This window comes from Myxococcus sp. NMCA1 (genome assembly GCF_026810205.1).
In the GTDB taxonomy this organism is placed as follows: Bacteria; Myxococcota; Myxococcia; order Myxococcales; family Myxococcaceae; genus Myxococcus; species Myxococcus xanthus_A.
Window position 1 is genome coordinate 972135 of the sequence record NZ_CP113950.1, and the last position, 55448, is coordinate 1027582.

General features: G+C 69.2%; 50 protein-coding genes and 1 pseudogene (1 of these 51 only partly in view). 24 read left to right on the forward strand and 27 right to left on the reverse strand.

The window, feature by feature from the left end:
• Nucleotides 1–1626 carry the 3' portion of a M6 family metalloprotease domain-containing protein gene (locus OZ403_RS04270; protein ID WP_268783532.1) on the forward strand. The gene continues 438 nt to the left of window position 1, outside the view, so only the last 1626 of its 2064 coding nucleotides appear in the window; the start codon falls outside the window, past its left edge; it ends in the stop codon at nt 1624–1626.
• Nucleotides 1627–1679: 53 nt separating this feature from the next.
• Here the strand turns inward: OZ403_RS04270 and ureG are convergent, their stop codons facing one another.
• Genes ureG through OZ403_RS04295 form a run of 5 tightly spaced genes read right to left on the reverse strand, consistent with a single transcriptional unit; the run spans nt 1680 to nt 6463 of the window.
• Nucleotides 1680–2414 carry an urease accessory protein UreG gene (gene ureG / locus OZ403_RS04275; protein ID WP_140853058.1) on the reverse strand — a complete coding sequence of 245 codons (735 nt, stop codon included), beginning with the start codon at nt 2412–2414 and terminating at the stop codon, nt 1680–1682.
• A gap of 16 nt (nt 2415–2430) precedes the next feature.
• Nucleotides 2431–3093, reverse strand: coding sequence for an urease accessory protein UreF (locus OZ403_RS04280; protein ID WP_268783533.1), 663 nt, complete (start codon nt 3091–3093; stop codon nt 2431–2433).
• A 16-nt stretch (nt 3094–3109) separates the two neighbouring features.
• The gene (gene ureC, locus OZ403_RS04285; RefSeq protein ID WP_140787530.1) at nt 3110–4825 is read right to left on the reverse strand and encodes an urease subunit alpha; all 1716 of its coding nucleotides are present in this window, start codon (nt 4823–4825) and stop codon (nt 3110–3112) included.
• Nucleotides 4825–5592 carry an urease subunit gamma gene (gene ureA / locus OZ403_RS04290; protein WP_268783534.1) on the reverse strand — a complete coding sequence of 256 codons (768 nt, stop codon included), beginning with the start codon at nt 5590–5592 and terminating at the stop codon, nt 4825–4827. The genes ureC and ureA overlap by 1 nt, the downstream gene beginning before the upstream one ends.
• Before the next feature lie 46 nt (nt 5593–5638).
• Entirely contained in the window at nt 5639–6463 is an 825-nt protein-coding gene (locus tag OZ403_RS04295; protein WP_140796339.1) for an urease accessory protein UreD, read from the reverse strand.
• Nucleotides 6464–6640: 177 nt separating this feature from the next.
• Here OZ403_RS04295 and OZ403_RS04300 point away from each other — a divergent pair, with 177 nt between their 5' ends.
• On the forward strand, nt 6641–7732 hold the full coding sequence (locus OZ403_RS04300) for a saccharopine dehydrogenase NADP-binding domain-containing protein (RefSeq protein WP_268783535.1): 1092 nt from the start codon (nt 6641–6643) through the stop codon (nt 7730–7732).
• Complete coding sequence (locus tag OZ403_RS04305; RefSeq protein WP_140853060.1) at nt 7732–8394, forward strand: TetR/AcrR family transcriptional regulator; 663 nt, start codon at nt 7732–7734, stop codon at nt 8392–8394. Before OZ403_RS04300 ends, OZ403_RS04305 begins: the two co-directional genes overlap by 1 nt.
• Here OZ403_RS04305 and OZ403_RS04310 read toward each other — a convergent pair.
• A complete protein-coding gene (locus OZ403_RS04310) occupies nt 8389–8763 on the reverse strand; it encodes a PilZ domain-containing protein (protein WP_237078042.1) in 375 nt (124 codons plus the stop codon). The two genes, OZ403_RS04305 and OZ403_RS04310, sit on opposite strands and share 6 nt — an antisense overlap.
• 393 nt (nt 8764–9156) lie before the next feature.
• On the opposite strand from OZ403_RS04310, the gene OZ403_RS04315 reads away from it, so the two are divergent.
• Nucleotides 9157–9975, forward strand: a complete 819-nt coding sequence (locus OZ403_RS04315; protein ID WP_140797247.1) for a hypothetical protein — start codon at nt 9157–9159, stop codon at nt 9973–9975.
• A gap of 66 nt (nt 9976–10041) precedes the next feature.
• Here the strand turns inward: OZ403_RS04315 and OZ403_RS04320 are convergent, their stop codons facing one another.
• From OZ403_RS04320 to OZ403_RS04345, 6 genes are all read right to left on the reverse strand, one after another.
• Entirely contained in the window at nt 10042–10884 is an 843-nt protein-coding gene (locus tag OZ403_RS04320; protein ID WP_268783536.1) for a formyltransferase family protein, read from the reverse strand.
• 2 nt (nt 10885–10886) lie between these two features.
• Nucleotides 10887–12080 (reverse strand): GNAT family N-acetyltransferase, encoded by a 1194-nt coding sequence (locus tag OZ403_RS04325; RefSeq protein ID WP_268783537.1) that lies wholly within the window; start codon nt 12078–12080, stop codon nt 10887–10889.
• Entirely contained in the window at nt 12077–13345 is a 1269-nt protein-coding gene (locus OZ403_RS04330) for a GNAT family N-acetyltransferase (RefSeq protein ID WP_268783538.1), read from the reverse strand. Before OZ403_RS04330 ends, OZ403_RS04325 begins: the two co-directional genes overlap by 4 nt.
• A 43-nt stretch (nt 13346–13388) precedes the next feature.
• A complete protein-coding gene (locus OZ403_RS04335) occupies nt 13389–14669 on the reverse strand; it encodes a sterol desaturase family protein (protein ID WP_268783539.1) in 1281 nt (426 codons plus the stop codon).
• A 40-nt stretch (nt 14670–14709) separates the two neighbouring features.
• Nucleotides 14710–16014, reverse strand: coding sequence for an aminotransferase class I/II-fold pyridoxal phosphate-dependent enzyme (locus OZ403_RS04340; protein WP_268783540.1), 1305 nt, complete (start codon nt 16012–16014; stop codon nt 14710–14712).
• A gap of 451 nt (nt 16015–16465) precedes the next feature.
• Complete coding sequence (locus OZ403_RS04345) at nt 16466–16876, reverse strand: hypothetical protein (protein WP_268783541.1); 411 nt, start codon at nt 16874–16876, stop codon at nt 16466–16468.
• Between the two features lie 217 nt (nt 16877–17093).
• Between OZ403_RS04345 and OZ403_RS04350 the strand changes: the two genes are divergently transcribed.
• Nucleotides 17094–19538 (forward strand): hypothetical protein, encoded by a 2445-nt coding sequence (locus OZ403_RS04350; RefSeq protein WP_268783542.1) that lies wholly within the window; start codon nt 17094–17096, stop codon nt 19536–19538.
• Nucleotides 19539–19560: 22 nt separating this feature from the next.
• On the opposite strand, the gene OZ403_RS04355 is transcribed toward OZ403_RS04350, so the two are convergent.
• On the reverse strand, nt 19561–20547 hold the full coding sequence (locus tag OZ403_RS04355; RefSeq protein ID WP_268783543.1) for a zinc-dependent alcohol dehydrogenase family protein: 987 nt from the start codon (nt 20545–20547) through the stop codon (nt 19561–19563).
• A gap of 762 nt (nt 20548–21309) precedes the next feature.
• Between OZ403_RS04355 and OZ403_RS39430 the strand changes: the two are divergent.
• Nucleotides 21310–21414: pseudogene (locus OZ403_RS39430) on the forward strand (DUF5953 family protein); the annotation flags it as partial.
• Between the two features lie 68 nt (nt 21415–21482).
• A complete protein-coding gene (locus tag OZ403_RS04365; protein ID WP_237078486.1) occupies nt 21483–21743 on the forward strand; it encodes a hypothetical protein in 261 nt (86 codons plus the stop codon).
• A 66-nt stretch (nt 21744–21809) separates the two neighbouring features.
• Here the strand turns inward: OZ403_RS04365 and OZ403_RS04370 are convergent, their stop codons facing one another.
• Together OZ403_RS04370 and OZ403_RS04375 are read right to left on the reverse strand one after the other, a co-directional pair.
• Nucleotides 21810–22376, reverse strand: coding sequence for an imm11 family protein (locus OZ403_RS04370; RefSeq protein ID WP_268783544.1), 567 nt, complete (start codon nt 22374–22376; stop codon nt 21810–21812).
• Between the two features lie 9 nt (nt 22377–22385).
• The gene (locus tag OZ403_RS04375) at nt 22386–23738 is read right to left on the reverse strand and encodes an AHH domain-containing protein (RefSeq protein WP_140787550.1); all 1353 of its coding nucleotides are present in this window, start codon (nt 23736–23738) and stop codon (nt 22386–22388) included.
• A 267-nt stretch (nt 23739–24005) separates the two neighbouring features.
• On the opposite strand from OZ403_RS04375, the gene OZ403_RS04380 reads away from it, so the two are divergent.
• Complete coding sequence (locus tag OZ403_RS04380; protein WP_237078043.1) at nt 24006–25055, forward strand: lysylphosphatidylglycerol synthase domain-containing protein; 1050 nt, start codon at nt 24006–24008, stop codon at nt 25053–25055.
• On the opposite strand, the gene OZ403_RS04385 is transcribed toward OZ403_RS04380, so the two are convergent.
• Complete coding sequence (locus OZ403_RS04385; RefSeq protein WP_268783545.1) at nt 24991–27204, reverse strand: molybdopterin-dependent oxidoreductase; 2214 nt, start codon at nt 27202–27204, stop codon at nt 24991–24993. The genes OZ403_RS04380 and OZ403_RS04385 overlap by 65 nt on opposite strands.
• Before the next feature lie 161 nt (nt 27205–27365).
• On the opposite strand from OZ403_RS04385, the gene OZ403_RS04390 reads away from it, so the two are divergent.
• From OZ403_RS04390 to OZ403_RS04415, 6 genes are all read left to right on the forward strand, one after another.
• Nucleotides 27366–28277 carry a hypothetical protein gene (locus tag OZ403_RS04390; RefSeq protein ID WP_268783546.1) on the forward strand — a complete coding sequence of 304 codons (912 nt, stop codon included), beginning with the start codon at nt 27366–27368 and terminating at the stop codon, nt 28275–28277.
• Nucleotides 28278–28375: 98 nt separating this feature from the next.
• Nucleotides 28376–29380, forward strand: a complete 1005-nt coding sequence (locus OZ403_RS04395; RefSeq protein ID WP_268783547.1) for a 3-oxoacyl-ACP synthase III family protein — start codon at nt 28376–28378, stop codon at nt 29378–29380.
• Nucleotides 29381–29546: 166 nt separating this feature from the next.
• Entirely contained in the window at nt 29547–30101 is a 555-nt protein-coding gene (locus OZ403_RS04400) for a chalcone isomerase family protein (protein WP_140787558.1), read from the forward strand.
• Nucleotides 30102–30232: 131 nt separating this feature from the next.
• On the forward strand, nt 30233–31036 hold the full coding sequence (locus tag OZ403_RS04405; RefSeq protein ID WP_011550976.1) for an OmpA/MotB family protein: 804 nt from the start codon (nt 30233–30235) through the stop codon (nt 31034–31036).
• 39 nt (nt 31037–31075) lie between these two features.
• On the forward strand, nt 31076–33691 hold the full coding sequence (locus tag OZ403_RS04410; RefSeq protein ID WP_268783548.1) for a TonB-dependent receptor domain-containing protein: 2616 nt from the start codon (nt 31076–31078) through the stop codon (nt 33689–33691).
• Between the two features lie 2 nt (nt 33692–33693).
• The gene (locus OZ403_RS04415) at nt 33694–34563 is read left to right on the forward strand and encodes a hypothetical protein (RefSeq protein ID WP_140787561.1); all 870 of its coding nucleotides are present in this window, start codon (nt 33694–33696) and stop codon (nt 34561–34563) included.
• Between the two features lie 21 nt (nt 34564–34584).
• Here the strand turns inward: OZ403_RS04415 and OZ403_RS04420 are convergent, their stop codons facing one another.
• Nucleotides 34585–35841: an Hsp70 family protein gene (locus tag OZ403_RS04420; RefSeq protein WP_140787562.1), complete on the reverse strand. Its 1257-nt coding sequence runs from the start codon at nt 35839–35841 to the stop codon at nt 34585–34587.
• Between the two features lie 167 nt (nt 35842–36008).
• On the opposite strand from OZ403_RS04420, the gene OZ403_RS04425 reads away from it, so the two are divergent.
• The 3 genes from OZ403_RS04425 (at nt 36009) to OZ403_RS04435 (ending at nt 38314) form a co-directional block, all read left to right on the forward strand.
• Complete coding sequence (locus OZ403_RS04425) at nt 36009–36818, forward strand: hypothetical protein (RefSeq protein WP_268783549.1); 810 nt, start codon at nt 36009–36011, stop codon at nt 36816–36818.
• Between the two features lie 154 nt (nt 36819–36972).
• Nucleotides 36973–37665 (forward strand): DUF2490 domain-containing protein, encoded by a 693-nt coding sequence (locus OZ403_RS04430; protein WP_140853072.1) that lies wholly within the window; start codon nt 36973–36975, stop codon nt 37663–37665.
• A gap of 163 nt (nt 37666–37828) precedes the next feature.
• Entirely contained in the window at nt 37829–38314 is a 486-nt protein-coding gene (locus OZ403_RS04435) for a tenascin-X (RefSeq protein WP_268783550.1), read from the forward strand.
• A gap of 77 nt (nt 38315–38391) precedes the next feature.
• On the opposite strand, the gene OZ403_RS04440 is transcribed toward OZ403_RS04435, so the two are convergent.
• The 6 genes from OZ403_RS04440 to dps all read right to left on the reverse strand — a co-directional run bounded on the left by OZ403_RS04440 (nt 38392) and on the right by dps (nt 43580).
• Nucleotides 38392–39288, reverse strand: a complete 897-nt coding sequence (locus OZ403_RS04440; protein ID WP_140787569.1) for a CHAD domain-containing protein — start codon at nt 39286–39288, stop codon at nt 38392–38394.
• Nucleotides 39289–39819 (reverse strand): inorganic diphosphatase, encoded by a 531-nt coding sequence (locus OZ403_RS04445; RefSeq protein WP_140787570.1) that lies wholly within the window; start codon nt 39817–39819, stop codon nt 39289–39291.
• 87 nt (nt 39820–39906) lie between these two features.
• A complete protein-coding gene (locus OZ403_RS04450) occupies nt 39907–41373 on the reverse strand; it encodes a protein adenylyltransferase SelO (protein ID WP_268783551.1) in 1467 nt (488 codons plus the stop codon).
• A gap of 67 nt (nt 41374–41440) precedes the next feature.
• Nucleotides 41441–42067 (reverse strand): glutathione S-transferase N-terminal domain-containing protein, encoded by a 627-nt coding sequence (locus OZ403_RS04455; RefSeq protein WP_140787573.1) that lies wholly within the window; start codon nt 42065–42067, stop codon nt 41441–41443.
• Nucleotides 42064–42906, reverse strand: a complete 843-nt coding sequence (locus tag OZ403_RS04460; protein ID WP_140796342.1) for an SDR family oxidoreductase — start codon at nt 42904–42906, stop codon at nt 42064–42066. Before OZ403_RS04460 ends, OZ403_RS04455 begins: the two co-directional genes overlap by 4 nt.
• A gap of 122 nt (nt 42907–43028) precedes the next feature.
• On the reverse strand, nt 43029–43580 hold the full coding sequence (gene dps, locus OZ403_RS04465) for a DNA starvation/stationary phase protection protein Dps (protein WP_140787574.1): 552 nt from the start codon (nt 43578–43580) through the stop codon (nt 43029–43031).
• 118 nt (nt 43581–43698) lie between these two features.
• Here dps and OZ403_RS04470 point away from each other — a divergent pair, with 118 nt between their 5' ends.
• On the forward strand, nt 43699–44190 hold the full coding sequence (locus OZ403_RS04470; RefSeq protein WP_237078044.1) for a DUF4442 domain-containing protein: 492 nt from the start codon (nt 43699–43701) through the stop codon (nt 44188–44190).
• 63 nt (nt 44191–44253) lie between these two features.
• On the opposite strand, the gene OZ403_RS04475 is transcribed toward OZ403_RS04470, so the two are convergent.
• A complete protein-coding gene (locus OZ403_RS04475; protein ID WP_140797262.1) occupies nt 44254–45183 on the reverse strand; it encodes a LysR family transcriptional regulator in 930 nt (309 codons plus the stop codon).
• A gap of 160 nt (nt 45184–45343) precedes the next feature.
• On the opposite strand from OZ403_RS04475, the gene OZ403_RS04480 reads away from it, so the two are divergent.
• Nucleotides 45344–46234, forward strand: coding sequence for a haloalkane dehalogenase (locus OZ403_RS04480; RefSeq protein ID WP_268783552.1), 891 nt, complete (start codon nt 45344–45346; stop codon nt 46232–46234).
• A 180-nt stretch (nt 46235–46414) separates the two neighbouring features.
• Nucleotides 46415–47548, forward strand: coding sequence for a ferrichrome ABC transporter substrate-binding protein (locus OZ403_RS04485; protein WP_328285503.1), 1134 nt, complete (start codon nt 46415–46417; stop codon nt 47546–47548).
• Nucleotides 47549–47578: 30 nt separating this feature from the next.
• Here OZ403_RS04485 and OZ403_RS04490 read toward each other — a convergent pair whose 3' ends face one another.
• Nucleotides 47579–48733, reverse strand: a complete 1155-nt coding sequence (locus tag OZ403_RS04490) for an esterase/lipase family protein (protein ID WP_174258645.1) — start codon at nt 48731–48733, stop codon at nt 47579–47581.
• A gap of 134 nt (nt 48734–48867) precedes the next feature.
• Between OZ403_RS04490 and OZ403_RS04495 the strand changes: the two genes are divergently transcribed.
• Together OZ403_RS04495 and OZ403_RS04500 are read left to right on the forward strand one after the other, a co-directional pair.
• Entirely contained in the window at nt 48868–50946 is a 2079-nt protein-coding gene (locus tag OZ403_RS04495) for a S46 family peptidase (protein ID WP_140787583.1), read from the forward strand.
• A 129-nt stretch (nt 50947–51075) separates the two neighbouring features.
• Nucleotides 51076–52752: a serine/threonine-protein kinase gene (locus tag OZ403_RS04500; protein WP_268783554.1), complete on the forward strand. Its 1677-nt coding sequence runs from the start codon at nt 51076–51078 to the stop codon at nt 52750–52752.
• An 8-nt stretch (nt 52753–52760) separates the two neighbouring features.
• Here OZ403_RS04500 and OZ403_RS04505 read toward each other — a convergent pair whose 3' ends face one another.
• Nucleotides 52761–53099: a hypothetical protein gene (locus tag OZ403_RS04505; protein WP_140787587.1), complete on the reverse strand. Its 339-nt coding sequence runs from the start codon at nt 53097–53099 to the stop codon at nt 52761–52763.
• Nucleotides 53100–53507: 408 nt separating this feature from the next.
• On the opposite strand from OZ403_RS04505, the gene OZ403_RS04510 reads away from it, so the two are divergent.
• Complete coding sequence (locus OZ403_RS04510; RefSeq protein WP_140787589.1) at nt 53508–54107, forward strand: adenylate/guanylate cyclase domain-containing protein; 600 nt, start codon at nt 53508–53510, stop codon at nt 54105–54107.
• Nucleotides 54108–54158: 51 nt separating this feature from the next.
• On the forward strand, nt 54159–54806 hold the full coding sequence (locus OZ403_RS04515) for a glutathione S-transferase family protein (RefSeq protein ID WP_268783555.1): 648 nt from the start codon (nt 54159–54161) through the stop codon (nt 54804–54806).
• Nucleotides 54807–54824: 18 nt separating this feature from the next.
• Here OZ403_RS04515 and OZ403_RS04520 read toward each other — a convergent pair whose 3' ends face one another.
• Complete coding sequence (locus OZ403_RS04520; RefSeq protein WP_268783556.1) at nt 54825–55418, reverse strand: hypothetical protein; 594 nt, start codon at nt 55416–55418, stop codon at nt 54825–54827.
• Nucleotides 55419–55448 lie beyond the last annotated feature (30 nt).

A 55448-nucleotide genomic window follows, 5' to 3' on the forward strand; every position in this document is an offset into this window, starting at 1 on the left:
CCGCAGGCGGTCCACGACGTGTTCTTCTCCGCGACGCGCCGTTCGCTGGCGGATTACTGGAGCGAGGTGTCAGAGGGCCGCACCACCACCACGGGCGATGTGGTGAGCTGGTACACGCTGGACCGCGCCTATTCGTGCAGTGAAGGCGCGGCCATGCGTGAGGCCGCGGTGCGGGCGGCGGACGCGGACGTGGACTTCACGCAGTACGACCGCATCTTCATTGTCCACCCACGGCCGCAGGCGGGCTGTTCCTACGCCGGTCAGGCCACGGTGTCCTGTGGGCTGGTGCAGACGGCGGACGGCACCGTGACGGCCTCCACTTCGTGGCTCGTGGCGGAGTCCATGATGGTCCACGACAGTGCCGTGGAGTTGGTGACGCACGAGGCGGGGCACAACCTCACGTTGGGCCATGCGAGCTCGCGCGACTTCGGCGCGGAGGCCCTGGGCCTGCCGGGGGCGACGGGGGTCATCGACGAGTACGGGGATGTCTTCTCGACGATGGGACGGTGGAACCTGGGCCACTACGCGGCGCCGCAGAAGGCACGCATCGGCTGGCTGGATGCGTCCGCCGTGGCCGAAGTGGACGGCGTGGACGGCACCTTCACCCTCGCGCCCGTGGTGGCGTCGGGCGGGCTGAAGGCGCTCAAGGTGCGGCGGCGGCCTGGGAGCAATGACTGGCTGTGGTTGGAGTACCGCCAGCCCGTGGGGGGCTATGAGGCGACGCTGGCGGCGCAGGTGTTCGGCGGAGCGCTCGTGCACTACGCGGATGCGGCGACGCAGAGCGGCTCGCACCTGCTCGACTTCACGCCGCAGACGGCGTCGTGGACCGACCCGGCCCTGCTTCCGGGCACGACGTGGGACGACCCCTACAGCACCCTCTCTGTGACCGTGAACGCGGCGACGTCCGCGGGACTCGTCGTGAGCATCGCGCACCGTCAATCCGCGTGCGTCCGCGCACCCCACGAGGTGCAGGTGACGTCCTTCGCCCCCTCGGCCTGGCCTGGAGGCCGGCCGGAGTTCGAGGCCATTCTCGTCAACCATGACTCTCCTACGTGTTCGCCGTCCACCTTCCAGCTCTCCACCCTCCTCCCGCAGGGGTGGGGCTCCGACCGTCTGCCCACGCAAGTCACTGTCGCCGCGTCCGCCTCGTTGTCACTGGGCCTCCAGGCGTACACGCCCTACAGCGCGGCGCCCGGCACGTACGCCGTGGGCCTGTCGGCCACGCGCGACGGCCATACGGTGCAGGGCACGGCGGACATCGACATCGTCGAGCGTTGTGTCCCCGCGCCGCCCACGGTGAGCCTGTCCCCGCAGACGGTGACGGCGGCGCCGGGCACGGACGTCACCTGGACGGTGAACGTCACCAACAACGACGCCGGTGGCTGTGATTGGGTCTGGTACGACTTCTATTCCAGCCTGCCCTCGGGCTGGGACACCGCCTTCTCCGACTGGGGTGTGAACCTGCCCCCGGGCGGTGCATTCACCTTCACGATGACCAAGTCCATTCCGGCGAGCGCGCGCGGCGCCCACTCGGTGGACCTGGACATCTACAAGGACGAGTACGGCCTCGTGTGGAACGGCACGGCCACCGTGAATGTGGCCGAGCCGCTGACGCGCGCACGGTGACGTCTCAGGTCCGCTCGCGGCGGCTCATCACCGTCGCGAGCGGACGTGTGACTTCAGGATGCCCGGGCGCCAGTGCGCTGCCGCCACGCGCCGAGGATGTGCTCGGCCACTGCGTCCACGCCCACGTCCTTGGTGACCTGAGTGAAGACGAAGGGGCCTTCGCCGCGCATCTTCCGGGAGTCACGGTCCATGACCCCCAGGTCCGCGCCGACATACGGCGCCAGGTCCGTCTTGTTGATGACCAGCAGGTCGGACTGGGTGATGCCAGGGCCGCCCTTGCGCGGCACCTTGTCCCCGCCGGCCACGTCGATGACGTAGACGGTGTAGTCCGCCAGCTCGCGGCTGTACTGCGCCGCCAGGTTGTCTCCGCCGCTCTCGACGATGAGCAGCTCCGGCGACAGCGCCTCCATCAATTGTTCCAGCGCCAGCAGGTTGTGGCTGATGTCCTCGCGGATGGCCGCGTGAGGGCAGCCGCCCGTCTCCACCGCCTTGATGCGCTCCGGGGATAGCGCCTGGTTGCGGACGAGGAACTCCGCGTCCTCCTGGGTGAAGATGTCGTTGGTGACGACACCCAGGCGGTGGCGTTCGCGCAGCTTGCGGCACAGCGCCAGCACCAGCGCCGTCTTCCCGCTGCCCACCGGTCCGCCAATGCCAATCGTGAAGGCGCGTGCCTTGTAATCGCGCCGCTGAGGCTCCTCGCGCTCGTGGTAGTGGCCCGGGTGGTCCCACTCCTCGTGCTCGTGGTCATGGTCGTCGTCGTGTCCGTGGCCGCGGTGGTCGTCGTGCATGTGCGCTTCACCTCACTCAGGACTGGAACAGCCTGGAATAGAGCCGGTCGTGCGTGGCGCCGAACAGGTCGAGCAGCGGAGACGGCTGTGCCAGCGCCTCCACCCCCAGCCCCGCGCACCGCGCCAGCACTTCGTCCAGCAGAGGCGTGGCCTGATGCTGGAGTTGGTGGGATTCGTGCGTGCCCGCGATGCCCAGCCGCACCGCCGCGGACAGCGCGCCCCTCAAGGTGAGGGACAGGAAGAGCTGCTGCGTGTCCTCCAGCGACACGTCCAGCGCGTGCAGCACCGCGCCGAACACGGGCGCATGGTGGAAGCGCAGCCCGGCGGCGCGGGCCGCCTCGCGCACCGGCGTCACCGGCCGGGGAAAGATGCGCGCACAGGTGTCCAGGAAGGCCCGGCCCTGCGTGCGGCTGGCGCGGTTGGCCACGTGGCTGGAGAGGAACGCCTCCGCGCGGGCGTCCAACACGGGCAGCGACGTGGGCTCACGGTGCGCGGCGCTCAAGAGCGGCAGCGCGCCATGGCCCGTCTGCCACAGCAAGTCCCGCACGAAGCGCCGCAGCTCCGCAGGGCCTCGCACCTCGCCCAGTTGCACCGCGGCCTCCAGCCCGCCGGAGTGCGCGAAGCCTCCTGTGGGAAAACCGGAGTCCGCCAACTGGAGCACTCGCCACGTCGAGCCCATGCCTCTCGCGCTCCTCTCAGAACAGCGAGTAGAGCTGGGCCAGGGGCAGGCGCTTCGCGGGCTCACAGCGAAGCAGTTCGCCATCCGCGCGGACCTCGTAGGTCTCCGGGTCCACGGTGAGGGTGGGCATCGTGTCGTTGAGCTTCATGTCCTTCTTGCCCAGGTTGCGGCAGCCACTCACGGCGACAATCCGTTTGGTGAGCCCCAGGTCCTTCACCGTGCCCTCGGCGAAGGCGCGGCCGGAGATGAAGGCCACGCTGGTGGCGCCTGGCGCGCGGCCTCGAGCGCCGAACATCGGCCGCATCATGTAGGGCTGCGGCGTGGGGATGGAGGCGTTGGCGTCCCCCATCTGCGCCCAGGCGATGAAGCCGCCCTTCACCACCAGCTCCGGTTTGATGCCGAAGAAGGCCGGGTTCCACAGCACCAGGTCCGCCAACTTGCCCACCTCCACCGTGCCCACCTCGTGGGACATGCCGTGGGCGATGGCGGGGTTGATGGTGTACTTCGCCACGTAGCGGCGGATGCGGAGGTTGTCGTTGTCGCCGCGCTCCTCTGGCAACCGGCCGCGTTGCTCGCGCATCTTGTGCGCTGTCTGCCACGTCCGGCAGATGACCTCGCCCACGCGGCCCATGGCCTGGCTGTCGGAGGCCATGATGCTGATGGCGCCCATGTCGTGGAGGATGTCCTCCGCGGCGATGGTCTCTCCCCGGATGCGGCTCTCCGCGAAGGCCACGTCCTCGGGAATCTCCGGGTCCAGGTGGTGACACACCATGAGCATGTCCAGATGCTCATCCAGCGTGTTCACTGTGTACGGGCGCGTGGGGTTCGTCGAGCTGGGCAGCACGTTGGGCTCGCCGCACACGCGGATGATGTCCGGAGCGTGCCCGCCGCCCGCGCCCTCGGAGTGGTACGTGTGGATGGTGCGGCCCTTGAATGCGGCCAGCGAGTCATCCACGTAGCCGGACTCATTCAGCGTGTCCGTGTGGATGGTGACCTGGATGTCCTCGCCCTCGGCCAGGGTGAGGCAGGTGTCGATGGCGGCCGGCGTGGTGCCCCAGTCCTCGTGCAGCTTCAGGCCGATGGCGCCCGCGCGAATCTGCTCCACCAGTCCCTGTGGCAGGGACGTGTTGCCCTTGCCGGTGAGGCCGATGTTCAGCGGAATCGTGTCCGTGGCCTCCAGCATCCGCTGGAGGTTCCACGCGCCCGGCGTGCAGGTGGTGCCCTTGGTGCCCGTGGCCGGCCCGGTGCCGCCGCCCACCCAGGTGGTGACGCCGCTGGCCAGCGCTTCGTCCGCCTGCTGGGGGCAGATGAAATGGATGTGCGTGTCCAGCGCGCCCGCGGTGACGATGAGGCCTTCGCCCGCAATGGCTTCCGTGGTGACGCCCACCACCATGCCCGGTGTCACGCCCGCCATGACGTCCGGGTTGCCCGCCTTGCCGATGCCGGCGATGCGGCCGCCCTTGATGCCGATGTCCGCCTTGTAGATGCCCGTCCAGTCGAGGATGAGCGCATTGGTGATGACGCAGTCGAGCGCGTCCGCGTCCCCCACGCCGGCCTGCTGGCCCATGCCCTCGCGCAGCACCTTGCCGCCGCCGAACTTGCACTCGTCGCCGTACACGGTGGCGTCACGCTCCACCTCCGCCCAGAGCCCCGTGTCGCCCAGCCGCACCCGGTCTCCCGTGGTGGGGCCGAACATGTCCGCGTAGTGGCGGCGGTCCATCTTCCGGCTCATCAGCGCTCCTCCTCATGACCGAAGCCCTGCGTGCGCACCGCTTCCATCGCGCGCTCGCGGCCCTCCGGTGTCACCTTGCCGCTGCCCAGCGCGTTGCCGCCGCGCACCACCGCGTCACCAGCGATGGCGACCAGTTGGACCGTCTTGCGCTCACCCGGCTCGAAGCGCACCGCGGTTCCCGCGGGAATGTTCAGCCGGCGGCCGTAGGCCCGGGCTCGGTCGAACACCAGCGCGCGGTTCGTTTCGAAGAAGGGGTAGTGGCTGCCCACCTGGATGGGCCGGTCGCCCCGGTGGGTGACGCTGACGGTGACGGTGTCTCGCCCGTCGTTGAGGATGACGTCTCCCGGCTGCACGCGCACTTCACCGGGACGTCCTTCCTCCATTCGCGCCGCCGCGCTGAAGCGCTCCAGCGGAGGAACAGGGAGGAAGCTGCCGTACAGGGCGAGCTCCAGGTTGCCGTGCTCGGCCACCACGGGGTGGTGCACCGTCACCAGCTTGGAGCCGTCCGGGAAGGTGCCCTCCACCTGCACCTCCGCCAGCATCTCCGGCACGCCGTCCATCACCTGCGCGCGTCCCAGGAGCTGACGCCCCAGGTCCATCAGCTCGGCCACGCCGCGGCCGTCGCGGATGAACTCCAGGAGCTGCGTGGCGATGAGCGCCACCGCTTCCGGGTAGTTCAGCCGCACCCCGCGCGCGAGGCGCTTCTGGGCGAGGAAGCCGGCCTGATGCAGCAGCAGCTTGTCGACATCGCGAGGGGAGAGGTGCACCCCACCAGCCTAGTGAGCCGCGTCAATGGCTTCCAAGGAGGCCCCGTCAGACGCGGCGAGCCCAGGGGTCATCGCCCAACAGCGCAGGGAGGAAGGACAGCCACGCGTGTGTGGTGTTCAACAGTGCCTCCACGGAGACGGCCGCGGCCCGGAGGAGCAGGCCGTCCTCGCCCAGGGGGCTAACTACGGGCACGAGCTCCGCGCGCGACGTCACCGGCAGCGCGGCGAGCTGGGCGGAGAGGGGCCCACGGGCCTCCGCGAGCTTGGGGCCCACCAGCAGCACGGTGGCCAGTGCGTTGAAGCGGCCCAGGCGCTCGGGCAGCGTGCCGTGCCGTGGGTCCAAGAGCCAGCGCTCGTCCACGAGCGCACGGCCGCCCACGGAGACGCGCAGGGTGGAGTCGTAGTGGGCGAATGCCCACCGTTCACCACTGGCGCTGCGGCCGGAGGTGATGACGTCCGCGAGCACCAGCGAGGCGCCGGGCGCGAGCCGCACGTCCAGCGTCTGCGCATACCGGGCACCGGCGAAGCACGCGGTGGGGTCCGGGACGAAGGCCAGCAGCGCGCCTTCCTCCACGCGGGCGACCATGTCGTTCCGGCACCCCCGGGGCGAGCGGTAGACGCGGTTGGCACCCTGGCTGGCCAGCAGCGCCGTGGCACCCGCGGCCACGTCCACCTCCAGGGAGACCTGGTCGCCGTCCACCAGGCCGCCTCCGAAGGAACTGGTGTAGGCCCAGGCCGCGTGGCCGTGGTTCCGGGGCGTGAGCAGCCGCAGGGGGCTGTGCGCCAGCGCGGTGCGCACGATGGTGCGTGGACCGGCGCGTTCGAAGGCGAGCCGCGCGCGCCCGGCCCTCTGGGGTTCAGCCACCGCCATCTGCTCGGACGCCCTCACGGGGACAAGCCTGCGGCAGACAGGGCCGGAGCACAACGCCAGGGACGTGGACACCCCCGGCCGCGCGGCCAGGACGATTGTCGTGAAAATATAGGTCGAGTGACCTAATAAAGACTTCGAGCAGCGTGGATGGCCCACGCCGGGCGGGTGGAGCGCGCAATGGTGGCTGAGGACAGTGTCGTTCTGGTGGGGGGCTACGGCGTGGTGGGGACGTGGCTCGCGCAGTTGCTGCGGGAGCGGCATCCGGACTTGCCGCTCATCATCGCGGGCCGTCGCCGCGAGCCCGCGGAGGCGTTGGCCCGTCGGTTGGGGAACGCGGAAGCCGCGGTGCTGGACGTGACGGCGCCCGACCCGCTGGCGTCCCTGTCCGGACGGCCCAGGGCCGTGGTGTCGCTGGTCAATGACCCGAACGATGCGGTGCTGCGCTCGGCGGTCCGGGAAGGCGTGGCGGTGCTCGACATCACCCGCTGGACGTCGCGTGTGAAGTCGGCGGTGCTGCGGCTGTCGGGGACGCCCCCACGGGCACCCGTCCTGCTCAGCTCCGCGTGGATGGCGGGACTGGTGCCCAGGCTCGTCGCGGGCGCGTCGGAGCGGGTAGGGGGCGTCGAGCGCGTCGACGTGGGCATCCGCTTCGCCCTGGCGGACCAGGCGGGTCCGGACTCGGTGGAGTACATGGACCGGCTGGGGATGGCCTTCGACATCACGGAGGGAGGGAAGGAGCGGCAGGTGTTGCCGCTGACGGACGGCCGCAGGGTGATGTTCCCGGATGGGCGGCCCACGCGTGTCTTCCGGCTCGACACGCCCGAGCAGGCCACGCTGCCGCTGGTGCTGGGCGCGCGCACGGTGTCGACGCGGCTGGGGTTCGATTCGGGCACCGTCACCTGGATGCTCGCGGCGCTCCAGCAGGTGGGGCTGCTCCGGCTGCTCCAGCATCCCCGCCTGACGTCCGTGCGGCGCGCGCTGATGGCCAGCAGCGGCACGGGCGGTGAGGCGGCGTGGGTAGCGGACGTGGAGGGCCCTCGCGGAGCGATGCGCATCGAGGTGGTGGACCCGAAGGGACAGGCCCACCTCACGGCGGTGGGCGCGCTGCTGGGGACGGAGCGGTTGCTGGGATGGGATGGCGCGCCGCCTCCCGCCCCGGGCGTGTGGTTCCCAGAGCACGACGCGCGTCCGGAGCAGGCCCTGGCGGCCCTGCGCGGGTGCGGCGTCCAGGTCCGGTTCGAGGAACAACCGCGCCAGGAGGCGGCCTGATGCCACGCGCCACGCGGGGAAAGCTGCCGTCGTCGAAGCCTCGTGAGGGGACCGCCGTCCACGCCAAGGGGACCGAGCGCGTGGCGTCCATCCTCGATGCGGCCACCGACACACTGGTGGAGGAGGGCCATTCGGGGCTCACGCTGCGCCGGGTGGCTCAGCGGGCGGGGCTCCGCGTGGGCAACCTCCAGTACTACTTCCCCGCGAAGCAGGACGTGGTGCGGGCGCTGCTCGCGCGCTACCTGGAAGCCGCCAGCCAACGGGTGCGTGCGCGGGTGGAGGAAGGCGGCCGTGCGCCGGTGGAGCGGCTTCGTCGCGCGGTGGAGGCCCTGCTGGAGGACCAGGAGTCACCGCGCCATTGCCAGCTCTTCGCGGAGCTGTGGGCGCTCGCCGCACGGGATGAGATGGTCGCGGACGCGCTCGCCGTCTTCTACGCGGGCTTCCGGGCGGGCGTCGTGGAGCTGCTGCGTGAACTGGCTCCCGAACTCAGTCCGTCTCGCTTGGAGCGCCGCGCGGCCCTGGTGGTCGCCTTCCTGGAGGGGCTGTCACTCTTCAGGGGGGGCGGTGCGCTCCGGAGGGCCTCGGCGCCAGGGTTGGAGCAGGAGCTGCGCGCCGTGCTGGAGGAAGCCCTGAAGGGCGTCCCCGCCGCCGGGCGGCTATGAGCCGGCCGGGCCACCCTCGTCATCCGCGACGAGCACCGACTTGAGCTTGTCCATGGCCAGCGGCGGTACGTCCGTGAAGGCCAGGCCGACTTCAAAGCGCGCCACCGCGTCCTTGGGGAGCTTGCGCGTCCAGGCCACACGCGCTTTGCACTCCAACGAAGTGCCGTCGCGCAGGAACAGGTCCAGCTCCAGCTCGGAGTCCTGGGTGTACTGCTCGTCGGAGTAGATGCGGATGCCCCCCAGGCTGGCGTCCAGCACCTGCTGCTTGTCCACGCGCCTCAGTCGCGCGGGCCGGGCATAGAGCGGCGCCTCGAGCCGAGGAAAGCGACGACGATCCGTGGGGGATTCATTCACGCTGGCGCTGTTCATGTTCCAGCCTTCTCCGGGGGGAAGTCCGGCCGGGCTCCCGGGCGACTGCGACGAAGCATAGGGGATATGGCGGGTTGGTACGAAATCCCGGAACCCAGCCAGCCCGCAGCGCACACACCCGACAGGTGTCTCGTTGGACCCGTGCCCCGGGCCTCATGAAGCCCGCATGAAAGGCGCTCCTTGGCTGCCTGGGGTGTAACAGGGCTCGCCACAGGAGCCGGGTTTCTGTGACGCCGCGCGCTACGTCACGTGCTCGCGAGCGGGGTGGCCGGTGAGCCCGCACCGAGCGACGGCGCCGTCCGCCACGCGCTGGCGCGCTGGGTGCAAACGCGGCTTCCGGGTCTTCACCGGAGACCCGGCAGTCGTCATCCCCCAACGAGAGGTTTTTCATCCATGAGCATCAAGCTGACGGGCCGCCTGATGGCGGCAGCACTCCTGAGTCTGACGGCCGCGGGTTGCCAGGGCGAGGAGTCGAAGCCTGCCGAGGCTGACGCGCTTTCGGCCCAGGAAGCGCCCGTGAAGCAGCAGTGCGTTGAGACCTTCGCCGGCATCACGAACTGCGCCACGGGCAACGCGAAGCTCGCGCGCACGGAGAAGGGCCTCAACGTCACCGGCCTGGAGAAGGCCGCCAACGACGGCGTCTCCAGCAACTTCGCCGCCGCGACGCAGTGGGAGCAGAAGGCCGTCTTCCAGGACCTCGCCAAGGCCGGACAGGGCTTTGCCCTGGCGGCGCGTGATGGCGACCAGGTGGTCAGCACCATCCAGGTCGGCATTGGCCGTGAGCCGGGCCAGGTGACGTTCCAGCCGCAGTTCACCGGCACGCCGGGCGGTTCGGCCTACAGCGTGTACGTGTACAACGACGGTCAGTTCCAGGGCCGGTACATCAACCGCGGCCTCTGGTTCCCGATGGACGCGTCCTGGTACGACATCCACATCCGCTTCACGCCCATCCACATCGGCTTCCGCAACCACATGACCTTCGGATTCAATGACCCCATCCCCACGGGCGCCTGCGTGTGGGCCTTCCGCAGCGCGACGCCGGGAGCCTTCACGTTCAACTTCGACGGCCGCGAGGTCAGCGGCGACCACGTCGAGTTCGTCGAGGAGCTGGGCGATGGCCACTACCCGTACACCAGCTTCTCGGCCATCGACCTGACGGCCGCCGCGAGCGCGCTGACCATCCACAGCGAGTCCATCATCCGCGGCAAGTAGTCCGCGGTCCGAAGCATCCATGCCGGGCGGGAGCCTCTCCCGTCCGGCGTGTCGTTTCTGGAAGGGCTACGCCGCCAGCACGTCCTCGAAGGCGAGGATGCGGCGGAAGTCCGAAGCCCGCCAGAAGGTGTTTCCCTGGGCATGGAAGCGGCGCAGCTCCTCCCGTGCCGGCCAGGAGCGGTAGGGATAGCGCGCCCGGCTCACGTCGATGGGGCGCGCGTCCGGCGTCTCTCCGCGCTCCAACGTCTCCATGTGCCGCTTGAGCAGGGCGATGCCCGCGACGGTCGCCTTCGCCGTCAGCGCCAGGTGGGAATCGGTGGCCGTGCGGGTGAGCGCGCTCTGGGCCAGTACGTCGCCCGCGTCGATGCGCGCGGTGGTGCGGTGGAGTGTCGTGCCAATCTCAGACACGCCGTTCAGCATGGCCTGGAAGACGGAGTCCACGCCGCGGAACTCCGGCAGCAGCGATGGATGGATGTTCAAACAGCCATGGCGCGGCAGACTGAGCAGCGGCTCCCGGATGATTTGATCGCACATGCTGGTGAGGAACAACTCCGCCCCGTGCCTCTCGAGCTCGCTCACCGTGGCCGCTCCGGAGAAGTCATCACTGATGACCAGCGGAATGCCATACGCCTGGGAGAGCGCCTGGAAGCTCATCAACCCCGAGGCGGGAATGCTGAAGGGCAGCGAGCCACTCAGCCCGGCGAGCACATTGTAGCCGGTGAAGCGCGGGCCGAACTGCTTCAGGAAGACAGGCAGCACCTGGGCCGGGGTGTAGCGCTTCTTCTGGAAGCGCAGGCCCCCCGCGGACAGGAGGATGCACGCGGGCGTCAGCCCTGCTCGCCGCACCAGGGTGTTGGCGAAGTACAGGGACATGACGGAGGGAATGCAGCCGTAGGCGAAGCGGAGCATGGTCAGGCGGCCTGGTCAGTGGGGGGCTGCGAGTCGTTGTCGAACGTGGAGACGCGGAACTTCCGCCGCTCCTGCGGCTGCTTCTCGCTCAGCAGCGCCGGCAGCAGGGGATTGAGCAGGGGCCGCAGCCACGCGGACTGGATGCGGGCGGCCATCGTCATGCCCTCCAGCTCCGCGCCCACCGTCTGCTTCACGAAGTAGCTGGTGAGGCCCAGGTCCACCACGCGGCACCCCGTGCGCGCCGCGTGCTCGATTTCCTTCCACATCATCAGGTAGTAGGCCGGCGTGCCTTCCGTCCGGGCGTAGTCCATGCCGATGCAGAAGGGGTTGTTGATGCCGCCCCCGGTGCCCGTGAGGATGAAGGCAATCAGGTGCCCGGCCGAGTCCCGCAGCGTGAGGAAGCTGCTGGTGGTGGGCATCCGCTCCGCGATGGTCTCGAAGAAGGCCCGAGGGAATGGGTTGCGCTTGAACTCCGAGGCGCCCTCGTGGACCTGGAGGTAGAGCGGGTAGCACTCGTCCAAGAGGGGGCGGAAGTCCTGCACCCGCTCCACCTGGAAGCCCAGCGCCTCCGCGTCCTTCAGCTTCTTGCGCAGGTTCTGCCGCGACTTCTTCTTCAGCCGCTGGAAGTGGGCCTCGCTGCTCAGCCCGTCCAGCGTCACCGTGGCCATGGGGTGGTTGGCCACCTGCTTGAAGCCCCGCTGGAGGAACCACGACTCCAGGCGCACGTCCTCGGGCAGGGCCTCCATGAAGTCGCGCACCAGCAGCAGCGCGGCGTTGCCACACACCTCGTCGCAGGCGGCGAGCAGCGCCCGCGCGAAGTCATGCTCGGACACACGCTGCGCGTCGTACCACCAGTGTCGCTCCGCCGTTTCGAAGGTGCCCACCATGCCCAGGCCCAGCGACAGGAAGCCGGGCAGCACCTTGCGCACGCCCTTGGTCAGCGTGCCCACCTGCTCCGGCAGCAGCAGGCTCAAGTCCAGCCGCTCCTCGGTGATGACCGCCAGTCCGACGACGTCCGCGCCTTGCGACACGATGAGGTAGCCGAACTTCCGCTCCGGGAACGAGTCCTCCAGGCAGGAGAGGAACGCGGCGCTCTTGAAGGGGTGGCCCCCCGCCACCTTGTCGTCCCACAGCGCCTGGGGCACGTCCTGGATGCGAGGGACGACCTTCGTGGTGATGCCCGCCTTCGCCGTCATTCGTCGCCCTCCCCGTCCAGCCGCTCGAAGTGGATGCCATGGCGGGCCAGGCCGTCGTCGTTCTCCTTCATGTCCCGGAACACGCGCTGCGAGCGGGGCAGGGGCGTGGGCGGGAAGAGCTCCGCGCCGAAGCGCTTCAGCAACTGGTCCAGCACCGGGTGGGTGTGGTGCACGGCCAGGTACAGCCGGTCCACCACCGCGCCAATGCTGGCCTTCACCGCGTAGCTCGTCTGTCCCAGCTGCACCACCGACTTGCCCTGGGACTCCAGCACCTCGACGATTTTGTAGATGCTGTTGAAGTACAGCGCGCCCTCGTCGCGGAGGCTGTAGTCCAGGCCCAGGTAGATGGGGTGGACCCACTCCGCGTCCTTGAGGAACAGCTCGAAGGACACCAGCTGCTCGCCCTTGAAGCACAGGAGCGCGAAGACGCGGTCGCCCAGGCGCTGGGGCAACTGGGCGAAGAAGTCCACGCTGAGCGTCTCGAAGCGAATCTTCGAGCGGTTGAGGACCTGCAGGTACAGCGGGTGCATCTGCGCGGCGTACCGTGAGAAGTCGGAGACAGTCTCCCAGCGCATGCCCGCCTCCTGGACGCGGGCCATGCGGTTGTTCATCAGGGAGCGGTACTTCTTGCGCAGCCGGTCCTTGAAGGTGCTCTTCCCCGGCTCGCCCAGGTACAGGTAGGTGGTGGCCGCGCTCTCCACGAAGTGGAAGCGCGGGGACAGCACGTCCTTCACCTCGGGCAGCTTCTGGGAGGTGAACTCCTTCATGAAGACCAGGCCCAGCTTCAGGTGCCGGGCGCGGGCAATCACCTCGCGGGAGATGGCGCGCAGCACGTCGTCACGCCGCGCCTTCGGCAGGTCCGTGCGCACGCCCAGCAGGTCCTTGCAGATGGCGATGGGCGTGCCGATGACGAACGCGTTCAGGAAGAGAAAGTCCGGGAACGCGCGGCGGACCTGGGACACCACCTTGTTGACGTTCTCCGGGGCGATGACCGTCAGCGACATCCGGAAGCGGAAGCAGGGGACGATGCCCACCACCGCGCCCTCGTTCCGGAGGACCAGGTAGTGGAACTGCACGTCCTCGATGCTGGCGGCCTCGGTGGCCTGGTGCAGCTCGAAGGACTGCATCACGTCGGTGGGCGGGAAGCAGGTGTGCCAGTCCTCCCGGCTGATGTCGTTGATGGAGCCGACCCAACGCACATCGAGGGGGCGCGGGAAGGTGTGGAAGGCGGGAGCGCTTCCGGTGACGGGTGCGGACGCGGTCATGTCTTTCGGGTGGGTTGGGGACTCGAAGCAGGGGGCGGGGCTTTCAGGCGGCCAGGGCGCCGGAGCCTCGCGTGGAGGTGTCAGCGCCTTCGTGGAACGCGGCGCGGAAGCGCAGCAGCCACGCGGCGCTGAGGACAGGGTGGAGCAGGATGGGGAGAGCGCTGACCAGCGGCACGCCCTCCATCAGCGCCAGGGCGGGACCCAGCAGCGCGATACCCGCCAGCCGCGCGAACTCCTGCCGCCACGCGAAGGCGCGCGAGTCCATCAGCGCGCCCAGGCTCCAGGTACCGAAGAGGACCAGCCCCAGCGTCACGGCGCGGGCCACGGGGCTGAGCGTGTCCAGGTACCACGCCAGCAAGAGGATGCTGGCCGCCAGGCTGAAGAACTGCGTCACGCAGTAGGCGGTGACGGGCAGGGGCAGGCGCGGGTCGTACTTCTTGAAGGTGGCGGACGGGCCGTCATCCGGGTGGCCGGTGAAGCGCTCCTTGCGCAGCGACGGCGGGTTCCAGTCCGGCCCCTTGATGAAGCACAGCACCTTGTCGCTCAGCCGCGCGCAGGCGGCGGACTTCTGGAACAGCTCCACGAAGTAGTGGAAGTGCGCGGTGAAGGGGTTCCACGAGCGCAGGCTGCTGCGCAGGCCGTAGACGGGAGGCTGGTCCTTCAGCTCCGGCTGGTAGGTGCGGAACAGCAGGTCCCAGACGACGAGGATGTTGCCGTAGTTCTTGTCGATGTACGGCGTGTTGCGGCTGTGGTGGACGCGGTGCTGGGACGGCGTGACGAGCACGTACTCCAGCCAGCCCAGCGGCGGCACGTAGGTGTTGTGGATGGCGTACTGGAAGATGAGCTGGATGCCGGTGATGCCCAGGAACACCTCGGGCGCGATGCCCAGCAGCGCCATGGGCACGAAGAAGGGCCACGTGGTCAGCTCACCCAGCGCGCTCTGCCGCACCGCGAGACCGAAGTTCATGTCCTCGCCGGAGTGGTGGGCGACGTGGACGCCCCACATCCACGCCATGGTGTGGTGCATCCGGTGCGCCCAGTAATAGAAGAAGTCGTAGGCGAAGAAGGCCACCAGCCACGTCCACGCGGAGTCCTTCGCCAGGCTGAAGAGGGCGTGGTGCTTGTAGACGTAGCCGTAGAAGACGAAGGTGGCGCCCGCGATGACCACGCTGCCCAGGACGGTGAGCAGGCTCATCGTCACGTTGGTGAGCAGGTCGTTGAGCCGGTAGGCCGGCTTTCGCCGCAAGAGCCCCACCACCAGCTCGATGAGGATGGGAGCGAGGAACACGGGCAGGCCGTAGAGGAGCTGTTCCTTGAGGTCCATGGCGGGTCTTCCAGTGGCGTGGGTGGCGAAGGGTGCCGGCTCAGGTGCCGGTCTGCTGGAGCGGCGGCGCGTCCTGGAGGTTGAGTTTGCGGCTGCAGTGGTCCAGCGCGTCCAGGAAGCGGTCCAGGTCCGCCTGGGTGAGGTTGGCGCTGACGTTGATGCGCAGGCGTGTGCGGTTCTTGCTCACGGCGGGGTAGCCCACCGGGTTGACGTAGATGCCCTCCAGGTGGAGCAGCCGCGTCAGCTCGAACGTCTTCTCGTAGGCGGGCATCAGGATGGGGATGATGGGGGACTCGCTGTTCATGCAGTCCAGGCCCATGGCGCGGATGCCGGCGCGCAGGTAGTTCTCGTTGTGGTGCAGCCGCTCCTGCAGCTCGGGCTGTTCCTGGAGGATGCGGATGCCCTCCAGCAGGCCCGCGGCGATGGGCGGCGGCAGCGAGGCGGAGAAGATGTAGCCGTTGGAGCCGAAGCGCAGCAGGTCGATGGTGGCCTTGGACCCGGCGGCGAATCCGCCGATGCCTGGCAGGCCCTTGCTGAGGCTGCCGGTGAGCACGTCCACCTGCGACTGGAGCCCGAAGCAGGCCGGGGTGCCGCGGCCGTTGGGTCCCATGGCGGCGGTGGCGTGCGCGTCATCCACGAGGACGAAGGCGTTGTAGCTCTCCGCCAGCGCCACGATGCCCGGCAGGTCCGCCACGTCGCCGTCCATGCTGAAGACGCCGTCGGTGATGATGAACTTGCGCTGCTCGCGCGGAAGCTTCTTCAGCGTGGCCTCGATGCTGCGCAGGCTCTTGTGACGGTAGGTGCGGATGTCCGTGCCGGACAGCTTCAGCCCGTCGATGATGGACTGGTGGTTGAGCATGTCCGACAGCACCACGTCGCCCTCACCACACAGCGCGGACAGCACGGACAGGTTCGCCGCGTAGCCGCTGCTGTAGGTGATGCAGTCCTCGAAGCCCAGGAACTCCGCCAGCGCGTGCTCCAGCTCCAGGTGCAGCTCACACGTCCCGTTGAGCAGACGCACGCCGCTGACCGTCGTCCCGTAGCGGCGCAGCGCCGCCTCCGCCGCGGCCACCACGCGCGGGTGTCCGTTCAGCCCGGAGTAGTTGTAGGAGCCGAAGTGGAGGACGTCCCGAGGCCCCTCCGCGTCCAGCCGCACATCCCGGCGGGTCGGGCTGAAGCTGACGCGCGCCTCCCGGCCTGGCATCCCGTGAAACACCCGCCCAATGACGTCACAGTGATGGTTGTCCACGTAGTAATGGACTGCCTTCTGGACTTCCTGGAGCCGGGCGGAGCCCACGGCGAGATCACGGTTCTTCTCGGGAAAGGCATTGCGGGTTGGGTCCATGACGGTGGCTTCCTGGTGCGCGCTCTGCGGGCACTTCCGTCCACCGGGCAGACGCGTCCCACCCACCGCGCCACTCAAGCCGCGGATACGAGCGTACGAATCCTGACCGGCGGCCCGGAAGGAGGGGGCCGCTGTTCGTGGAGAGGTCTCCAGCGCAGTTGTGACGATGTGTGGGTTCTGGGCAGCCACGCCGCTGAGCAGTCCTGAGGATGCTCGACACGGTCCCCCGTTCGTGGCGAATCACAAATATCGAGCAATGGAAATCGTGTCAATGGATAACCAGATTTTTACGTAAATAGTGGATTCGTTACCTGAGTCATCCTTCAGCTTCCTTCGGCGCGCTCAACCCATGGCGTCTGTCGGGAGCGTCTGGCGCGAAGAAAGGAGGAGCGGGCGCGTCGGGCGCGCCCGCTCCCCGGGCTTCCACGCGTCAGTCGGGGGCGGGATGGGTTTACGGGTCTTCGACCGGCACGGTGCACGTCCACTGGCCGTTGTGCATGCACTGGCAGTTGCCGATGGGCATCTCTTCGATGCAGCACTTCCGCCTGGAGCCGCTGGGGGAGCATGCGAGGCCGAGGACGTTCACGCACGCCTCTCGCGACAGGCTGCAGTCGAGCGGCGGCGGGGGCGTGGTGGGGCAGTACTGGTAGTTGCCGTCACACTGGACGTAGTTGTTGTCGGACGCGGAGCAGGTCGTGCCCCAACACGAGAGCGACGGGCCCGTCGCACACTCCGTCGAACAGGAGACGAGGGCGCTCGACTCCTGCCCCAGCTCCTCCCGCGGCTCCACGGCTTCAACGCCACCACAGGCCACCAGGGTGGATACAGCGAGCGCCGCAAGGACAGCAAAGGTCTGCTTCATGGGGTGGTTCTCCTTGGGTGAGGGCTACTGGTTGCAACAGACGGAGTGAGCGCCGCCCAGGGCCGCGCAGGGATTGAGAGGAATTGAAACATTTTGCGTTACAGTCGCGCCATGGCATTGCGAATGACTCGCGGATGCCGTGTGGCTTTGCCGTACAATTACGTCGCGACGGTTGAGGGGTGGGGCGGAGTGGCCCCAGTCGGTGTAGAGAAGACGCATGCATCCCCCGCTGGAGAATGGTGCCCGCCGAGGGGCCCAGGTCCGCTGCCCGGCCTGCACGCGCTTTCACGCGCCGGGCCTCCTGTGCCCTCGGTGCGACTGCGGCCCGGTTCCTCCGGAGCGGTACGGCGCCGCGCGGATGCTCGTGCACGCGGGGGTGGACCGGTATGCGCTGTCGGAACGGGTGTTGCTCCTCCCCACCTCGATGGCGGAGCAGTTGGAGTCGCGCTACGCGAGGATGTGGGCCCGTGTGCGGCGCCTGCTCGTCGACGTGCGGCGCTACGAGCAGGCGTTGTTGCTCCAGGGCTTCGAGGAGGAGGTCGAGGACCGGTGGGCCCAGCGGCTTCCCTGGCACGTGCCCGAGGAGGAGTCCGTCGGCGAGCCGGAGGAGGGGTTGCACACAGCCGTCTCCGCGCCGGAGCCACGGTGGCTCTCCGCGCTGGTGGACGTCCACGAAGGGACGCCTTCGCACGCGGCGCTCGACATGGTGCTGACGTGTCTGGAGGATGACGGCCGCTTCGGCTGCGAGGCGGCGCTGGCGCTCACCCGGTGGCGGGTGTGGCCACGCGCGCGCAGGTCCCGGGTGGCCACCGAGCGCATCGCGCAGCTCGCTCGCGCCGCCTTCGCCCGGTTTCCGGAGCAGGGAGCGCGGGCCGCCGTGGCGTGGGGGCGGGCCACCGGGCAGGCGCCGGACGTGGACCTGCTGCTCGCGCTGCGCGAGGGCCTGCGCCATCCGGACGCGGACGTGCGCTTCGAATGCGCGCTCTGCTTGCAGGACGAGGACGGCCTCCTCGCGGCCGTGGAGTCCACGGACCTGGCGCGGGCCGCGGAGGCGCGTCGGGCGTTGGCGGCGCGGGGCTCCGTGCGATTGCTGGAGCGGATGGCGTCGCGGGGAGACGCGGACTTCGCGTTCGACGTGTTGCGGCGGTTGCCCGCGCAAGCGCCTCCGGAGGCGTTGAGTGCGTTGCTCGCCGTGTCGGACCGGGTGGAGGGCGGACTGGCGGAGGCGCTGCATGGCTGGGCCCGTGGCCGGCCCTTCGCGGAGCTGTCGCCGGAGGAGCGTGCGTTGTGGGCGGACTGGGCGCTCGCGCGGCTGGCGCGGCTCTCCGCGGAGGATGCCCTTCGCTTCCTCGAATGGGCTGCCGCCGCGCCGGGCGCGGATGGCGTGGAGGAGACGCGCGCCTTCGTCTCCGCGGTGTCTGAGTCCCTGGCGCGAGAGCCGCCATCGCTTCGCGCCACCCGCTTCCGGGATGCGGCCTTCTCCCGCTTCCTCACGCTCACCGACGAGGAGGATGCGCTCCGGTTGCACCTGTGGAGTCGGGAGGCGCCGTGCACGGAGCCGTTGCTGGAGGCTGTGCTGTCGCTGCCCTCGCGGCTGCCGTGGGGTGATGCGCTCGCTCCCGGCCAGGGCGCGCGTTTGTTGATGGCGCTCTGGAAGGGGGAGGGCCGCGAACGCCTGCTGGCGCCGCTGGCGAAGGTGGTGCGCGCGTGGAGTGGCAGCAGTCAGCAGGCCGTGTTCATCGAGGCCGTGTGGCGGCGTTTCCAGCAGCACCCGGACGAGCGTACGGACCTGCTGGCCACCTTCATGTCGTGGAGGGCGGCACTCTGGGAACGGCAGCAGGCGGCGGAGCCCGACGCGGTGGTGTGCTTCCAGACGTGGTGGCCGGTGGAGGACCCGGAGCAGCTGCCGGAGCGCGTGGATGCGCTGGTCCGTCAGTCGCCCCCGGAGGACCTGTCGCGCCGCCTCGAACCGGTGTGGAAGGCGGCGGAGGTCCGGGGGGCTGCGTGGCCTCGTGCCACCTCGCTCGCGGTGTCATACGCGGCGGCGGTGTTGTCGGAAGCCGTGAGGCAGGACGTCGACGCGCTCGACCCGGAAGCGGAGGGCTTCCTGTCCTGGTTCCCCGGCTTCCGGGAGCGTGTCGCCGCCGTGTCACCCACGTCGAGCGAGCGGAGCTACTCCCGCGACTTCCTGGAGGACATCGAGGCCCATGTCCGGCGGATTCGGGAGCACCTCGAGCGGAAGCGGCAGCGGGAGGACCAAGCGCGCGAGGCGGAGCTCCGGCGCATGGTCGAGGCGTCCCGCCAGCGGGACCTGGAGCGCCAGCGGGAGTTGATGGCGCGCCAGGTGGAGGCGTCACCGCCCGCGCATGACGTGGAGGTCGCGCCGCTGCGCACGCCGCTGGTGCTGCTGAATCCGCGCGGGCCGGTGCAGCCGCTCGACCTGGAGGTGTGCTTTCCGGAGGCCCGGCTGCGCACGCTGCTGGACTACACGCGGTTGTTGAAGGTCATAAGCGAGAACAACGACGTGATGGCGGTGTTCGAGGTGCACGGCCTGTCGGTGGCCGCCTGGACGTCGGAGGCCACCGCCTGGGGCGCGCTGCTGGTGCGGCGCCCGGAGCTGGCCTCGCGCTTCGGGGCGTTGTTCCAGGGGCCTTGGGGCTGACGGAGCGGCGGCGCTCAGCGCCTCAGAGTGGGCCGTTGGGCGTGAGGAGCACCTTGCCGGCGCGCCCACCTTCCATGGCGCGCGTCAGGGCCTCCTGGATGGACTCCAGGGGGAAGGTTCCCTCCACCGGGACGTGCAGTGCGCCTTCCGCCACCTGCTTCGCGAGCCGGGCGAAGAGGGCGCCCTGCTCCTCGCGCGGCGTCTTCTTCATCCACGTCACCAGCCAGAAGCCGCGCAGGGTGATGTCCTTGAAGATGGTGGCGGCGGCTGACAACCGAGGGCCCTTGCCGCTCATCACGCCGTAGTTCACCACCACGCCGCCGCGCGCGAGCGCGTCACCCAGGCGCCGGGTGGACTCACCGCCGACGGCGTCGATGGCCAGCCGGACCTTGGCGCCGCCCGTCACCTCGCGCACGCGCTCCGGCAGTTCATCCGAGTCCAGCAGCACGGCGTCCGCGCCCAGCGCGCTGAGCTCCGGTGCCAGCTCTTCACGCCGCACCACGTTCAGTGTCTTGAAGCCGGCCTGCTTCGCCAGGGTGATGATGGAGCGGCCCACCGCCGAGTTGGCGGCATTCTGTATCACCCACTCGCCGGGCTGCAGCGCGACGAAGTCCCGCAGCAGCAGGTCCGCGGTCGGAGGATTGATGAACAGCATGGCGGCCTGCCGCAGGTCGGTTCCCGGCGGCACCTGCAGGAGCGAGTCCGCGGGAGCGACCAAGTGGGTGCACCAGGTGCCCGCGCCCAGCGGGAGGAACACGACGTCACCCACCTTCACGGCGCTGGAGTCCTGGACCTCGACGACGCGGCCGACGCCTTCGTTGCCGGGCACCGCGGGGAGCTTCGGGAGCTGTCCGTACTGGCCGCTGAGCGTGAGGATGTCGGAGGGATTGATGGGCGTGGCCAGCACTTCAATCCGGGCCTTGCCCGGCTTCAGCGCCACGTCCGGCTGCTCCACGACTTCCACCACCTTCAGTGGCTGTCCGAAGGCCGAGAACCGCACTGCTTTCATGGGACGCTCCATGCTTCGTGTGGGAGTGCGGGTCGCACCCTAGCGGCCTTCGAGGGGCGCGCCGAGCATCCAAGCAGTCGCCGTGCCCCACCGCCTTGCCTTCCGGGGGTGGGGCACCTGTCCACCGCTGGACGCGGCCCCTGCGTGGGCGGGGACAGGCGAACAGACGGGGCTCGCCAGCCGAGTCCGCGCTGCTCATCTTCCGCGCTTCGGAAGTCAGCTGAACGTGGTGTTGGTCGATAGTCTTCTGTGTTGAGCAGTCGGGCGCTGCGGTGCCGGTTCATCTTCGCCACGCCCGCAGCAGGCGCAGCGGTTCCGTGACGCGACAGCATTCACTGCTCACGCAAGTTGCAGACTGTGGCCGTCAGAGCCCCCGGGCGCCACCATCCTCGGGGAGTCGCTCACCCGTCGCTTACGCCTGCTATCATCCACATGTGTCCCGCTGCTTCGCGGCTTGGATGCGAGGCCGTGTTCATGCGGTTTCTCGCGTGCATCGCACTCCTGACTTTCCTCGCGGCCTGTGCCACGTCGCCTCCGCCTCGGGGCGCACACGGAGGCCGGGGCCAGAGCGCACGCAAGCGCACAAAGACGCGCTGCTGCGAGAAGACCAGACCCTGAATATCGTCGTCACAGGGTGCAAACGATGACTCCGCGAAAAAGACTCGGCATCGTCGTCTACGCGCCTGCGCTTGTGGGCAAGGACCGTCGCACAATCGATAGCGTCCATGGAATGGAAAAGGCGCTCCCCGGCTTGAACCTGGAGTGCGGCTCTCCAATGGCGGACGTCCCATTGCATTGCCGCAGCGTGACGCGTGGCTCATGGAAAGGATTGAGGACGGGGGATTCCCCATTGTGTGCAACGGGGACGAGAATTTCCCGGTGACGGTCAATGGAGGGGAAGCGCCGGACTCTTCAGCCCAGGCGGTCAGTCCCAGTTGCTTCCGCAGGGGCTGGGCCTGGTGCTGCGCAGGCTCCTCCATCCCCGGCCGGACGCCCGTTACCAGACGGCGCGGGAGCTGGCGACGGACCTCCGCCGCAGGCTTGGAGAGGGCGATGCCTACGGCCAGGAGGAAGCGGCGGAGCTGCACGACATGGCGAAGCGTGCCCACGAAGTGATGCTTGAGCTGTGCATGCGGCGCCCCCGTGGCCTCCAGGCGTCTCAGGAGGCGGTCAGCACGAACGAGCCATGTGGGTGACATCAGGACCCCAACACCCCTGCATCCAGGTGCTTCAGAGAGCAGGGGTGGGGGCGGTCGCACGAGCTACACCGGCGTGAAATTCACACCGGTGGCCTTCACACGCTCCAGTGCCTGTTTGATGTCCTCGGAGACGATGAGGGCGATGTCCCAGCCCTCCGTGCGGAATACCTTGGTGTTCCCCACCTTCCTGGGGTCGATGCGCATGTCGTCGACGGCGTAGTACTGGCCTACCTTCTTGGGCAGCCCGTCTTCCGGCTTCCAGCGCTGTACCTTGGACGCTGCGTCGTCAATGCAGCGGATGAGCTTCGTGGCCACCAGGATGAGGTACTGGTCCGGGTACCCCTGGATGTGGACGGGGATGAGTTGCACGTCGTTGGGGGCTAGCTCCGTGAAGAGCTCCGCCACCCTGACGTGGACCACAGGCGTCACGCCCACGCCCGCCGTGGAGAAGTCCAGCGCCTTGCCTGGCTCGTCGATGGGGATTTTTAGCGGGCCTGCGACCTGGATGGACCGCCCCGCCCTGAAGAGCCAGGGGTCTTCCACTTCCTGGCCTCGTTCGTCCTCGGGATCCCCCAGGTACCAGTTCCCGGCTTGAACGTTCTCAGCAAGGTCGAAGAATCGGGTCGGCATGGTGCGGTTCTATCGCTGCTTGCGTTCGGTCAGGAGCTTGTTGATGTCCGTCCCTTGCGTCACAGCTTCCTTGGCCAGTCTTTGAAGCGCCTTCGTCAGAATCGTGCGGCACTCCTCCACCGAACGGCAGTGCGCGGTTGCACTGTCAAGCCGTCTGAAGACCAGTTCGTGGTACCTCTGAGGATGGGGCCCCTTGTGACCCGCGACCGGCACGATGTTCTCAGGGTCCTCCAGCTTCATCCCGGCTTTCTTGAAGACTCTTTTGAACCGAGGCGTCCAGGGCCCGCCGCGCGCGGTGGAGACGCTGTTCTTGTTCGTCGCGAGGTGATGGTCCTCGGTGCGGCCGCCGCTCATGCCCCGGGCCGCCATGGCGACCGCGTTGGGCGCCAGTGCGACGGTGAAGCCCTCGGCCGTCATCGCCACCGACTGCACACCTCCAATGGCCACATACTGGTAGCCCGCTTGCGTCTCCACCGCGAGCGCGGCCTGCGCCGAGCCCGGCAGCCTCGAAGCCTTCGCCGCCAGGCCCGCCGTATTGCCGATGGCCGCCGTGGCCAGCATGACGAAGACGCGCGCCGCGTTCTCCCCGAGGACTTCGCCGTACGCCTCGCCCGCTTCGTTGAGCTGCGCGAAGGTGGTGGCCCGGTCCACCGTGCGCACCAGCGCCATCCACCCGTCCAGAATGCGCCACACGGTGTCCACGCCCAGATAGGCAATGGCCGTAGTCGTCAGCAGGGCTGCCAGGCCCTTGCTCACCGGCTCGGGCAGCGACCAGAGGAGCAGGTACATGCTGACCGAGGCACTCACCGTCGCCAGCAGCGCCTGCGGGTTGGCCATGTCCTCCAGCGCCTCGGCCGTCTCTTCCCACACCGAGTCCATGGCGATGGCCATGGCCAGCGAGTACTTGCCGTCGCTGGCCAGCAGCGGGCCTTCGGCCAGCAGGCGCAGGCAGTCGCCGGGCTGCGACTTGCGTTCGCACCAGCGGCCATAGGCGCGCGTCAGCTCATCATCCGCGTAGGACTCAAGGAGGCGCGGGCCGTCCGGGTCCTGCTCTTCCTGGAGAATGAGCCGGGGGCCGCGAGGCTGGTAGAGGTACACGCCGCTTCGCTCGGGGACGCCGAATCGCTGGCGGGCCTCGCGCAGGGGATTGGAGAAGGGCCGCACGTCCCGGGCGAGTTCCACCATGGCCTCCTCGAATTCATCGTCGTCCAGCTCAACGGGCCCGGTGTCATCCTCCGTGAACGGCGTGTGGACCCTGGAAGGCCCATCCCCTGTGTCCAGACGTATGCGCCGAGTTGTCGAGCAGCCCGTGACGGCGACGGCAAGCGCCAGCGACAGCCAGATGACCGCATGCGCTCTCATCCTCGTCCTCCGGTTCCGGGCGCACTCCTGCGAGGCCAGGTCCAGAACTACCAGAAGAGCCTGACGAGACGAGCTGAAGCGCTTCGAGGTGCGCGCCGAGCGCGCAAGCGGCCGATGTGCTCCACCGCCGCGTCCGCCCAGGGCGCACGCCTGTCCACCGCTGGACGCGGGCTCCGCGTGGGCGGGGACAGGCGAACAGACGGGGCTCGCCAGTCGCGTCCACGCTGCCCACTTTCCGCTGCGGGCAACGGGACGGCGAGGAGGTCGATGGTGAGCAACGCGCACGGGGAGTTGTCCCTGGCCCCGCCAGCAGGCGCTGTGGGAGCAGCGGCGCCGCAGCGGGTCCTGAAGCGGTGGATGGTGGTGGGGCTTCGACCCGTCTTCGCGCTGGCGGGTGTGGGCACCCTGGCGTTGCTGGTTCACAAGGCAGGGCCCCGCGAGCTGGGCGCCGTGTTGTCCGGCGCGGCGCCCTGGCTGCCGTGGGTGGTGCTGCTGGAGCTGGGGCGGCAGTGCATGGACGGGCTGGCCACGCGGCGTGCCTATGGCCCGGGAGCAGGGCGCGTGCCCTGGCGTATTCTGGCCCGCGCGCAGCTCATCGGTACCGCGGTGTCCAGCATGGCCCCCGCGGGCCGCGCCGCGGCGGAGGCCACCAAGGCGGCCCTGCTGAGTCCCTACATGGGCGGGGGAACCGCCACCGCGGCGGCGGCGACCTCGCAGGCGGCGTCCCTGGCGGCGGGAGGCTTCATCTCGTTCCCCTGCGCGCTGGCGTCCTACCTGCTGACGGGCATGTCCCTCTTCACGATGCTCATGCTGGCGCATGGCGTGTTGCTGGTGCTGCTGTCGGTGGGCGTGCGCGCGTGCATGCGCGCGAAGCGGCCCGGTACGTGGCTGGTGTGCCGCTTCAGCCGCTGGGCGCTCCATGCGGAGCAGTTCAAGGCCTCGGCGCGGTGTGGCCCGTTGCTGCCGTGGTCGCCCATGCTGGCGTTCCTGTGCAGCCGGCTGTTCCAGGTGGCGCAGTACGGCGTGCTGACCTACGCGGTGGGCATCGACACCTCACTGGTGCAGGCGTTCTTCGCCCAGGGCCTCTACCTGTGCGCGCTGGCGGTGGGCTCGCTGGTGCCGGGGCAGGTGGGCGTGAGTGACGGCGCCTTCGCGCTGGCGGCGGGCGTGCTGGACACCACGGCCGCGCGCGCCATGTCGGTGGCGCTGCTGGGGCACCTGGTGCAGTTGCTGTTCGTGCTGGTGGGGGCGCTCATCCCGCTGGTGTGGCGGATTCGGGCGCCGCTGCCCGTAGCACCCGCACCGGCGTGCCGCTGAAGGCGGCGTTGCCGCAGAGCGCGTCAACGGACTGCGCGTCCGTGAGGTCGTTGTGGCTGGCGCCCGCGTGGGCGGTGGCCACGGCGAGCCGGGTGCCCTGGCGGCCATGTCCGTAGCCATGGGGCAGGCTCACCACGCCGGGCATCACCTCGTCCGTCACGTGGATGGGCACCGTCACCGTGCCCACGCGCGAGGTGACGGTGGCCTCCATGCCGTCGGCGAGCGCCCGGCGGGCCGCGTCCTCCGGATGCATCATCAACGTGCAGCGCGGCTTGCCCTTCAGCAGGCCCGGTACGTTGTGCATCCAGGAGTTGTTGTCGCGCAGGTGCCGCCGGCCGATGAGCAGCAGCTCGCCACTGTTCTGCTCGGGGACGGTGTCCTGGGGGAAGGCTGCTTGCAGGCGTCGCACGTCCGCCACCAGCAGCTCCGGCGCCAGGTGGATGCGACGGTCCTTCGTCTGGAGACGCCGGGGCAGGCAGGACTGGAGCGGCCCCAGGTCGATGCCGTGGGGCGACTGGCGCAGCGTCGCCAGGCTGAGGCCGTGCTTCGCCGGGTGGAAGCGCGCGCCGTAAGGCCCCAGCCGCAGGCCCAGGTCCAGCACTCGCTCCGGACCCAGACGGGACAGGGCCTGGTACTTGAGCGTGGCGCGTACGGAGGGGCGGCCCTTGCGCAGCGTCAGCAGCCGGTGCTGGAGGTCGAGCAGAATCTGCCAGTCCTGGCGGCTGCCTGGCCCAGGCTCGAAGAGAGCGGGTGAGTACTTCGCGGTGTTGCGCACCGCCAGCGCGTGGAAGGCGATGTCGTAGTGGCTGCGCTCCAGCGGTGACACCGGCGGGAGGATGAGGTGCGCGTGGCGCGTCGTCTCGTTGAGGTACGGGTCGATGCTCACCATGAAGTCCAGGCCCGCGAGCGCCTGTTTCATCCGAGCGCCATCGGGCGTGGACAGCGCGGGGTTTCCCGCGACGGTGACCAGCGCGCGGACGCGGCCCGGGCCCGGCGTGAGCATCTCCTCCGCCATCGCCGCCGCGGGCAATTCCCCCGCGAACTCGGGGAGCCCGCGCACGCGGCTCTTCCATCGGCCGAAGCCGCCGCGGCCCACGGCCAGGGCCCGGGGACCTCCGACGACGTCGAACGCGGGCAGGGTGAACATGGCGCCGCCGCGCCGGTCCAGGTTGCCGCTCACCACGTTGAGCACGGTGATGAGCCATTGGCAGAGCGCGCCGAAGGCCTGGGTGGACAACCCCATGCGGCCGTAACACACGGCGGCTCGCGCGGAGAGGAAGTCCCGGGCGATGCGGCGCAGGGTGTGCGCGGGCACGCCCGTGTGCGGGGCGACCTTCTCCGGAGGAAAATCCCGGGCCAGCGCGCACACTGTCTCCAGGCCGTCGGTGAAGGCATCCAGCGGCCCCAGGCGTGGCGCGTGCTCCACCACCGCCACGTGCAGCAGGGCGAGCAGCGCGAGCGCATCGGTGCCCGGCCGGATGAAGACGTGCGTGTCGGCGATGGCCGCCGTCTCCGTGCGGCGCGGGTCCATGACCACGATGCGGCCGCCGCGCTGCTGGATGGCACGCAGGCGGGCGCGCACGTCGGGCGCCGTCATCAGGCTGCCATTGGACGCCAGGGGATTGGCGCCCAACACGAGCATGTAGCCGGTGTGGTCGATGTCGGGAATCGGCACCATCAACTGGTGGCCGAACATGAGGTAGGCGGTGAACTGGTGCGGCAGCTGGTCCACGGACGTCGCGGAGAAGCGGTTGCGCGAGCGCAGCGTGCGCACCAGCTCCGGGCCGAACAGCATGTTGCCCAGGTTGTGGACGTTCGGGTTGCCCAGGTACGAGCCCACCGCGTCGCGGCCGTGCTCCCGCTGGATGGCATGCAGGCGGCGCGCGGTCTCATCCAGCGCGTCGTCCCAGGAGACGGGCTCCCAGCCGCTGGCGGTGCGGCGCATGGGGCCTCGCAGCCGGTCCGGGTCCTGGTGCAGGTCCTCCAGCGCCAGGGCCTTGGGACAGATGTGGCCCCGGCTGAAGGGGTCCTCCGCGTCACCCCGGATGGAGGTGATGCGTCCGGCGTCCAGCTCGATGCGCAGGCCGCACATGGCCTCGCAGAGGTTGCAGGTGCGGAAGTGGACCTGGGGACCCGGGGCGGCGCTCATTCGCGGAACTGTAGCGCGCGGCGGAGGGCCGTCCGCCCGGCGGCGCGGGTCGCGCTTCCATCCGTCTGGGTTCAGACGATGGGCTTCCTGGCGGACTGCACGATTTCAGCGGCACACGTGCGAGAGGCCCGTGAAAGGATGCCGTCCCAGGAGGGCAGCACATGCACCGTGTGTATCCGTTCGTCGTCTCCCTGGGGCTCTCGCTCGCGCCGCTCGCCGCCCATGCCACGGCGCCGGCTGCGCCCGTGGCCGAGGTGAAGGCGCCGACCATCCAGTTCAAGCAGATGAACGCCCGCGTGGGGTACCAGGAGGAATTGGACAACGCCGTGGACATGCGGCTGGCGCTCGACCTGCGCGCTTCGGACATGGACAAGCCGATGTCGGTGGCGATGTCGGTGACCTCGTCCAGCCGCCACACGGTGACGGTGCTGGCCGCGAAGGGGACTGTCGTCTCCAAGGTGAAGATGGCGTTCGGCGACGTGGGCGAGGTGGCCGAAGAGCAGGGAAAGGTCCAGCGCAAGGCGAGCCCCATCAGCGGGAAGACGTACCTGGCGGAGTGGAAGAAGGCGCGCGTGGTCATCACGGATGCGAAGGGCAAGCCGGTGCCGAAGGAAGAGGAGGCCGAGGTGACGAAGCACCTGCCGGAGCTCGGCAAGCCCGACCGGCTGGAGTCCGCCTTCCCGAAGAAGCCGCTGGCGGTGGGCGCCACCCTGGACGGCTTCTCCGATGCGCTCGCGAAGCAAATCGTGGACGAGCAGGACGATGACACTCGCGTCACCCAGACGCGCGCGCGGTTGGTCGAAGTGCGTCAGGACCCGCGCGGCGCCGTGGGCATCTTCGACGTGGCGATGACGGTGTCACGCCAGGAAATCAATGCGCCCTTCCTGATGACCATTCCGCTGCAAGGGCAGATGTCCGTCCTCGCGGAGGGCATCCAGTTGCTGGAGCTCACCTTGTCCGGGCCGGTGAAGGTGGAGCTGACCGACGACGCCGTCGAGCAGGGCTTCGAGGCGCGCGGAGAGGGCGCGATGCGGCTGCGGCTCACGGGCCGGAAGACTGACGCCGCGCGTTAGGCGGATGGCCCGGCAGGCCGCCCGCTGTGCGCGAAGGCGCGGAGGCGTGACAGACGGCTGACAGAGTTTTGGGAGGCTGCGCGGTTAGAGGGTTCTGAATGTATCTGCACGCGCTCGGCCACTTCCATCCTCCCAACCTTCTGACCAACGCCTTCTTCGAGGAGCTGGGGCTGGAGACCAGTGATGCGTGGATTGTGGAGCGCGTGGGCATCCGCACGCGGCACACGGTGCTGCCGCTGGACTACCTGCGGGAGACGCGCAACCGCGACGTGCGCGCGGCGCAGGAGGCGGCGCTCTTCAGCAACGCGGAGACAGGACGCCGCGCGGCGCTGATGGCGCTGGAGCGCGCGGGGCTGAAGCCGTCCGACATCGGGCTGGTGGTGGCGGGCGGATGCAGCCCGGACGAGTGCATTCCCGCCGAGTCCAACCGGGTGGCGCAGCTGCTGAACATCCATGCGCCGGCGGTGGACCTGCAGAGCGCTTGCTCGTCCTTCTGCATGCAGCTGCACTTCCTGGCGGGCATGCGGCCGGAGCGGCTGCCGGACTACGTGCTGGTGGTCAACATGGACAACTCCACGCGCGTGGTGGACTACACGGACCGCTCCAGCGCGGTGCTGTGGGGAGACGGCGCGTCCGCGGCCATCCTGTCGCCGCGCGTGCCGGGGCGCTGGCACCTCACGGAGACGCTGCTGGCCGGAGACCCCTCGGGCGCGGACAAGGTGCGCGTGCCTCGCATGGGACACTTCACCCAGAACGGCGGCGAGGTGCAGAAGTTCGCCATCCGCCGTGCGGGGGAGACGTTCCAGGCCCTGCGCACGCGCTTCATGGACCGCCACCCGGACAAGGGCGCGGGGGCCGTCACCTTCATCGGCCACCAGGCCAACCTGCGCATGTTGGAGGCCGTGCAGCGGCGGTGTGAGGTGCCGGATGCGCGGCACTTCTTCAACGTGCACACCCGGGGGAACACCGGCGCCGCGGGCGCGCCCGGCGTCCTGAGCGAGCACTGGGACGACCCCGCCGTGGGAGACGCGGTGGTGCTGAGCGTCGTGGGCAGCGGCCTGACGTGGGCCGGGGCCTTGCTGGAGCGGACCCCAGCGCCGTGAGCCGTCCGGCGGGCCCCCGCGGTTGAGTGCCCGACGTTGATCCACCAGGACCTGTTGCCGTCCACTGCCGTACAGCGTTGCCCTTCCGGGCGTTGGCGGTGCTCGGGAGCGTGTGCAGCGTATGTCCTGTCGGATTCAGTGGGGTCTGGGGTCGGGGGTCGGGCGCATGCGTACTCAAGCGTGGGGTGGAAATCTTCGGTGTCTCGTGGCGGGCATGCTGCTCGTCGCGGGCGCTGCGCAGGCGGGACAGAAGCAGGTCGGCGGCGTGCACATGCCGGTGTCGCTGAACCTCAAGGGGCGCACCGTCGAACTCGCCCACATGGAGCTGCACAAGCAACTCTTCTTCAAGGTCTACGTCTGGAGCCTCTACATGGAGGACCGGCCACGCTCCACGCACGAGGCCATCCACTCCAACTCCGTGAAGCGGCTCCACTTCCGCTTCCTGCGAAACATCTCCCGGGACCAGCTCGTGGGCAGCTTCCGGGACGGGTTGGAGCACAGCCCCGCCCTGCGTCAGGGGCCGCTGGCGAACCACCTGCGCATCATGCTCGCGTCGCTGAAGGACGTGCAGAAGGGCGAGGACCTCGTCATCACCTACACCCCGGGCGTCGGGCTCGAAATCGGAGGAGACGCCTCCGGTGGCGTCTTCATCCCCGGCAAGCACTTCGCGGACGCACTCTTCTCCGTCTGGCTCGACTCTCATCCTATTTTTCCGCGCTGACTGACACGCTTGGCTGTCCGTCAGTCATTCATTCGTTTCAGCTCAAAATATGTGCGAGGTTCTTCCTGACCCGGAGCACCACCAGCGATAGGCTGGCGCTTCATTCACAGGTGTCAGGAGGACACGTACATATGCGGAAACCGTTGGTTCTGGCTGCACTCGTCGCGCTCTCCACCACGGGCTGCGTTTCGCAGGGGAAGTTCGACGCCAAGGCGCTCGAGGCGGAGAACTTCGCCAAGGGCCTCAACGACGAGAAGGGTGCTCGCGAGGCCGCCGAAGCCAAGGTGAAGGCGCTGGAGGAGAAGATCGCCGAACTGGAGCAGGAGCGGGAGGCGCTGAACACCCGCCTGGGCACCGCTGAGTCCCGCCTCACCGCGGGCGCCGCGGAGCGCCGCGCGCTGGAGGAGAAGAACTCCCAGCTGGCCGCCCTCAACGACGAGCTGGCGCGCAACACGAAGAAGCTGGCCCAGGCGAAGGAGGAGCTGGAGAAGCGCAGCTCCGAGTACGAGAACCTAGCCCAGAGCCTCAAGCAGGAGATTTCCGACGGCAAGATTGAGCTGTCCGAGCTCAAGGGCAAGATGACCGTCCAGCTCAAGGACAAGATTCTCTTCGCCTCCGGCTCCGCCCGGGTCGGCAAGGAAGGCGAGGAGGCGCTGAAGAAGATCGCCGACGCGCTCAAGACGGTGCAGGGGAAGATCATCCGCGTGGAAGGCCACACGGACGACGTCCCGACCGGCGGCGGTCAGTTCCCGTCCAACTGGGAGCTGAGCCTGGCGCGCGCCATGGCGGTGGTCCGTTCACTCCAGAACGCTGGCGTGGACCCGACGTTCCTCTCCGCCGCGGGCTATGGGCAGTACCAGCCCATCGCGGCCAACGATTCGGCGGAGAATCGCAGTCTGAACCGCCGCATCGAAATCGTGCTCGCGCCGAAGTAGGCGCCGCACTAGGAGGGGCGCGGGAGTCCCGCGCCCCTCATGAAAATCCTTCTCGCCGTCCTCTGCCTCCTCGCCGCCACTGGCGCCGCCGCTCAGCAGGACGCGGGCGTCACGGATGCCGACGCCGGCGCGCCCCAGGGCGTGCTGACGAAGCCCCCCGCGCTGATGCGCCAGGTGGAGGCAATCTATCCACCGGAAGCCGCTGCCCAGCAGCTCGAGGGCACGGTGGTGATGTGGGTCGACATCTCGGAGACGGGCGCCGTCTCCAACGTCGAGGTGTCCCAGCCCGCCGGCCACGGCTTCGACGAGGCCGCCGTGGAGGCGGTTCGCCAGTTCCAGTTCGAGCCCGCCGAGGTGGACGATGTCCCCGCGCCGGTGCGCATCGAATACGCCTACCAGTTCGTCTTCCGTCCACCGCCGCCGCCGGAGGGTGAGGACGCCGCCGCCGTGGAGCCCGAGGCTCCAGTGAACTTCAGCGGCCGGGCGCTGGAGCGGGGCACGCGGGACGCGCTCCTGGGCGCGGAGGTGGTGCTGCCCGCGCTGGAGCGCTCCACCGTCACCGACGAGGAAGGCCGCTTCTCCTTCCGCGGCATCCCGCTGGGCACGTACGAGGTGCTGGTGGTGCAGAGCGGCTACGAGCGCTTCCGCACCGAGGAGACCTTCACTGAAGGCCAGGAGACGCGCGCCACGTACTACGTGCGCAAGCGCATCTTCGGCGCGTTCGAGACGGTGGTGCGCAGCGAGCGCGAGCGCAAGGAGGTGACGCAGACCACGCTCCAACTGGCCGAGGTGCAGCGCGTCCCCGGCACCCAGGGTGACACGCTGAAGGTGGTGCAGAACCTGCCCGGCGTGGCGCGCCCCGCCTTCAACGGTGGCCAGCTCGTCATCCGCGGCACGGGCCCGCAGGAGTCCGGCGTCTTCCTCGACGGCCAGCGGATTCCGCTGCTCTACCACTTCGGCGGCCTCACCTCCGTCTACAACTCGGAGCTGCTGGAGGCGGTGGACTACCTGCCCGGCAACTTCTCCGCGTACTACGGAGACATCACCGGCGGCGTCATCAACGTGCGCAGCCGCGAGCCGCGCACGGACCGGCTCCACGCCACCGTGGGCGTCAGCCTCATCGAATCCAACGCGGTGGTGGAGGGGCCCATCACCGACACGCTGAGCTTCGCGGTGGCGGGACGGCGTTCGTACATCGACCTGGTGCTGGGCCTGGTGCCACAGGGCGACAACGGCCCCAGTCTTCAGGTGGCGCCGCGTTACTACGACGCGCAGCTCAAGCTGGTGTGGAAGCCGAAGTCGCGCCACACCTTCACGCTGCAGGGCCTCACCTCCAGAGACAGGCTGGGGCTCGTCTTCGACCGGCCGGCGGATGACGACCCTACCGTCACCGGTGGGCTGAACGTCACCACCGGCTTCAACCAGCTGCGCCTGCGGCACCAGTACCGCGCGGACGCGCTCACCCTGGACACGCACGGCCTGGTGGGCAACACGCTGGTCCAGTTCGGCATCGGCGACCGCGGCCTGCGCATCGCCTCCACGGACCTGAACCTGCGCTCCACCGTGGAGTACGCCTTCGCCGAGGAACTCACGCTGGCGGGTGGCATCGACGTGGTGAGCAACTTCGCCCGAGTCACCGCGCGCATCCAGGGCCTCTCCCGCGAGGGTGAGCCGCCCACGCCCACCGTCACCGATGACGTGCTCACCGCGGACGGCGACTTCCTCCAGTACTTCCCCTCCACCTGGGTGGAGGCGCGCTGGCGCCCCGTGCCGCGCCTGCTGCTGGTGCCGGGCCTGCGCGCGGAGAGCTACGTCTTCACCGACCAGACCCAGGCCCGCCGCACCTTCAACCCGCGTCTGGCGGTCCGCTACGGCCTGACGGACACGCTGACGCTCAAGGGCGGCGCGGGCGTCTACCACGGGCCTCCCGTGCAGGATGAGCCGAGCGTGGCCTTCGGCAACCCGGACCTGCGCGCGAAGCGGTCGCTCCAGTACAGCGTGGGCGCGGAGTGGCAGGCGCGGCCGGAGTGGTTCGTGGGCGGCGAGGTCTTCTACAACGACCTGGACGGGCTCATCGTCCGCTCCAACGCCACGGTGGTGCGCAACGGCCAGCGGGTGCCCGAGCGACTGAGCAACGGCGGCGTGGGACGCATCTACGGCCTGGAGGTGCTGGTGCGCCGCGCGCTGACGGACCGGCTCTTCGGCTGGGTCTCCTACACGCTCAGCCGCAGCGAGCGCCGGGACGCGCCGGGCGTGGGCTGGCGCCTCTTCGACAATGACCAGACGCACGTGCTGACAGCGATTGCGTCCTACAAGCTGCCGGCGGGCTGGGAGGTGGGCGCGCGCATGCGCTTCGCTTCGGGCAATCCCACGACGCCGGTGGTGGGTTCGGTGCGCGACGACGGGTCGGACGTCTTCATCCCGCTCTACGCGGCGGTGAACTCGCGCCGGCTGCCGTCCTTCAACCAGCTGGACATCCGCGTGGACAAGAACTTCGCCTTCGAGAAGTGGGCGCTCAACGTCTACCTGGACCTCACGAACGCCTACAACAACCCGGCGGTGGAGGGCATCGCCTACAACTACAACTACACCCAAAGCGCTTTCTTCGAAGGACTGCCCATCCTTCCCATCATCGGCGCCAGGGGGAGCTTCTGAGCATGCGTTCCATCCTCCCCGCGCTCGTGGTGCTGCTGCTCGCCGGCTGCGGTCCCGACTTCGAGCTTCAGAGTGAAATCCGGCGCGTGCGCGTGCTGGCCATCCAGGCGGAGCCCGCCGAGCTGGTGGTGGACCCGGACGCCTCCACGCTGCCCGGGCCCATGACTTTCAACGCGCTGGCGGTAACGCCGGACGCGCGCCCCGTCACCGTCCGCTACGCGCTGTGCCGCTTCACTGGCAATCCCTATGACGGGCGGTGCCCGGGGGACGACAGCGTGCCGTTGCCGGACGGCGAGCTGTCGCTTTCGGACCCGAACGTGCAGGCGGTGTTGCTGGAGGCACTGGCCACAGGCAATCCGGGTGGCGGTGGAACGCTGGACCCGGAGGACCCGGCGCTGCGCGAGGCGCTGGCCCGGGGCATTCCGCTCTTCATCGGTTACGAGGCCACGGACGGCAGCGGCACACCGGAAGGCACGGAGCGCGGCGTGCGCCGGGTGACGTTGCGGGCCACCACCACGCCCAACCAGAACCCGGTGGTGTCGGATGTCCTGTGGGACGGCGCGCCGCTCACCGGCCCGCTGCCCGTGTCGCGCGAGGTGACCTTCACGCCGGTGCTGGCCGAGGGCAGCGTCGAAATCGAAGAGACGGACGAAGGCCCGCGCCCCGAGCAGGTCTTCTTCAGCTGGTTCGCCACTGGCGACGGCGAGGTGAAGGAGTTCCGCTCCCAGGAGCCCGTGGAAGGCCGGCCGGGTGACCCGACGTCGGCGTACGACACCCCCGCCACGCCCCAGCGCGTCACCATCTGGGTGGTGGCGCGGGATGGGCGGGGCGGGGTGGGGTGGCTCAGCCGCACCGTGGACGTGGGCCCATAGGCCCCGTCCCGGACGTCCGGCTCAGACGGACAGGTGCGCCGCGGCGCGCCCGAGCCCTTCGGCCACGGAGGTGAAGGCATCCGCGGTGCGCACGCGCCCTTCGCCGAAGCGGCGCACGTAGAGCTGGCGCACCGCGGGAATCTGCGACGAGCCGCCGGTGAGGAACACCGCGTCGATGTCCTTCGCCTCCGCGTGCTTCTCCAGCAGGCCCGCGGTGCACTGGTCCAGCTCGTTCAGCAGCGGCTGGCTGAAGGTGTCGAACTCCTCGCGGGTGATGGGCTCGTGGAGGGTGATGCGGGCCTCCTCGAAGTCCACCGTGGCCGTGTCTTCCTGGGACAGGCGCACCTTGGCCGCTTCAATGGCGCGGAACAGGCGGTAGCCCAGGTTGTCCATGACGAGGTCGTACAGGGCCTGGATTTCGGCCTTGCGGTCGCTCGTGTTGAGCATGGTCTCCAGTAGCTCCTGGGTCGACTTCTCCCGGATGAAGGACATCTCGTGCCAGGTGAGCAGCTTGGCCATGATGTGCTGGGGAATGGGCAGCCGCTTGTCGCTGAAGCCGCGCACCTGGTAGGTGGAGCCGGCGCCGAAGCGGGGCAGCAGCTTGTGGCGCATGATTTCCGCGTCGAAGCGGTCACCACCGATGCGCACACCCGTGGAGCCCACCACGTCCTGGCGGCGGTCCGGGTTGCCGCGGCGGCTGGGGCCCAGTCGCATCAGGGTGAGGTCGGTGGTGCCGGCGCCGAAGTCCGCGACCAGCACGAGCTCGTCGCGGGTGAGCTGCGCCTCGTAGGCGAGCGCCGCGGCGATGGGCTCGATGAGGAACTGGACGTGCTGGAAGCCCGCGAGCTCCGCGGCGCGCAGCAGGCGCTGCTGGGCCAGGGCATCCGCCTCCGGGTCCGGCGTGAAGACGGCGGGCCGGCCGAGCACGACGGCTTCGGGCGCGCCACCCATGGAGTTCGCGGCGGCGTCCCGCACGCGTCGCAACAGCACGGCCACCAGCTCCTCGATGGTGTAGGTGCGCCCCTTCACCTGGGTGGCGCGGAAGGAGCTGGAGTGGAGGAAGGACTTCACGGACTGGATGAAGCGTCCGGTGTTGTCCTCCAGGTAGCGCTGGATGGCGTTGGCGCCGGCGTAGATGTCCTGCTCGTCGTCCGGGAAGAAGAGGACGGAGCGGAAGAGACGGGCCTCCGAGGTATGGGGTTGCAGGGACAGCACCGTGCCGTCAGGCAGGGCCGCGGCGGTGTTGCTGGTTCCGAAATCGAGTCCGCACGCACGCATGGGGGGCGCCCCTTACCGTTAAACCCCATCCATGGGTAGCGCTTCGTGCACCAACAAGTGGGAGGAGGGCGGCCGGGAGGGCGGACGCCTGGAGCGGATGTGGGTTGGCGCGAGGATGCCGCTCGCCATCTTTCTTCCGGAACGTGCATGAAGACGGGAGGCATCCAATGAGCTTTCGCGCGGGATGGCTGTTGGCAGGCGCCGCGGCGCTGACGCTGGGGACGGCGTGTGAAGAACGCGACCGGGGGACCCAAGGGCAGACAAGCGGGCAGTCCACGGTGAACGACCAGGTGGCGCAGGCGCAGAATCGCACGGAGGGCGCCTTTGACTCGGCTCGCAAGGCCCAGGAGCAGGCGAGCGACCAGCAGAAGCAGGCCGCCGGCGCCCAGCAGGAGCTCCAGGACAAGCAGCGGGCATACCAGGAGGCGCAGGCCAAGGCGCAGTCTGCGGCACAGAAAGCGCAGCAGTCTCAGCAGAGCGCCCAGCAGCAGACGCAGCAGGCCCAGCAGGAGGCGCAGCAGGCCCAGCGTCAGCAGAGCGACGCGCTGGCGCAGCAGAACCAGCAGGCTCGCCAGCAGTCCGAGCAGCTTCGCCAGCAGTCGCAGCAACCCGTGGCCGTGGCGCCCGCGCCCCAGGCGCATCAGCAGCAGGGCGCCCAGGCGCAGGCGGGCACGGAGCAGCAAATCGTCGGTGAGGTGCTGAGCGCCAACGACGACGAACTGCTGCTCAGCTCACAGGGCGAGCCGCAGCTGCGCCTGCAGGTGTCACCGCAGACGCAGGTCATGGTGGACGGGCGCCAGGCCAGCGCTGGGGAAATCCAGGAGGGCAGTCAGGTCCGGGCCTCCTACCGGACCGATGAGCAGAGCGGAGAGCCCCAGGCGGTGCGCATCGAGGCGACCTCACAGGTCCAGCCCATGGCGCCGGCCGCGCCGGAGAGTGGCCAGTCCACCCCGGGCTCCCGGCAGCCCACGCAGTAGCGGCCTGGACCGTCCGTCCTTCCCTCGCGGTGAAGGGCGGACGCATCATTCCGGCCTCGGGGTGTGCGAAGAGGCCGCGGCATCGTCAGTCAGACCGCACTCACGCTTTGCCCTGTTGAGCCAGTGCGCGTGTCGTGCTCTAGGCATGCGCATCATGCGCACGGAGAATTGGCTTCCCCTCATCGGTCTGTTGCTCGTCATCCCCCTTCACACCGTGGAGGCCCGGCCCGTCAGCGCGGAAGCCCAGCTCTGGTACACGGTGTCGGCGCAGGGAGGCATCGGGGAACACTTCCTCTATTACCTGGAAGCCCAGCCTCGCTTCGGCAAGGACGACGCCCGCGCCATCCTCCGCTCGGCGGGAGGCATCCGGTTGGCCCAGGACATGTCGCTGTGGCTGGGGCAGGGCTGGATTCCATTGTGGCGCTGGGAGGGCGACCCTGCCTTGCGTCAGGGCGAAAGCCGGCTCTTCCAGCAGTTCCTCTACACGCCGAAGCTCGGCCAGGTTCGGGGCACGCTCCGCGCTCGCCTGGAGCAGCGCTTCCTGCCCGGCACGACGGAGGTCTCCCACCGGGGCCGCGTCATGCTGCGCGGTGCGCACCCCGTGGCCGCGGAGGGGCGGCTGTCGTTGATTGTCTGGGATGAGGTCTTCTACCACCTCAGCTCGGTGGCGAATGGCCCCAGCGCCGGCTTCGACATGAACCGCGTGTTCGTTGGCGCGGGCTGGAAGTACGGGGACCACTCCTCCGTGGAGGTGGGCTACCTCAACGCTTTCATGCGCAGACCCTACGCGCAGACCGAGCAGCTCATCCATACGCTCGCCGTCATGATGCCCTTCAATTACATGTAACGGAATGCGCTACAAAACGCGGGGGCTGGGTCAGGACGGACGCAGTTTCCGCGGATGGCACGTGTATCGCGGTGGTTGTCGACACCGCGTTTCATGTGCTCGGGCGTTGTCTGCTTATTCGGAATGCGCTGACATGCGTGACCTCTTCCCCCTGGAGGTACACGTGAAGTCTCGTTTCATCGTGATGATTGCCGGGTTGTCGTTCGGTCTGTTCGCCGCATGTGGCAACGTGGAGATGGAGCCCGAGCCGCTGGCGCAGGACGAAGTGGCGCTCGTGGAATGTCCCTGTGGCGGCGTGGGTCCCTGGAACTGCAACCCGTGTGCTTTCATCTGCGGCGACGGCTTCTGTGACACCGCCAATGGGGAGTCCAACAGCACCTGCGCCGAGGACTGCCCGCCGCAGCCCTTCTGTGGCGATGGCGTGTGCAACCCCGGTGAGCAGGGCTGGTGTTCGGACTGCAACCCGCCGACGACCTGGTGTGGCGACGGCATCTGCAACGGTAACGAGACGCTGTCGAGCTGCCTGGAAGACTGCAAGTACCTGACGTGTGGCAACGGCCTCTGTGAGTTCCACGAGTTCGGCTGGTGCGCGGACTGCGGTCCCATCTGCACGGGCCCTGGGTGCCCGCAGGTGCCGCAGGAACTGTGAGGCGTGGCGGCTGACAGGGACCGTGCCCGGTGGTTCCTCACGGGCCGGTAGCAAACCCGGCACACGCTCCGTGGCCTTCAGGTCAACATGCGGCGCAAGCGCTTGGGAATCTCTTCCGTGCGCCACCGCTGGACCTCGCGGGCAATCTCCGCCGCGCGTTTCGTTCGCTCCTCCCGGACCAGGGGGAGCAGGGCCCGCGCGGACTTGCGCTCGCGCGGCGCCGACTCCGCGGCCAGCCGCTCGAACAGCTCCAGGCGCACGTCGGCGTCGTGCAGCTCGCCCAGGCCGTCCTGGAGCGGCACGAGCACCTCTAGCAGCGCGTCCAGGGTGCGGCGGATGGCCGGCTGGAAGATCTCCAGCTCGTAGCGCAGCCGCTTCAGCTCCTTGCGCAGCTCGTGGGCGGACGCCGCGTCGGCCGCGTCCACGTACGTGTCGATTCGCTTCTGCACGCGCTTGAGGCGTTGGCGCAGCTCGTCCCGGACGCGGCGGCCGGCGAAGCGGTGCCCGTCATCGAGCCCGTCCAGCTTGCGCAAGAGCCGCGGCACCGTCCTGTCCACCCAGCGCTCCAACTCCGCGTGCAGGCGCGTCTCGTGCGTCTCCAGCTCGGACAGCCGCTTCTTGCGCAGGGTCTGGATGCCGGCGCGCACCTGGGGCTGCTTGCTCGCCTTCCGGGCCACGCTCTCCAGCCACGCGGACTGGACGTGCACGTCCCGAACGCCCCCCAGCGCGTCCTGGATGCGCTTCACGTCGCGCTCCAGCTTCTTCATGCCGCCCAGGGAGCGGAACACCGTGAGGGCGGCGCGAAGCCGCCGGGTGGCCACGCGCATGTCATGGACGGACTCGTCATCCACGGCGTCCTGGAAGCCGGCCTCCGGTTTGCGGACGTCCGCGAGCCGGCCCGCGAGGATGCGGCGCGCGGCGTCTCCCAGTCGGCTGTCGGGCCCGAGTCCTCGGATGGGCGTGGGTTGAGCCATCTATTCCTCCGTGCGTGCGTGTTGGCGGAGCATCCGCTCGACACCCTCCGGTCCCTCCCAGCCCAGGATGCGCGCGTCCTTGTCCTCGAAGCGCACGGCGGCGAGGAAGAAGTGCTCCAGCTCCTCTCGCTCGCGCTGTGGCAGTTGCTGATAGTCCGTCAGGTGTCCGGCGCGGGACGGGGTGATGGGGACGGCGAGGATGCGGTCATTGCGCTCGCGTCCGCCGTCGCCCGTGTTCTGCTCCACCTGGAGCACGCCGAGCGCACGGCAGGGCAGCACCACGCCGGGAAAGCTCGCGTCGTCCCAGTACACCATCGCATCCAGCGGGTCCCCATCCGGCCCCTGGGTGGAGGGGATGAAGCCCCAGTCGAAGGGATAGCTCAGGCCCCTGGGAAGCGGCCGTGAGAGGCTGAAGGCCTTGAGCGCCGTGTCGTACTTGAGCTTCAGCGTGGAGCCTCGAGGAGACTCGACGATGACGTGAAAGGCGCCTTGTTTCCCTCGAAGGGGCAACCGGGTGAGGTCCGTCACCATAGACAGCAAAGGTTGCGCCTGCCGCGTGTTCCGGCAACCGTGGCCGGGCGGAATCTTCGCCTCTTCAACCTTCGCCAGCGCGCGGCCTCAGGAGCTGCAGCTCACCGCCAGGTGCCGGCCCCATACGGGAGGCGCCGCCGCGTAGGACTCCGCGTCGGGGTGTTCGGCGAACGGGTCCGACAGCACGCCGAGCAGCCGGTCCACGAGCGAGAAGTCCCCGGCCTCCGCGCGGGAGATGGCCTCCTGCGCCACCCAGTTGCGCAGCACGTACTTGGGGTTCACCCGCGTCATGCGCGCGTGTCGCTCTGCGTCCACGCTGCCCTCGGCGGCCAGCCGCGCCCGGTAGCGCCCGGCCCAGGCGTCGAAGCCCTCGGGGGCGGGGAACATGTCACGCACTGGACGGGCGTCCGCGCCGTCCGCCGAGGCGAAGTGGCCCAGCGCGCGGAAGAAGCGCGTGTAGTCCACGTGGGCTTCGGCCATGCGGGCGAACAGGTCGCTCACCAGCTCGCGGTCCTCGTCGCGCGTCTCCCGCAGGCCCAGCTTCGCGCGCATCCGGTCCATGAAGTGCGCGTTGTAGGCGGGCTGGTAGGTGGCCAGCGCCGCGCGGGCCTCGTCCTCCGAGATGAGGGTGAGCAGTGCTTCGCCCAGGCACGCGAGGTTCCACAGTCCGATGCGCGGCTGCTGGTCGAATGCGTAGCGGCCCCGGTCGTCGGAGTGATTGCAGACGAAGCCCGGCTCGAAGTCGTCCAGGAAGCCGAAGGGCCCGTAGTCCAGCGTGAGGCCCAGGATGGACATGTTGTCCGTGTTCATCACCCCGTGCGCGAAGCCCACCGCCTGCCACTGCGCAATCAGCCGCGCCGTGCGCTCCACCACCTCCGTGTAGAAGCGCGCGTAGCGGCCTTCCTGGCCCGCGAGGTGGGGGAAGTGCTCGGTGATGACGTGGTCGGCCAGCGTGGCCACGTGCTCGGTCTGCTCGGTGTAGTGGAAGAACTCGAAGGTGCCGAAGCGCACGTGCGAGGGCGCCATGCGCACCAGCATCGCGCCCGTCTCCACCGCCTCGCGGTACACCGGCGCCTGACTGCCGAGGATGCCCAGGCCCCGCGTGGTGGGGATGCCCAGGCCGTGCATGGCCTCACCGCACAGGTACTCACGGATGGTGGAGCGCAGCACCGCGCGTCCGTCGCCCCCGCGCGAGAAGGGCGTGGGCCCGCCGCCCTTGAGGTGCAAATCCCATTTCGCTCCGGCGGCGTTGCGGACCTCGCCCAGCAGCAGGGCGCGGCCGTCGCCCAGCCGGGGCACGTACACGCCGAACTGGTGCCCCGCGTACACCATGGCGAAGGGCTCCATGTCCGGCAGGGGCTTTTCGCCCCCCATCGCCGCGACGAACTCCGGCCGCCGCGCTTGCTCGGGCGTCAGGTCCAGGAGCTTCAGGGCGGCGGGGTTGACGCTCACCAGCTTCGCGTCCGGGAAGGGACTGGGGTGGACGCGCGCGCCAAACCCAGCGGGCAGGCGGGCATAGGTGTTGTCGAAACGGAGCTGTTCGAGCGTGGCCATGACGGGGGAGAACACATGGAAGCGCGGCGGCCATCCAGCCACCGCGCTCCGGGGAAGCTGCGTGGGACTACTTGAGCTGGGGGACCTTCATGCCGCGCTCCACGGCGGGCCGGCTGCCCACGCGGTGGAGCCACTGCACGACGTTGCTGGAGCCCCGGAACAGCTCGGGGAAGTACGCGCGGGTGCCGGCCACCCAGGGATACAGCGCGATGTCCGCGATGGAGTAGCGGCCCGCGACGTAGTCCCCGGAGCCCAGCTTCCCGTCGAGCACGCCGACGAGCCGCCGGGACTCGGCGTGATAGCGCTCGATGCCGTAGGGGACCTTCTTGGGGGCGAAGCGGGCGAAGTGGTTGAACTGGCCGAACATGGGGCCCACGCCGCCCATCTGGAACATCAGCCACTCCATCACTTCCGCCCGGCCGCGCTGGTTGGAGGGCAGCAGCTGGCCCGTCTTCTCCGCCAGGTAGATGAGGATGGCGCCGGACTCGAAGACCTTGAGCGGACGGTGGTCCTGCGTCGCGTGGTCGACGATGGCCGGAATCTTGTTGTTGGGGTTGATGTCCAGGAACTCGGGCTTGAACTGCTCGCCCTTGGTGATGTCCACCACGTGCGTCTTGTACTGGAGGCCCAGCTCCTCCAGAGCGATGGATACCTTCTGCCCGTTGGGCGTCGCGAACGTGTAGAGGTCGATCATCCCTTGACTCCCGTGAGCTGCTCGCTCACCTGCCAGAGCCGCTCCGCGAGCGCGTCGTTCCGCGCGGCGGAGGACGGCTTCTTCGGACGGCATTTGTAGAAGTACTGCCCGGACACTGCTTCCACTTCGGGCGAGGACGCCAGATACACGGACGTCCGCGCTCCCTTCTCCGCCGAAATCATGAACGCCGCGCCCAGCTTGACGATGTGGCGGAAGAATCCCTGGGTGTTGTGACCGAAGCCCGTGCGCACCACGCCCGGGTGCAGGGCGTTGGTCGTCACCTGCGTGCCCTCCAGCCGCTTCGCCAGCGCGCGGGTGAACAGGATGTTGGCCAGCTTCGACGTGCCGTACACGCGGAAGCCGATGAAGCTCCGCTCGCTCTGCAGGTCATCGAAGTCGAGCTTGCCCGCGGCGTGGGCATCGGACGAGACGTTGATGATGCGGGCCGGGCCGGTGGCCTTCATCACGTCCAGCAGCAGGTTCGTCAGGAGGAAGGGCGCGAAGTGGTTGGTGGCCAGGGTGGCCTCCAGTCCGTCCTCCGTCACCTGCCGCCGGTCGATGATGAGCCCCGCGTTGTTGAGCAGCACGTCCAGGCGCGGGTAGCGGGAACGGAAGGTCTGCGCCAGCTCCCGCACGGACTTCAAGGAGGTGAGGTCGGCGCGGAGCCAGTCCACCTGGGCGCTGGGGGCGGCCTCCTTCACGGCGGCCACGGCCGCCTCGGTGCGTCCCGCGTCCCGGCCCACCAGCACCACCGTGGCGCCCATGCGCGCGAGCGCCTTGGCGGCCTCCAGGCCGATGCCGCCGGTGGCCCCGGTGATGAGGCACACCTTCCCATCCATGCGCGTCTGTGAAGTCAAAAGGCGTCCTCCATCGCGAAAGGACGCCTTCTATACGCTGGAGCCCGCCCGCGCGCTTGCTCTTGAGCAGGCGCGCGGGGGCCTTCCGGTGGTCAACGCTCCATTCAGGCGTTGGACGGGGGGCTGGAGGCGTCCTGGGGCCGGACGTCCCCCCCGCGGCGCACCCCCGCGCGGGGCTCGCCGTGCAGGTGGCTCTCCAGGAACCACAGGTCCAGCTCGACCTCGCCCAGCGTCTGGGTGAGCAGGTCGGAGGTGACGGGGTCGTTCAGCTCGTCGGAGCGGTGGATGCCGGTGCGGATGCTGGCCCCGTAGCGGGCGAAGCGGTCCACCAGGGCCTTGAGGTGGTCGTCACCGTCCACGGCCTTCAGGTCGTATTCGGGCAGCTCGCTGTTCTTGGCCGCCAGCCGGATGGTTCCCTCGGCGTAGCCGCCCAGCGTGCCCGCGCGCTCGGCGAACTCGTCGGCCTGCTTGCGGACGTGCTTGGCCAGTTCGTCGAACAGCTCGTGGCGGCTGTAGAAGTGCCGGCCGCGGATGTTCCAGTGCGCTTGCTTGATTTGCCAATGCAGGTCGATTGAGTCGGCCAGCAGGGTGTTGAGCGAATCGATGAGCTCCTCACGTGCGTCGGTGGGGAGATTCACATGGCTTGGAAAGTTCATGGTGCGCGGTTCCTCCAGAAGGTCATTCCAAGGTGGGGATTCCTGCCGGGAATGCCAGCCCGTGCGTGACGTCTGGGGGGCAGGCGGACGGGCTCACGGTCGGTATGATGGGCGGACCATGCTTGCTCTCGACCTCGTGGAACGGCTGCGTCAGGTATCTCCCAGCGCGGCGAACGCGCTGCTGACGGTGGCGGTGAAGAACATCATCCCGCTGTCCTCGGTGATGGGCGTCCGGGTGGAGGACGCATCGGATGCGCGGGCACAGGTGTCCGTGCCGCTGAAGCGGCGCACGCGCAACCACGTGGGCAGCGTGTACCTGGGCGTGCAGGTGACGGTGATGGAGCTGACCATGGGCGTGTGGCTCTTTCGCCGCTTCCCACCGGGCCGTTACCTGGCGCTGGTGAACGAACTCCAGGTGTCCTTTCACGCGAAGGCGAAGGGCGGCGTGCGCGCCATCTGTGAGCCGTCCCCAGAGGTGTTCAACACCCTGGATGCCGCGCTCCAGCAGAAGGGGGACAAGGCCCGCGAGTGGATTCCCGTTCGCCTGGAGGACTTCGAGGGCACGCACATCGCGGATGCCCGCTTCCTGGCGGTGATGAAGAAGGCCTGAGGCGGCGTGGGGTTGCCCCCCTTGCGCCGGGCCAGGCGGTGCCGGCAGTAATCCCCCCGTGGCTCAGGTCGCGGCCGAGGTGCGCCGGGTCCTCGGTGCGGAACCGGCGCGCCGGATGAGGTCGCGAAAGAAGACCATCGCCGGGTCGGCATGGGTTCGTTCGTGCCAGCACAGGTTGATGGTGAGGGTGAGCGGGGGCACCGGGCTCTGCACGCTGCGAAGGCCGAGGCGAGGGCCGAGCCGGGAGACCAGTGAGACAGGCAGCGTGGCGACCAGGTTGGTTCCTGCGACCACGGCGGCGGCGGCACTGAAGTTCGGGACCACCAGCGCGATGTCGCGAGCGATTCCAAGCCGGGCATAGGCGCCGGGCAGCGCACGGTAGCCCTTGCCGGGGGCCACCTGCACCTCGACGTGGCGCAGGCTGGCCAGTGCGCTCTTGGAGACACGGTCTCCTGCCTGGGGATGATTGTGGCGCGCCACCAGCACGGTGCGCTCCCGGTACAGGGGCTCCAGATGCAGGCCGGGGGCCTTCTCGCCAACCGCGATGGCGACGTCGACCTCGGTGCTGGCCAGGCCGCCACCCGTGAGGAAGGTGTCGATGCCAATCACCCGCAGTCTGGCGCGCGGCATCTCGGCGGCCAGCAGGGTGGCGATGCGAGGCAGTCGCACCATTTGTCCGGCATCGGCGATGGCGAGAGAGAACTCCCGTGTGGTCGTGGCGGGGTCGAAGGCCGCGCCGTGAACGGCGTGCTCAAGGTCGCGGAGGGCGCGGGTCAGCACGGGTGCCAGCGCCACCGCGCGGGGCGTGGGGACGATGCCGCGGCCGCTGCGGGTGAACAGCGGGTCGCCGAGCGCGATGCGCAGCCTGGCCAGTGCGTTGCTGATGGCCGACGGCGTGACATGGAGGCGGCGAGCGGCACGCGCAACACTGCGCTCGGTGAGGACAGCGTCGAGCACCACCAGCAGGTTGAGGTCGAGGGCGGAAATGCTCATGAATGGTGAGCATACCCGTCACGAACAATCACTACCCGAAAACGATGGGGCGACACATGAAGAGGCCATGCGAAAGATGAATCCGCTGTTGCCGCTCCTCGCGGTCGCGCTCACCGCGTGCTTGCGTGTAGCGACCTCCCCCTTGCCTCTGGAGACAACCATGCGTGACGTCAACGTTCTCGATTCCCACATGGCCTATCGGGAAGCGGGGCGCGGCCCTCCAGTGGTCTTGCTCCATGGAAACCCGACCTCGTCCTATGTCTGGCGTGACGTCATCCCTCATCTCTCAGACCGCTACCATGTGCTGGCGCCCGACCTGATTGGCATGGGCGACTCGGGCAAGCCTGACATCGCCTACCGCTTCGCCGACCACTCCCGGTATCTCGACGCCTGGTTCGATGCACTCGACCTGCAAGATGTCGTGCTCGTGGGCTACGACTGGGGCGGCTCGCTGGCCATGGACTGGGCCGCTCGCCACCCCGAAAGGGTACGCGGCCTCGTCGTGTACGAAACCTTCCTCCGCTCACTCAAGTGGAGCGACTACCCGCCACAAGGCGCCGAGCTGTTCAAGAACCTGCGTACGCCTGGTGTGGGGGAGACCCTGGTGCTGGAGCAGAACCAGTTCCTGGCCCGTTCGCTAGGGGTCGGTGTCAAACGGGGCCTGACCGCGGCTGAAGCCGCGGTGTACGCGGCTCCCTATCCAGACGCGTCTTCACGGCGCCCGTTGTTGGCGTGGCCGCGAGAGATTCCCATCGAGAATCAGCCGGCTGACATGACGGCGGTGCTGGAGCGCTACGTCGCTTGGATGGGTGCGTCGCCGGAGGTACCCAAGCTGCTGCTCACCTTCGATAGTCCGACGCCGCTCGGCGCTCCGTCCGTCGTCGAGTGGGCTCAAGGCCGGTTCGCCAACCTCGAGGTCGTAGCGCTCGGCGAAGCCGGCCACCACGCGAGTGAGGACCTCCCCGATGACATCGGACGGGCGATCGCCCATTGGCTTCACCGCCTGGCGCATTCGCAGGAGGCGGGGCGGAATACGGCCAGCAGACGGTAGCGTCCAGGGCCGCGAGGCCGGCGGAGGGGCGTTCCAGCCGAACCTGCCTGTTGAGCCACCCCAGGCTTGCTTGCCATCCAGCGAAGCCGGGTTGTCAGTCGTGCCTTGAGGGGACGTGATGGCGGGTAGCTGGCAGGCAGGAGTCAGCTCCGGGCACCTGTCCAAAGGGGCTGCTTCACTGTGGTGACGCGTCGAGGCAAGCTGTCCGCCGTGTCGCGGCGCGCTCAACTGATTCTCATGCTCCTGGTGTCGGGGCTCCTGCACGTCGCGCTCTTCGTGGCGCTGTCGAGCAGCGAGTCCAACGACCGCCAGCGCCGCGTGGCACCGCGTGCCGTCGAGATGGAGGTCGTCTACCAGGACGTGACGCCTCCCCCCGAGCCGCTGGCGCCGGAGCCCCGCCAGCCGCCCCCTGACGAAGAGCCCCCGCGCCCGCCTTCGAAGCAGGAGGATCCGCCTCGCCACGCGGAGCGTCCGCGCCCCACCACGACGGAGGCCCCCGACACGTCCGAGGCACCTCCGCCCGAGGTCGCCCCAGCGGGCTCCGGCGAGCCGCCACCGGCCCTGGCGCTAGACGTCCCGCGCGACGTCCCTCAGCCACAGCAGCGTCCCAACCTGGAGCCACAGGGCCTGCTGGGAGGCGGCATGCTGCGCGGCGGCCCCCCTTCGACGGGACGGACGCTCCGCCCTGGCGAAGGCCCCGACCCGAAGGCGCTGGGGGCCCGGCAGGCCGAGGAGGCCCGGGTGCGTGTGGACGGCTGGGCCCAGGACGCCGCCGCCACGGCGCGCGCGTCGAGCGGCGCCACGCATCCCTACTTCGCGAAGCTGCGGGAAGGCTTCGCCAGGCAGTTGGTGAACCCGCCACCCCCGGACCTGAAGGTGTTGGGCTCACGGATGAAGCGCGAGCAGGTGGATGCCATTGCCCGCTTCGGAAAGACAGGCAGCCCCATTGTCGCCGAGCCCCGAGACCGCCGGTTGGAGCAGCGCAATCGCATGCAAGCGGCTGTCGAAGCCGGACGCGCGGCCAACATGTACATGGTGGACGTCACCACACCGGTGCTCGCGCTCGCGGCCATCGTCGAGGTCTGGCAGGCGCGCGACGGGAAGCTGCTCGACCTCAAGGTGCTCGAAGGCTCCGGCGACCCGAACTTCGACACCTGGGCCGTGTCCCAGCTCCGGGATGCGCTCGCCAGCGCCGAGGCGCCGAAGGCTGGAGGCGGCCTGGGCATCCGCGAGGACGGCATGCGCAGTCGATGGCGGCTGGAGGAATACCTTGGGAATCCGCGCGTGCAGATTCACCTGATTGGCGTCTATTGACCCTGCCGGACGCGGAGGTCTTCGAGGTCGTCACGACCCCGTGATGCCGGGGCGCTCGTCCTCCAGCATGAAGTCGACAATGTTCTTCCACGTCGACTCGAACTGGGGCCTGCGGAAGCCGGAGCCGGAGATGAGCCAGTCCACGTGCGGGGGCTGGTGCGCGGGCTGGTCGAAGTGGCCAATCGCATCCAGGTGGTCCGCGCGCACCGCGGCGAGCACCCGGCCATGCACCTGGGAGCGCGTGGGGACGATGCCGTCACACGCCGTGGGCCCCGGCATCGCGCCATACGCCTGCACCAGCGCCGCCGTCTGCGCGGGCGTGTGCAGCGGCAGCGCGGTGAGCGGCATCCGCTGCGTCTGCCCGTACGTCAGCGCGTAGATGGTGTGCGTGAGCTGCGCGTAGGGGTCCAATCCCGCGGCCATGCGCGTGCGCAGCGACGGTGGACGCGCCTGCGTCACCACCGAGCCATACCGCACGCCGGGCCGGTCCAAGGTGCTGGCGTTGAACAGGTCGATGCCTTCCGGCGTGAGCTGCGGAATCAGCGAGGTGTCGTTGCCCACGTCGCTGAGGAACTTCGACACCGCGTCACGGCGCTCCGAGGAGAAGTCCCCCAGGAGCTGGTCATAGAGCTGGTCCAGCAGCGTGGGCTTCCACCCGAGCTGGTCATCCGCCCGCGCCAGCAGGTGTCCGAAGCGGAACACCACGCGCAGCGGCAGCCTGCCGAAGCGCAGCACGTAGACGGTGAAGAGCGACAGCAGCTTGAGGATGCGCTGTCCGAACAGGCCCATGAAGAACGTGGCCAGCGGCGTGCCCGCGTGCGGCGTGGACACGGACGTCACGGTGCGCACGCGCCTGGCGAAGGACTCCAGGTCCACGCCCTCCGCCACCTGCGCGCCGGGGCTGACGAACAGCCGCGCGTCCAGCCCGCCCGTCGAGTGGCCGATGAGGTGGATGGGCCCGTCGTCTCCAGAGGCCGTCTCCTGTACGGCCTTCAGCAGGTCCGCGGTGCGCGTGCGGATGGAGGCCGTGGGGTGGGACAGGACGATGATGACCTCCGACTCCACCTCCCTGCGGGCCAGCTCCGCCTTCAAGTAATCCAGGGCGTGGCCGAAGTAGATGAGCTCGCCCAGGTTGATGAAGCCGAAGAAACCGGGGACGAGGTAGACGCGATGCTTGCCTGGCATTGCCTCCACCATATCTGACGCGGCGCATGATACCTGTGGGGAATGCATCCTCCGCTCGGGGGTTGACGCGCGCCGGCCGTCAAGTTCAGAACCGGCAACCCCCACTCACAGTCACGACAGAAGGACGCCCGCACGTGGATCGCAGACTGCTCGCACTCGGCCTGCTCCTGTCCCTCCCCGCCTCCGCGGACGAGGGAATGTGGACCTACGACGCCTTTCCCTCCGACACGGTGAACAAGGCCTACGGCTTCACGCCCACGCAGGCGTGGTTGGACCACGTCCGCCTCGGCTCGGTGCGACTGGCCGGCGGCTGCTCCGCCAGCTTCGTGTCGCCAGAAGGCCTGGTGATGACCAATCACCACTGCATCCGCGGCTGCATCGAGGACCTGTCCTCGCCGAAGAAGGACCTGCTGGCCAAGGGCTTCTACGCGTCGAGCGCCGCGCAGGAGCTGCGCTGCCCCAAGGTGGAGGCCAACCAGCTGGTGGAGATGACGGACGTCACCGAGCGGATGAACGCGGCGACGAAGGGCCTCACCGGCGCGGCCTTCAACACCGCGCTGAAGAAGGAGACGGCCGCGGTGGAGGCGGCCTGCGCCACGTCCGGAGACGTGCGCTGTGACGTGGTGACGCTCTTCAACGGCGGCAAGTATCACCTGTACAAGTACCGCCGCTTCCAGGACGTGCGGCTCGTCTTCGCGCCCGAGTTCTCCATGGCCGCCTTCGGCGGTGACCCGGACAACTTCAACTTCCCGCGCTTCGGCTTCGACGCGGCCTTCCTGCGCGTGTGGCAGGACAACGCGCCCGCGAAGAGCCCGCACTTCCTGCCGTGGGCGAAGCAGGGCGCGAAGGAGGGTGACCTCGTCTTCGTCTCCGGCCACCCCGGTGGCACCGAGCGCAAGGCGACCATCGCCGAGCTGGAGTTCCAGCGCGACGTCAACCTGCCGTACACGCTGCTCCAGCTCGCCGAGCTGCGCGGCATGTTGCGCGAGTACGCCGGCGGTTCGGCGGAGCGCTACCGCACCACGCGCTCCATGCTGCGCGGCGTGGAGAACGGGCTGAAGGCGCTGCGCGGGCGGCACCAGTCGCTGGCGGACCCGGCGCTGCTGGCCGGCAAGCGTCAGGACGAGGCGGCGCTGCGCCAGAAGGTGGATGCCAACGCGCAGGTGAAGGCCGCCACCGACGGCGCGTGGGATGAAATCACCCAGGCGCTGGATGCGTACCGCCGCATGCTGCCCGACTACCGCATGAAGGAAGCCGGAGACGCCTATCCCTCCGAGCTCTTCCGCATGGCCCGGCACCTGGTGCGCGTGGCGGAAGAGAAGGACCGGCCCAACGCGGAGCGGCTGCGCGAGTACACCCAGTCCCAGCTCCCCACGCTGGAGCAGCAGCTGCTGCGCGACGCGCCGATTACGCCCGAACTGGACCAGGCGCTGCTGACGTTCGGCCTCACCCGCGTGCGCGAGACGCTGGGCGCGGATGATTCCTTCGTCCAGTTGGTGCTCGGACGCGAGGCGCCCGCGGACCTGGCGCGCAGCCTGGTGCGTGGCACGAAGCTGCGGGACGTGAAGGTGCGCGCCGCGCTGCTCAAGGGCGGCAAGGCCGCGGTGGAGGCCTCCAAGGACCCGATGATTCTCTTCGCGCGCAAGGTGGACGCGGAGTCCCGCGCGGCGCGCAAGCGCTACGAGGACACCGTGGAGGCGGTGCTCAAGCGCAACGGCGAGCGCATCGCCAAGGCGCACCTCGCGGTGTACGGCACCTCCGGCTATCCGGACGCCACCTTCACCCTCCGCCTCAACCCGGGGCAGGTGAAGGGCTGGGACGAGAATGGCCGCCCCGTGGCGGCGCTCACCACCTTTGGCGGCGCGTATGAGCGGCACACCGGCAAGGAGCCGTACAAGCTCCCGGACACCTGGCTGAAGGCGCGTGGCAAGGTGCCACCCCAGACGCCGTTCGACGTGGCCACCACCAACGACATCATCGGCGGCAACTCCGGCTCGCCCCTGGTGGACCGTGACGGGCGCGTGGTGGGGCTCATCTTCGACGGAAACCTGCACTCGCTGGGGGGCCGCTATGCCTACGTCCCTGAGACGAACCGCGCGGTCGCCGTGCACGGAGAGGGCATCCTGGCGGGCCTGGAGCACGTCTACGGGGCCAGGCGCGTGGTAGACGAGCTGCGCACAGCCAGCGACGCCGCAGTCGTTCCCGCGAAGTAGTCGCGGTTCTCAAGACCTGAGAGGTCTTGTGGATTGGATTTGGGCTTTCTGAACGCCTTGGCCGCAGTGGCCAAGGCATGTCAGAGGGAGCAGGATAGAATCCGGTTCAAAGCTGAAAACCGGTTACTCATGGCTCCCTCCAAACCCAGTGACATTCCCCTCGGCACGGTGCTGAGGGAGACCTATGAGATTGCAGGCGTCCTCGGCCGAGGTGGCATGGGGACCGTCTTCCTGGCCAACCACCTGCGGCTGCGCGGACGGCAGGTGGCCATCAAGGTGTTGCGCCACGACGCGGGCATGGGGGCCGAGGCCTTCGTGCGCTTCCGGCGCGAGGCGGAGATTGCCTCGAAGCTGGGGCACCCCAACATCGTCGAGGTGCTCGACTTCGACAGCCTCGAGGACGGCTCGCCCTACATGGTGATGGAGTGCCTGCGCGGCATGCCGCTGTCGCGCAGGCTGCGCAAGGGACCGATGACGCTGGAGGAGGTGTTCTCCTGCGCGCGGCAGATGGGCTCGGCGCTCCAGGCCGCGCACCGCGCGGGCATCGTCCACCGCGACCTCAAGCCGGGAAACGTGTTCCTCGTGCCCACCGAGGTGGGCGGCGTGATGATGGAGCATGTGAAGTTGCTCGACTTCGGCATCTCCAAGGTCATCGACTCGCAGAGCGTGCACACGCAGGGCGGCATCCTGCTGGGCACGCCGCAGTACATGGCGCCCGAGCAGGCCACCGGGAAGAACGGCGAGGTGGACCCGCGCACGGACATCTTCGCCTTCGGGTGCCTCGTCTACGAGATGCTGGCGCGTCGGCTTCCGTTCCGGGACAACGGCAACCTTCCGGAGCTCATCTACCGCATTGTCTATGATCCGCCGGAGCCCCTGGAGGCGTTGGTGCCGGGCCTGCCGGACCACGTCATCGCGGCGGTGGAGAAGTCGTTGGAGAAGCGCCCGGAGGACCGCTTCCCGGACGTGGCCAGCTTCATCTTCGCGCTGACGGGGCGCGCGCTCCAGACGATGGGCGAGGTGCCGATGCTCACGCCGCTGAGCACGCCGCAGCTCGCGGTGGAGCTGGCTCCGGAGTCGAAGCCGGAGACGGTGCCCGGCAGGCGCTCGGGACGCGGGACGAACGACGAAGACGCGAAGCCACAGGACGGGAACCCGCCATTCCGGGAGTCGGAGACGGTCAGCCTGGCCGCGCCGGTGCCCGCGGTGGTCCCGCCCCACGACGCCGCGACCATCGCCGAGGCGATGCCCTTGCCGGAGATGGAGGCGCCCCCGCCTCGGCCCGTCGTGGCGCCCGCGGACGTCGTGCCCGCGCCCATCGCCCGTTCGCCCGTGGCGAGGCCGCACTCCGCGGCGTCTCCGGGGCCCAAGCGGACGCAAGGGGAACCCCCGCTGGAGAAACCCCTCGCACCTGCTCCGTTGCCGCGCCGCACTGACGCGCCACCCCCACGTCCGCCAGCAGGGGACGCGCAGGCCGGTGCCGCGTCACCGAAGGTGGTCCCCGCACCCATCGCGCGGGCGCCCGTGGCAGGGGGCCCGTCCGCGCCTGGCGCTGCCCGGAATGGACCGCCCTCGCCAGGCGCGGGCGCGGTGGGGTCGACCGTGTTGCTGCATTCGAAGACGGGCGTGGCCCAGTCCGCCTCGCCGGGCGTGCTCGCCGCCCAGCCAAAACGGAAGCTGACGCCGCTCACGGTGGCGATGATGGTGGCGCTCGTCGCCGCCGTGGCCTTCGCCGTGTGGCCACGGCCGGATCCACGCGTGGAGGCGTCCGGAAATCGCGCCGCGCCCGCTGCTGGCGCGGAGTAGCGTCCTCCCTACGTGGAGGCGTCAGGTGCGATGACCGAGAGTGTCTCGAGCGCGAGGCCGTGCTCGGGCTGAATCCAGAACGTGCCTCGCCCCTCGGGCGACCAGCCGAGCCTCCTGGCCAGCAGGATGGCCTCGCGGGCGTCACGTGGCAGGGCGGCCGAGTCATCCGTCATGCCGTTGCCTTTCCCCTCGAGGTTCACCGCCAGCGTGGGACCGACCTTCCGGTCCTCCTCCGTCTGGAACCAGGCGCGGATCCGGACGACCCGGACGCCAGACACGTAGCGCCAGTCCCCGACCCACGCGTACGCCAGGCCGTCGACCACCAGCTTCCGGTGCTTCTTCTTCACGGTACTGAACCCTCCGGCGCCCCTCGAATATCAGCCTGTCAGGACCCCGTGGGGCCGTGCCCTGTCAGGACTCGGACCGAACCCGACCTGCTGAGTTCGAGGCCCGACACGCCCGGACAGGACGCAGCAGGGCGTTGGTGCGGCGCGTCAGGGATTACGTATCCTGATGAGGACTGACACGTCGGTTCCTGTCATGTCGAACACCGAGCGTATGCGGGCACAGGGAGGGCAAGGGGCCCTCGGGGGGAGCCTGTCATCGCCGGTGGACCCACCGTGTACGGCCACGTCCCCCCGGGGCGGACGGCCGTCCAGGGCCCGGTTCCAGCCGGGAGGGGGGCTCGGCTGGGACCGGGGGCCCTGTGTGATGTAGCATCGCTGACAGTGCCGGGGGGAAAGGGGAGATGCGCGATGGTGGTGGAGGCTCCAGAACCCGGGAAACTATCGGCGATTCTCTTCACGGGCATTGAAGGCCCTGATGGGCTCTCATGGCGTGACGAATCGCTCCAGAACGACATGCGGGATGAGCATGCGCTGCTCGTCCGTGAGTTGTTGCCGCGCCATGGAGGGCGCGAGGTGAAGCGGCTGGAGGATGGCTTCCTCCTGGAGTTCGAGGGCGGCCCCGCGGCGGTGGACTTCGGTCTGGAATTGCAGCGCGTCCTGGACGCCCGAAATGGAGACGTGTCCGCCGAGCGCCGGGTCGTCCTCCGTGTGGGTGTCCACCTGGGCATGGTGGTCCACCGCGACGGTGACGTGTTTGGAGAAGGCGTCAACCTGGCCGCGCGCATCGAGGCGCTGGCCCGTCCCGGCACGCTCTATGTCAGCGAGACGGTGGCGCGTCAGGTGGAAGGCCGCCTGGCTTCACCGCCGGTTCGCCTGGGCCGTGGCGAGATGAAGAACATCCGGTTGCCCGTGGCCGTCTACCGCATCGACCCGCCCGAGCACCGCCGCCGGATGCCGCTGCTGTCGCGCATGCGCTCCTTCTGGGGGCGCCGGAGCGCGGCGAACTGACGCGCACAAGCGCGGGCGGGCCTGGGCGAGCGGCGTTATAGAGGCCGCCCCATGCCCCAGCTCACGCTCGTCGTCGGTTCGAAGAACTACTCATCCTGGTCCCTGCGGCCCTACCTCGCGCTGGCCCACACGGGACAGCCCTTCCAGGAGGTAGTGATTCCGCTGGCTGCACCGGACACTGATGACCGGATTGCCCGGTACTCCCCCAGCAAGCGCGTGCCGGTGCTCCAGCACGGCGACCTGACCATCTGGGACTCGCTGGCCATCTGTGAGTACCTCGCGGAGGCCTTCCCCCAGGCCCAGCTGTGGCCCCAGGACACGGCGGCTCGCGCGGTGGCCCGCGCCGTCACCGCGGAGATGCACTCCGGCTTCAGCGCGCTCCGGCAGCACATGAACATGAACCTGCGCGCGCGCAGCCCGGGCAAGGGCCGTGCGCCCGGCGTGGCGGAGGACATCGCCCGCATCCAGGCCCTCTGGAATGACTGTCGCGGCCGCTTCGGCCAGGGCGGGCCCTTCCTCTTCGGCCGCTTCTCCATCGCGGATGCCTTCTACGCGCCCGTCGTCACCCGCTTCGTCACCTACGACGTGGCGCTGGACGCGGTGAGCGCGGCCTACCGCGACGCGGTGCTCGCGCTGCCCGCGCTCCAGAAGTGGACCGAGGAAGGCCGGAGCGAGCCCGGCATCCCGAAGTACGAATGAGCCTTCGCTCCAAGCGCGCTACCTGCTCGCGGGGGCCGGCGTCACCTCTTCGATTCGGGTGGCGCCGTCCTGGTCCACCGCGAGCTTCAGGTGGGGCGTGCCCTTCGCATCATGCAGGACGATGCTCGCCACGCCCTCCTCCACGCCGATGACGATGCGCTCCTTCCAGTCGTGCCGGAAGGTGATATTGGGCTTGCCCTGGATGAGCCCCATGCACATCGCCTCGTAGCCTTCCTCGCTGTCGAAGCAGAGGCCGTTTATGCCGATGCTGTCGAGCATCCCGAGCCCGCCGACCTCCTGGCCGGACGCGTTCATGAACTGGATGCCGTAGGCCGTCACCGCGCGCTTGAGCCCCTTGGGGTCGGGCATGGGCGCCGCGATGCGGATGCGCGCCTGACCGTGCTCGTCGACGATGTTCAGCTCACGCACGGACAGCGACGCGGCAGCGGGGGCGGTGTTCACGCTCGTGCACGCGCCGAGCAGACCCAGGGCGCAGCAGCCCGCCCACATCGACAACCGGGGGAGAAGGGAAGGGGACATCGCGAGCAGACCTTTCGGAGGACGTCGGGGGAAGGACGCCACCGTAGGGAGCCCGCACACCGCCAGGGCCATGGCGGTGCGGTCGTTTCGTCACGCTTCGGT

Excerpts from the sequence above, each read along its gene's own strand:
- ureG (WP_140853058.1), bottom strand. The coding sequence starts at position 2,414 with ATGCACGACGACCACCGCGGCCACGGACACGACGACGACCATGACCAC.
- OZ403_RS04280 (WP_268783533.1), bottom strand. The coding sequence starts at position 3,093 with ATGGGCTCGACGTGGCGAGTGCTCCAGTTGGCGGACTCCGGTTTTCCC.
- ureC (WP_140787530.1), bottom strand. The coding sequence starts at position 4,825 with ATGAGCCGGAAGATGGACCGCCGCCACTACGCGGACATGTTCGGCCCC.
- OZ403_RS04295 (WP_140796339.1), bottom strand. The coding sequence starts at position 6,463 with ATGGCGGTGGCTGAACCCCAGAGGGCCGGGCGCGCGCGGCTCGCCTTC.
- OZ403_RS04300 (WP_268783535.1), top strand. The coding sequence starts at position 6,641 with ATGGTGGCTGAGGACAGTGTCGTTCTGGTGGGGGGCTACGGCGTGGTG.
- OZ403_RS04305 (WP_140853060.1), top strand. The coding sequence starts at position 7,732 with ATGCCACGCGCCACGCGGGGAAAGCTGCCGTCGTCGAAGCCTCGTGAG.
- OZ403_RS04310 (WP_237078042.1), bottom strand. The coding sequence starts at position 8,763 with ATGAACAGCGCCAGCGTGAATGAATCCCCCACGGATCGTCGTCGCTTT.
- OZ403_RS04315 (WP_140797247.1), top strand. The coding sequence starts at position 9,157 with ATGAGCATCAAGCTGACGGGCCGCCTGATGGCGGCAGCACTCCTGAGT.
- OZ403_RS04320 (WP_268783536.1), bottom strand. The coding sequence starts at position 10,884 with ATGCTCCGCTTCGCCTACGGCTGCATTCCCTCCGTCATGTCCCTGTAC.
- OZ403_RS04325 (WP_268783537.1), bottom strand. The coding sequence starts at position 12,080 with ATGACGGCGAAGGCGGGCATCACCACGAAGGTCGTCCCTCGCATCCAG.
- OZ403_RS04330 (WP_268783538.1), bottom strand. The coding sequence starts at position 13,345 with ATGACCGCGTCCGCACCCGTCACCGGAAGCGCTCCCGCCTTCCACACC.
- OZ403_RS04335 (WP_268783539.1), bottom strand. The coding sequence starts at position 14,669 with ATGGACCTCAAGGAACAGCTCCTCTACGGCCTGCCCGTGTTCCTCGCT.
- OZ403_RS04340 (WP_268783540.1), bottom strand. The coding sequence starts at position 16,014 with ATGGACCCAACCCGCAATGCCTTTCCCGAGAAGAACCGTGATCTCGCC.
- OZ403_RS04345 (WP_268783541.1), bottom strand. The coding sequence starts at position 16,876 with ATGAAGCAGACCTTTGCTGTCCTTGCGGCGCTCGCTGTATCCACCCTG.
- OZ403_RS04350 (WP_268783542.1), top strand. The coding sequence starts at position 17,094 with ATGCATCCCCCGCTGGAGAATGGTGCCCGCCGAGGGGCCCAGGTCCGC.
- OZ403_RS04355 (WP_268783543.1), bottom strand. The coding sequence starts at position 20,547 with ATGAAAGCAGTGCGGTTCTCGGCCTTCGGACAGCCACTGAAGGTGGTG.
- OZ403_RS04370 (WP_268783544.1), bottom strand. The coding sequence starts at position 22,376 with ATGCCGACCCGATTCTTCGACCTTGCTGAGAACGTTCAAGCCGGGAAC.
- OZ403_RS04375 (WP_140787550.1), bottom strand. The coding sequence starts at position 23,738 with ATGAGAGCGCATGCGGTCATCTGGCTGTCGCTGGCGCTTGCCGTCGCC.
- OZ403_RS04380 (WP_237078043.1), top strand. The coding sequence starts at position 24,006 with ATGGTGAGCAACGCGCACGGGGAGTTGTCCCTGGCCCCGCCAGCAGGC.
- OZ403_RS04385 (WP_268783545.1), bottom strand. The coding sequence starts at position 27,204 with ATGAGCGCCGCCCCGGGTCCCCAGGTCCACTTCCGCACCTGCAACCTC.
- OZ403_RS04390 (WP_268783546.1), top strand. The coding sequence starts at position 27,366 with ATGCACCGTGTGTATCCGTTCGTCGTCTCCCTGGGGCTCTCGCTCGCG.
- OZ403_RS04395 (WP_268783547.1), top strand. The coding sequence starts at position 28,376 with ATGTATCTGCACGCGCTCGGCCACTTCCATCCTCCCAACCTTCTGACC.
- OZ403_RS04400 (WP_140787558.1), top strand. The coding sequence starts at position 29,547 with ATGCGTACTCAAGCGTGGGGTGGAAATCTTCGGTGTCTCGTGGCGGGC.
- OZ403_RS04405 (WP_011550976.1), top strand. The coding sequence starts at position 30,233 with ATGCGGAAACCGTTGGTTCTGGCTGCACTCGTCGCGCTCTCCACCACG.
- OZ403_RS04410 (WP_268783548.1), top strand. The coding sequence starts at position 31,076 with ATGAAAATCCTTCTCGCCGTCCTCTGCCTCCTCGCCGCCACTGGCGCC.
- OZ403_RS04415 (WP_140787561.1), top strand. The coding sequence starts at position 33,694 with ATGCGTTCCATCCTCCCCGCGCTCGTGGTGCTGCTGCTCGCCGGCTGC.
- OZ403_RS04420 (WP_140787562.1), bottom strand. The coding sequence starts at position 35,841 with ATGCGTGCGTGCGGACTCGATTTCGGAACCAGCAACACCGCCGCGGCC.
- OZ403_RS04425 (WP_268783549.1), top strand. The coding sequence starts at position 36,009 with ATGAGCTTTCGCGCGGGATGGCTGTTGGCAGGCGCCGCGGCGCTGACG.
- OZ403_RS04430 (WP_140853072.1), top strand. The coding sequence starts at position 36,973 with ATGCGCACGGAGAATTGGCTTCCCCTCATCGGTCTGTTGCTCGTCATC.
- OZ403_RS04440 (WP_140787569.1), bottom strand. The coding sequence starts at position 39,288 with ATGGCTCAACCCACGCCCATCCGAGGACTCGGGCCCGACAGCCGACTG.
- OZ403_RS04445 (WP_140787570.1), bottom strand. The coding sequence starts at position 39,819 with ATGGTGACGGACCTCACCCGGTTGCCCCTTCGAGGGAAACAAGGCGCC.
- OZ403_RS04450 (WP_268783551.1), bottom strand. The coding sequence starts at position 41,373 with ATGGCCACGCTCGAACAGCTCCGTTTCGACAACACCTATGCCCGCCTG.
- OZ403_RS04455 (WP_140787573.1), bottom strand. The coding sequence starts at position 42,067 with ATGATCGACCTCTACACGTTCGCGACGCCCAACGGGCAGAAGGTATCC.
- OZ403_RS04460 (WP_140796342.1), bottom strand. The coding sequence starts at position 42,906 with ATGGATGGGAAGGTGTGCCTCATCACCGGGGCCACCGGCGGCATCGGC.
- dps (WP_140787574.1), bottom strand. The coding sequence starts at position 43,580 with ATGAACTTTCCAAGCCATGTGAATCTCCCCACCGACGCACGTGAGGAG.
- OZ403_RS04470 (WP_237078044.1), top strand. The coding sequence starts at position 43,699 with ATGCTTGCTCTCGACCTCGTGGAACGGCTGCGTCAGGTATCTCCCAGC.
- OZ403_RS04475 (WP_140797262.1), bottom strand. The coding sequence starts at position 45,183 with ATGAGCATTTCCGCCCTCGACCTCAACCTGCTGGTGGTGCTCGACGCT.
- OZ403_RS04480 (WP_268783552.1), top strand. The coding sequence starts at position 45,344 with ATGCGTGACGTCAACGTTCTCGATTCCCACATGGCCTATCGGGAAGCG.
- OZ403_RS04490 (WP_174258645.1), bottom strand. The coding sequence starts at position 48,733 with ATGCCAGGCAAGCATCGCGTCTACCTCGTCCCCGGTTTCTTCGGCTTC.
- OZ403_RS04500 (WP_268783554.1), top strand. The coding sequence starts at position 51,076 with ATGGCTCCCTCCAAACCCAGTGACATTCCCCTCGGCACGGTGCTGAGG.
- OZ403_RS04510 (WP_140787589.1), top strand. The coding sequence starts at position 53,508 with ATGGTGGTGGAGGCTCCAGAACCCGGGAAACTATCGGCGATTCTCTTC.
- OZ403_RS04515 (WP_268783555.1), top strand. The coding sequence starts at position 54,159 with ATGCCCCAGCTCACGCTCGTCGTCGGTTCGAAGAACTACTCATCCTGG.
- OZ403_RS04520 (WP_268783556.1), bottom strand. The coding sequence starts at position 55,418 with ATGGCCCTGGCGGTGTGCGGGCTCCCTACGGTGGCGTCCTTCCCCCGA.